Genomic DNA, 57671 nt, shown 5'->3' with positions numbered 1-57671 from the left:
TTTTTGGCTTCGCTATCAAAATTAGTCCAACGGCCTTCTATTGATAATCCGCCACGGTACTTGATTTTTTTCAATGCACGGAAATACTCTCTGAAATCATCGCCTACGACGCCAGGAGCAGTACGATTTTGTTTTTCGGCAATATGACAGTGGACAATGTACTTTCCGTATTTCACAATCTGCTCGGGGCCTTCGTTGTCTTTGAGCATGTGGTAAACATCGCACAGCAACCGAAAACGTGGATGATTGACCGCTTCGATGATTTCCACTCCTTCGGCCAGGCTATTAATAAAATTGGTTTCGCTACGGTTGAGCGGCTCTAACGCTACGACAATCCCGTGTTTTTCGGCCAAAAGAGCCATTTTTTTACTTACTTCGGTGTGTTGTTCTTTGGCTTTGGCACGGTCAAATCCATCGGGAATGGTGCGCGATGCACTACTTCCAAACACCACGTAAGGCGACCCACATTCTTTGGCGCGTTTAAATGCTAAATCAGCCCTTTCCAACAAAGCTTCGTGGTTGGCATTAGGGCCGACTGATTTGATACTTCCTGGAATAAACGACACATACGACCGCAACGGCACTCCCGTTGTTTTGAGTGCTTCTACATTTTTAGCGTACTGTTCGTCACCGCCTTTGTCTGGAATCAAGAAACGACCGACGTTTTCTTCAACGTACGAATAGCCAATGCTTTTAAGCAAGGCTGCTTTATCGTACGAAGTACAAATACCCAAAGGCAGCGAAAATTTACGGCTTTCTTCCGACCAACGTGCCGCTTCCGCGATTGAGCTTGATGCAAGGATACCTCCTACGGCTCCTGCCCCTAATTTTAAAAAATCTCGACGGCTGCTCGTCGTGTGTTGTAGTGATTTCATTTGATGGGAGGGATTATAGGTAACAGAAGGCGCAAAACCTTCTTTTTTTACTACTTATTTCGCCACAATTGCAAGAGACGTTCCAAGTTTGGTACTCAGAGTATCGGTCTTACTTGCCATACACAATTACATCCGACAAGCGCGATACGGGCGTTACTTTGAGGTCTTCAATGACTCCGTTTTTGACGCGTGCTTCAATCGTCGTTTGGTACGGCGCGTGTAATTTAAACGTAGCATTCCAATCTTTGGGCCACGCAGGTAACAAATATATTTTTCGGCCGTCGGTTTGCATCAGCATTTCTTGCAAACCTATCATGGCGGCGCCTCCCCAATTGTGGTCGGGCGTCCAATCAAACCCTGGCCCCCAGAAAGTCGGGAAACGCAGTTCTGAATTCTTAAATTTTTGGCGCGTAAGTTCAACCGCTTCGTTGGTAAATCCCAAGCGAGCCGCAAAAATGGAATATTGACGCCAGCCTACGTGGCTCTTAAATTTAATTGCATGTGGGTCGTAGAGATAGGTATCACGGGCGATTTCTAGGTCAGGTTTCCCAACTCCGTACAGCCCCCACGGAAACACGGGGTACAACTGAGGAGTTTCGGAGTTTTGCACGCGCATCCACGCGACGGCAGGGGCAAGTGTTTTGCGTCCCTCTATTTCTTGCAAAGGTACGGGTGGAATACGTTTAAGCATCGTGACCCACTTGTCGCGTTGGGTGGCAGACAAATAGCGTTCGGGAAGCTCCAGCATCCGCGTCAAAATCACGTTGAGTGCCGAGATAACCGTGGTAGAATTGTAGGTCATTTTGTACGTCTCACAAGCCGAACTTGGGTAAAAAACGTACTGACCTTTCTCGTCAAACGCTTTTGTCCCTCGTTGTTTGGCAAGCCATTGGTAATGTTCATCAAAAAATGTCAGACAGCTTTCGATAAAAGGCACATACGTTTGAATGTTGCGCCCTTCATAGCGCTCCGTTTCGAGCATCATCAGGCAAAACTCAAACACCGTATCCCATTGATATTCAAGCCATGCGTTGTATTCCATTCCTGCATCGTAGCCTTCGGGGCGCTTGTAACCGTATTCAAAGGGATTGGGCAAACCAAAATTTTCGATTTGCTCAGTAAAACATGCCCCATTGTGATTCCAATACACTTTTGAGCGTAGTTCTGCATTGGTCTGCGAACGTAAATAAAAGTCAAATTGGGGTTTCATCAACACAAAATCGCCGCTTTTGAGCATCGGAAAATACACCAATCGCTGGTTTTGGGCGGTCATGGTTCCTCCACCCCACAAGCGAAAATCAGGCGTGTGATTGTATTTTTTATCCACAAATTGTGGGTCAAATGTGAATAACCCGCCGTTAAATTTCGTAGGCCATTGTCCAAACGCGTTGCATCCCAGCTGATAGCGAAAAAGGTGGTAATTGCGCGAAATAGTACTGTCTTTCCCCTCAATAAAAATGTAGCTTCGTTCCCAAAATTGTTTCCACCAAGCACGGGCCTGGGGCAAGGCTGTTTTTTGGGTTTGGGTAACTTCTTGCTGACGACGTACAACCGTATTTTCCCATTCGGCGAGGGTGGAAGTGGGGGCTGTGTTCAACACCAGTTCTAGGTGTTCGGTACGAACGGGACGCGGAGTTTCTAGGTTCCACGCCTTATAATCAGTATCAAGGTATTTACCCGTGGTAATACCAGCAGGACGCATAGTGCGGGAACGCATCGCTCCCCCAAACGTATTGTTTTTGATGGGGTTGTACAGTTGCGACTTCACCGACTCCATCCCTTCAAGCCGCACCGTAAAATCAAAAAGATTGGGCACATCACTACGGTTTCGGTGGTAAAACCACAATTCATTACCACGAAATGCTATTTCGTCTTTGTACGTTTTTAGGTCAAACTTTTGGGGAGTTTTGTAGGAATTTTCGCGAATGGCCGTTCCTTGCACCAAACGATCTTCGTACCGCCACGATTCGTAGGCAGCTTTTATTTGGACAGGCTTTTCACTTTGGAGTTCTACGTGCACCACGGGACGAAACACATCCACCCAAACGTGGAGGCGCGTTTTCCCGCCACTTATATAAACACCTCCATCTTGAAGTCGAAGTTCTTGCTTAAAATCAGTCCCTAAAAATGGGTTGGGCGACAACGTAAGGCGTACTCTTCCCAATTTGAGCATGGCATTGTTTTCATCAAAAGTACCACTTTGAGCAAGGTAAAAAAGGACGTCGCCGTTTTCCACCCACACATTTAGCCCCACATCTCCCCCACCACACGGCATGGATTCGGACGAGTTTTTGCTTGGAGTTTTCCAAACAACGTTATAATTGTCAAGTTGGGTAGGTTGGGAAAAAGAGGCAAAACGAATGCCCCATCCAATTATCAGAAAAAGCAGGGAAGACCGTAGCGTCACGATATAAGGCTGAATTAAGGAATAAAGAAAGGTTTGGCAGACAAAAATACTTTTTTGCAGCGACTGCCCCGTCCTGCTTCCTCCTGTAGTGATGGTGATTCCTCGCGAAGCGTCCGTCGGTTTTGAGAAACCGACGTCACGGGCATCGTGCTGGTGGTTTCTAAAAACCACCACCGAGGTTTCTAAAAACCTCGCTTCAAGGCACGAACTATTTTTTCCAACACACATACACGTTCTCATCCGCCATGAGTCCGTAGCGTTTCCAGTCGATTTCCTGCACGTAAGCACTTACTTCTACCCTAAAACCTACGGCAGCAAGGCGGTCGCGGTAGTCGCGGCCATACCGCCGAACGTGTTGCTGCGCACCCGCGATTCGTTTTCGTTCTTCAGGAGTCAGGTGCTGGGTTTCTACGGTTTTTTCCATCGAATTATTCACCGCACCTTGAATAATGGCGTAGCCGTTGGGTTTGAGCACCCGATAAATCTCGCGCATTCCTTGGGCATCGTCAGGCACAAGTTCAAAGACGTGATTACAAATCACGACGTCGAAAGTGTTATCAGGAAATTGAATATCAGTCACCGACATGACATGGTCGGGCAGCACCCCGATGGCGTCGATGTAGGTAGTCATCAAATCAGCTGTTTCGTACTGAAGTTGGGGGTGCTTGCGAATTTCGTCGTGCAAGCATTTTTCGGGAGCAAAGTGCAGAATTCGTTTTTTTCCCGTAAAAAAGTCGGTCTTATTTTTCAAATACAAATACACCAAACGGTGGCGTTCGAGCGACTTACAGGTATAACAAAGGGCATTGGGGCGGTTGAAAGGCAAAAATTGACTGTACGTACTACCGCAAATGGGACATTCGACGTTGTTGCCCATGCTATATACCGTGGCCCGTGCTGAAGCTTGAAGTGCCCTTAATTGTTTACGGCCTGCGGGGCCAATCACCGTTTTGAGAAATGATTTCAATACCGATAGTGGGTTTTGTTTTTAAATGAATACGTCGGGGTATGAGTACCCCGACGCACTTTACAAGCTTTTATGCTACCCCGACGCACTTTTTTACACCGTAAAGCTATCTGACTCTAAGTAGGCTTTAATGAGTGCCTCTTCGCCTTCTTTGCCTGGCTTTGAGTTCCCGTGTTCCATTCCAAAAATGAAGTTTTGATTGTTGGCCTTCATTTTGGTGTAAATATGTTTGAACACGTTTTTATAATTGATTTCGCCCGTCGTTGGTTCTTTACGTCCTGGGTTATCGCCAATTTGGAAGTAAGCGATTTCAGACCAACACCAGTCGATGTGTGGAATGATGTGCCCTTCGGTTTTTTGCATGTGGTAAATATCAAACAAAATTTTGCAGGCGGGGCTATTCACCGCACGACAGATTTCGTAGGTTTGGTCAGATGTTTGCAAAAACAAATTGGGGCTATCGCTCAAGGGTTCCAATACCATCGTCAAACCGTGCGGAGCCAAAATATCTGCTCCTCGGCGAAGCGCGTCAATTACGTGTCCCGTTTGAATTCCAATCGGAAGATTACGTTCAAAATCACCTGGTACCACCGTCATCCACTTGGCATTGCAGCGTTTGGCCGTTTCTACGGCACGCTTACAGCCATCCAAGAAAATATCAATGTGGGCTTGTTTACCTGCGGCAAGGGTATTTTGAGAGTTTCCACCTTTGTCCACCACAAACACGCCCATGGTCATTCCCAACTTCGCCAATGTTTCGCCGATTTTGGTTTGTATCTCCACTGGGCGTCCCATCATACCGTTGTCTTCTAGGGCTGTAAACCCATTGTCGGCCATGAACTTGAGTTGGTCGATAAGGTCTTTGCCTGCACTGTTTTGGAACATGCCAAAGTGGGGGGCATAGGCCAATTTAAAATTATTTTTTGCTTTGGGAGTCATAGTATTAGCCGTAGCCACACCGCTCACTAGCGTAGCTGCCGAAGCCGAGACAGCAGTTTTTACAAAATCGCGACGAAACATAAGTAGTTGTAGATTATAAGGTGCTGCCTCCAAAAGCAAAACAAGGTTTTTTTCTAATCTTTACGAAACTTTGGGTTTCTTTAATTCTGCCTTGATTTCCGTCAAAATATCCCTAATCTCTCGTAATAATTCGGCATTGTCATTGGATGAAGTAGAAGCTGAGGGAGCATTTTTGGCCATGATTCTTTTTTCTCGCTGGCGTAAAATTAAACTCCGTAATTCTTGGGCATTCACGATTCCAATCAGCTGCATATCGTGGGCTTGGCCTGCACTCTGACCTGCGGTTTCAAATTTTAAAATACAAAGATGAAAATACCGTAAAAGTGGCCCTTCTACAAAAGTTACATCTTGAATATTTTCCAACGGGATGGTTTTTTCAACTTGAATAAGAATCCCCTTTTTAAAGCGAATAACCGTTTCGGTAAGTTCACACTCTAGTTTATCATAATAGTGGTGGGCCCACCACTGGCCTATTCCTAAAAACCAAAACGGGATAAGTACAATCCCGATAACAGTGGCCAACATGATAGAGGCCACATAAAGCATCATGTAAGGCTTTACCAGTTTGTTAAACTCGGCTTTGAAAAGGACAGTATCGGATGTTTTCACAAAATAGAGGCGGTTAAGGCTTAAAAACGATTAAATATGCGGCAGCACTACTTCAAACGTACTTCCTACATCCAGTTGGCTCGTTACTTTTATAGTGCCACGGTGCATGTCCACAATCCTGCGACATACCGACAAACCAATGCCGTACCCTCGAAAAGTAGTAGCGTTTTTGGCACGATAAAGTGGTTCAAAAATCCGCTGAGTTTCATTCTCGGGAATACCAATTCCTCGGTCGATGACGCGGATGTAGCAATTGTGTTCGTCAAAGCCGATTTTTACATCGGCGCGTTTATCTGGCGAATATTTGCAGGCATTGTCCATCAAATTGTTAAGTACCGTTTTGAGCAAAGGGGCATTTCCAAGGACAGTAATGTCCTGCTCATTTTCGGGAATATCTTCAAAATCAATGTGAATCTGGTAGTCGGTGCGGAGGCTTTGAAGTTCTTCTTGGGTTTGAAACACCAGCTCATCCAAACGAATGGACTGAAAGCTCATCGTGCGTTCTTCTTTTTTTTCCGACTGCGCTAGCTGTAACAAACTGTTTGTCAACTGAATCAGACGTTGCGCATCGTTCAGAAGTGATTCCAAAACTTTTTGATACTCCTCGGGCGTACGTTCTTTTTCCAGCGCTATCTGAATTTCGGATTTTAAGCCCGCAAGTGGTGTACGAAGTTCGTGGGAAGCATTAGAAACAAAACTTCGTTGAAAATCAAAAGATTGTTCCAAACGCTGAAGCATTTGGTTGAAGTTGATGGCCAATTGCGCCAATTCGTCTTGGCGATTACCTTCATTCAACTGCTTTCGCAAATTATAAGCCGTGATGGTGCTAATCTCGCGGTTCATATCCGACAATGGCTTGAGCGACTGTCCCGCAAAAATAAATCCCAACACAATCGTGATGAGAATACCGAATAAAAAGCTGTAAATCAACGAATCTCGCAGGCGTTGAAGCTGGGTATTTCCCAGTTCGTCTTCGGCCGAAGTCATCAGTACCAATTCTCCTTTTTCGGGGTGGGTGTACATCAAACCTGCCACCAACAACTTTCCATTGGCGGTTTCGACGTATTTATTTTTTCGAACCGACTTGAGCAAATCGGCATTATAATAATAATTTTCGGCGCTGTCGGGGTCGTAGCTGGCATACACAATTTTGTCTTCGTCGTTAAACATCAACACTTTCTCGCCGTAGAGTTTCGACAAGGTTTCTTTGTCGAGAATTTTCAGGATTTTCTTGTTGTTCGCCGCGATTTTCACCAGCAAGTCGGCCCGCGTTAGGGCACGATCGCACAAGTTTTTGTAAAACTCGTCTTTACGATTTTGCTCCGCCACGTAATAAAATGACACTGAAAATGTGGCCAAAATGGCGGCAATAATCACCGTAAATTGAAGGGCTATTTTGGTCCTAATTTTCATGCGTTTATGCAGATTTATGTCTTGAGAACATCTCGAAAGTTTTAGCACTTTCGAGATGTTACCTTATCCAAACAATGTCGTTACTACATCTTTGAGTTTCGAGAGTGTTTTTGCTCCTTTACCAGGCTCCACTACCTGTTTTCCCCATTCGTACCATACGCCATCGCCAAGGTTAAAATATAGGCCATTTCGCTTGGGCTTTTGGCTTGAGGCATTGTCGGTGAGCCAGTTAGGTGCATATACAGTTTCCATCAACGAAGGCAGTTCTTGCCACGGATAAAAACGCAACGATGTTTTGCCGTCCACTACGCGTTTGACTTGCGCCGTTCTTGTACGAAACGAAGCCGTCAATTGCGCTTCTCTTGTTCCTTGCGAAGTCGCGTCAATGACCTGCATTTCAAACGGGCGTTCTTTCTCCGATGTTTCATAAATCGCCTGAAGCAATTCTTGGGCAAAATAGAGCCAATCTTCGGTATTTTTGGGTTGGCCCTTTTTCGTCGTATCCGTTTCCCACTCCAGGGTCAAAAAATCGAATTCTTCGTCTTGAAGCATACTGCCTCCCATCTGGGTTTTCTTGAGGACTTTTTCAAGCTCATCAGACCACACCTTTTCCAAGGCCCCTTTCCACTCATAATCATCATTATCGGTAAACCCTTCTGCTTCAATTTCGTCGGCATCGAGTTCGTCGCGGTGGGTATAGGTCAATTTTAAATCGACATTAATTGACTGCTCATTAGGAAGAATGCGCAATACGTAGCGATATGAGTAAGGCGGCGGAAGTTGCGCCGAAGTTTCAAATTGGATTGTCAGTTTACGAAAAGTTGCCATTTAGCGTATATTTTCCTCAAAGGTACGGCGCTTATCTACTTTGCCCGTGGCTGTTTCTACAAATTTTTTAACAAAATACACCTTTTTAGGAAGTTCATAAGTCAAAAGCTCGGGTATTAATCTCGTTTGAAGTAGTTCGTTATCAACATTTTTGTCACTTTCTACTACTAAAATCAGTTTTTGTCCTAAGCGTTCGTCAGGTTCCCACCAAGCAAAAAAGCGAGACATAATTATGCCTGTTTTTTCCACCGCCCGCTCTACTTTTTCTAATTGAATCTTCACTCCTCCCGAATTAATAATGTTATCAGCGCGCCCTACTATGATAAACTTTCGAGGCCCTAAAAACGTCACGACATCGTTGGTTTGTATCCATTGGTGATTGGTCACTGCCCCGCGCAGACGAAGGCAGCCGCGTTCGTCGGTAGCAGCTTCCACTCCTTCCAACAGCCCATAGCTATCCGTTGCCTCTTCACCGTTTAGTCTTCTAAGCGCCACGTGTGATACCGTTTCGGTCATGCCATAGGTACTAAATACGGGCACGCTAAGTCGCTGAATGGCAACCCCTAAAATCTCTCCAACGGGTGCTCCTCCTACAAGAATCGCTTTCAAAGAATTAAGGCGTTCATCTTTCTGGGTATCTAGAATTGTTTGCAGTTGCAAGGGAACCACTGCCACAAAATCTATTGCTAAATCATTGGGTAGTGCAGCAAAGGGCTGCGAAGAAGGCGCGACGATGTGCATCGTCAGTCCTAGTTCCATTCCACGCACGAGCATCATCGTTCCTGCAATATAGCCCACATTGAGACACACCAACGCTTGCTGACCCGCCCGCAAATCCAACGCACGCTGCGTAACGCGGGCACTGGCTTGCATTTGGGCGCGCGTCAAGGCAATAGGCTTAGGTGTGCCTGTCGAACCCGATGTATGCAGCACAAAATTTTCTTGCCCCGAGGCGTACAAACGACAAAACTCCCACGCCTGTCGAAAATAAGCATCCTCGGGCGCGGGAGTTTCAAAAATATGTTGGGGTACTAACGTATAAAACATAGACTAAGGGTAAATACGAATATCGCCCGTAGAGGGGTCGTACGAGGTTTTATAGCGCGTCAACGGCTTAGTGGCTGGCCCCGTTTGCACTTCTCCCTCGCTCGAAAACACTGAGCCGTGGTTGGGGCACAGAAAAGTATTGTTTGAGACAATGTAGTTGACCGCCGTTCCTTCGTGCGTACAAGCTTGCGAAACTGCGATAAACCCACCCTGCTGCGTACGTGCAATGATTACTCCGTTGGTTCGGACAAAGCCTCCTGCATTGCGCAAGGCCGTAAATGTACCATTATTGATGTTCACAGAAAAATCAGTGGGAGTCGTCGGATTGGGGTCGGGACTAGCCCCTGTATTACATCCCGACAAACACTGTTGAAGTACGATAGCGCCAAAACTTACCCCCACTAGGCGAAAAAACTCTTTTCGGTCAATCGTCGTTGCTTCCGTTTCCATAGCGTTATTGATATTTTTTTGTAGTTTTCAATGTTATTTTTAATAATCGAATCTTAGCGTTAAAAACGCTCGCTTTTGTGGCTCTTTAAAAACGTAACTGAAACAAAAAGATTGTAAATATGAGAACTTGGCTTGGGATGGTGTTGAATTTATTTTTTTGTGCGATGGTGTCAGCCCAAAACCTTGTGACCTCCAATTTGCCCCTTGTCATTATTGATACCCAAGGGCAGTTGATTGTGGATTCGCCCAAAATCAACGCACAAATGAAAATCATTTACAACGGCCCTGCCCTGCCGACTAGCCCCTCAGATGCGGCCAATGTTTACCAAGGCATCGTAGGCATTGAGTTTCGCGGGTCATCATCTCAGCTTTTTCCCAAAAAATCGTACGGATTTGAATTTCGGAACGAAAAAGGCGAGGGTAAAGAAGTAGCGCTGTTTGGTATGCCCAAGGAAGAAGACTGGATTTTGTTTGCTTCGTACAACGAAAAAAGCCTTTTACACAACGTCCTCGCCATGAAAATGGCGCGCGATTTGGGAATGTACGCCAGCCGCACCCAGTTTGTTGAAGTCATCGTCAACGGCCGCTACGAAGGGGTATATGTTCTTATGGAAAAAATCAAACGGGTCAATGGGCGATTGAACATTACCAAGTTATCTGACCAAGACAACAGCGGCGATGCGCTTACGGGTGGGTATATTTTTAAGGTTGACAAACCAACGGGTTCGGGCGGGTCGATAGGCTGGTTTTCTAAAGTCAACTACAGTGGTCGTATCCAGTATTTGTACGAATACCCCGATTTTGACGAAATTACCCCGAATCAAAAATCTTACCTCATTGCCAAAGTAGATAGTGCCGAAGCCGCATTAAATAGTGCACAATTCAGAGACCCACAAATAGGCTACCGTCGGTTTTATGATGGTCTTTCTTTTGCCCGAATTTTTCTAGTCAATGAAGTATCACGCAACGTGGACGGCTATCGTATCAGTACATTTTTTCACAAAGACCGCGACAGCAAAGGTGGAAAAATAAAAGCAGGCCCCGCTTGGGACTACGACTTGGCTTTTGGGAATGCCGACTATTGTGAAGCGCCACTTACTTACGGCTGGGCGTATTTATTTGGGAACGTCTGTCCTAGAGACAGTTGGCAAGTACCTTTTCATTGGAAGCGAATGCTCGAAGACCCCGCTTATGTCACCGAACTCAACGACGAATACCAACGAATGCGCAAAGGTGCTTGGAAAACCGAAACGCTTATGTCATATATTGACTCACTGGCGACTGTTCTTCAAGAAGCGCAACAACGGAATTTTCAGCGGTGGCCCGTTTTGGGGCAATACATTTGGCCCAATCCTACGCCTATTCCAACCTCATGGGCAGGCGAAGTTCTTGAACTCAAACAATGGCTCACACAACGCCTCGCGTGGATGGACATGAACATACCCGGTACGCTCACCACTGTTGACCCTACCCCCATCCACGAAGTAACAGTCGAAGTAGCGCCCAATCCTTTTGTTGACGACGCCCGTCTTCTCTTTAAAGCTCCGCGTCCAATGGAAATTTTTGCCGAAGTTTTTGACCTTAGTGGCAAACTGATTACCAGTAAGTTTCAGTACTTATCGGTCGCTCCAACCACCGTCAGCATTCCTATTCAAGGGCCTTCGGGCACTTACCTATTACGCGTTCATACCCCCAACGAAATCATTCGAAAGCAATTGGTAAAACAATAGCTTTATTCAAAAGGCGGGATTATTTCTAACGCGTTAGCTTCTCCTTCTTTTATTTCAAACAATAGATGTTCGAGTCCATTGCTAATGAGCAAATACGGTGCTTTGAGCACGGCGTTGTAGCGAATGGCTTGGTCGAGGACGGCATCCGTCAGCGGAATGTGAACGGCTTTGCACTCCACCAACAAAAAAGGCGCACCCGAGCGGTCGTAAACCAAAATATCGGTACGCTTAGCAAGTTGGTTATACTGCAAGCCACTTTCGGTACGAATCAAGGATTTTGGGTACTGATGATGGCCTATCAACCAGTGCAAGACATGCTGCCTCACCCACTCTTCGGGCGTGATAAGCAGGTACTTACGCCGAATTACGTCGAAGATATGAGGTTTTCCCGCAATTTTCGTAACTTTGTAATCAAAGGGGGGCAAATTTAGCTCAACCATACAGAGGAGGATTTGTAAGGGCATCTTACAAATCTTTTTTTTAACCTATTCTCCCCAAAAATCAACACAAAACCAATGAAAAGCAAAGAAGAAATCGTAGAAAATTGGCTCCCACGCTACACAGGAACTCCGCTGGAGGTCTTTGGAGAATACATTTTGTTGACCAACTTCATCAATTACGTACAAATGTTTGCCGACAAGTACGGGGTCGAAGTGTATGGTCGCGACCGTGCCATGCAAACCGCAACGGCCGATAATATCACCATCATTAACTTTGGGATGGGCAGCGCCATGGCGGCAACTGTAATGGATTTGCTGTCGGCCATCAATCCCAAAGCAGTGCTATTTTTGGGAAAATGTGGTGGATTGAAAAAAACACAAATCGGAGACTTGGTACTTCCGATTGCGGCCATTCGCGGCGAAGGAACAAGCAACGATTACATGCGACCAGAGATTCCTGCGTTGCCCTCTTTTCGTTTGCAACGGGCCGTGTCGTCCATGATTAAAAAACATGAGTTGGATTACTGGACAGGTACGGTCTATACCACCAACCGCCGAATCTGGGAACACGACGAAACGTTTAAAGAATACCTTCGCGAAATCAGAGCTATGGCGATTGACATGGAAACAGCGACCATCTTTACCGTTGGGTTTGTCAACCAAATCCCTCATGGTGCATTGTTGTTGGTTTCTGATAACCCACTCGTTCCTGAGGGTGTAAAAACCGAAGAGAGCGATAAAAAAGTAACTTCTCAGTTTGTAAACCGCCACCTTCAGCTTGGCATCGACTCCTTGGTGGAACTAGCCAGCTCAGGCGAATCGGTAAAACACCTGCGTTTTGAATAATTAGTTTTCCAACAAAAAAGACCTTAGCGAACACCAAGGTCTTTTTTGTTGGTAGTGCTTAAACCAACCGTATTTCGGAATTAGTTACAGTAGTCGCTGATTACTTTATAAGCTTGCGTATATCCCAATTCACCCGCTTTAGACAAATCCAAACAGCCGCCATTTTCGTCGCCAAGGCTGTGTTTAATCAAACCACGAACGTAATACGCTTCTGCATGCTTAGGGCTCAATTTGATGGCACTTGTGCAATCTTGGATTGCTCCTCTTTGGTCGCCAATGGCAGACTTAATCATACCGCGCGTAAAATATGCTTCTGCGTAAGTAGGGTTAAACTCAATTGCTTTGTTTAAGTCGATAATCGCACCTTTGCCATCGCCTTGTTTGTTTTTACCAACTCCCCGCGCAAAAAATGCCTCCGAACGCTCAGTCGAAAGTTCGTTAATTTTGTTTTTCTCTTGCACTACTTCACGAAGCTGGTCCAAAATCGAGCGGCTAATGCTTCCCATATAAACCACTTTTGTATCGGTAGGGGTGTTGTTAATATCAACTGCCTTGTTCAAATCCGAGATTGCATCGCGTTGGTTGCCCAATTTGCTTTTGCTAAATCCACGTCCATAATAGGCACGGTGGTTTTGTGGGTCAAGGCGAATCGCTTGGTCAAAATCAGTGATAGCTTCTTCGTATTTTTCTAGTTTGCTACGAGAAAAACCACGGTTGTAGAACGACTCCGCATCCTCTGGCTTCAATTCGATGGCTTTGCTGTAATCGTTTACGGCACCCGCAAAATCGTTTAATTTTATTTTTACGTAACCACGGCCTGACAATGCCGATGGGCTTTTGGGGGTCAAATCCAACACGCGAGAGAAATCAACCAAAGCACTTGGATAATCCTCCAATTTTGTTTTAACCGTACCACGGGCAAAAAGCGCTCCTGCGTTGTTTGGTTCTAATTCAATCGTACGGTTCAAATCTTGAAGCGCTCCACGGTAGTTTTCTACGCGAGCACGGTTAACTCCGCGTTGATAATATCCTTGTGGATCGTCAGGATTCAATTCAATAGCCCGTGAAAAATCTTGGATAGCAGAGCGAAAATCGTCTTGTTTGGCTTTGCTCGCCCCACGGTAGAGGTACGCGTCCGAATACTTAGGATTTAATTCGATAGAACGGTCAAAATCTAAAATTGCCCCACGGTGGTCTTTCAGATTCGCCTTCGCCATGGCACGATTATAGTAGCTAGGAGCGTTTTCTGGGCTCATCGTAATAGCCAAATTAAAGGCTTGAAGAGCGGCCACAAAATCGCCAGATTTACTTTTATTAACACCTTCTTCAAAATACTCCGCGGCAGTTTTTTGAGCTTTCAAAACATGAGTAAATGCCATAATACAGGCAAAAACAAACATAAAAGTTGAGCGTTGCTTCATAGCAATACGAAAAAAAAGTTTGATGAATATTGGGATTGGCTTGCCAAAACTACCGATTTTTAGACGCCTAGCCAACATGACCCCTAAAATATTTATGCCGAAAAGTAAATTATCCTACCCAAAATCCTATTCCAAATAACAGAACAAAAAGCAATGTGGAGAGCGCCATCTGTTTTAAATACGGATCTAACTCTCTTGGGTTTGTCAGTCGGCTAACGGCAAGACCATTCCTCACAAAAAGCGGAAAGCTAAGTACAAACACCCACTGACTCCATGTCCATTCGATGAGTAGTAAATAGGCAATACTTGCCAACATCCCGACCGTCAATAATACCCAATGATACACGATTGCCTTGCGACGACCGATACGCACTGGTACCGAACGCTTGCCCGTCAAAGTATCTGATTCGATGTCTCGGATGTTATTAATATTCAACACACCCACGGCAAATAATCCGCAACTTGTGGCGGGTAATAACAACGTTGGATCAAAAGTTTTGGTATGCAGATAATACACGCCCAGCACTCCTACCCATCCAAAAAATATAAGCACGGACAAATCTCCCAGCCCTTCATAGCCATAAGGACGCTTACCTGCGGTGTAGGTAATAGCCGCAATGATGGCGAGAATACCCAACCCCAAAAAGGCCAAAAACGACTGCCATGTAGCATCTTTGAGGGCTTCGTACAACAGCCCTATTCCGCTTACCAGCGATACTACCGAAAACAAAATCACGGCGTTTCGCATCGAACTAGCAGAAATCGCTCCCGACTGTACCGCCCGCTGAGGCCCCTGCCGTGCTTCGGTATCTTTTCCGTTTACGGCATCGCCGTAGTCATTGGCAAAGTTGGAAAGTACTTGCAGACAAACAGTGGTTACAACCGCCAAAATAGCCACTGTCCAGCTAAATTGATGGTGAGCTGCGGCCAAAAAACACCCCATTAGAATACTCGATAACGCCAAAGGCAACGTCCGCAAACGCGCCGCTTCTATCCATTTTTTCATCAGTTAGTCCATTATTTTTAGCCTATAATCCATAGAAAATCGAATTTTTATAAAATTTAAAAGTATAATTATCAAGCAATTAACGATTAGCAATTGACGATTAACAATTAACTTTTTGCATCTCTCTTTACAATTTCCTAATTTTGCATCGGCAAATCGGAACTACCAGCTCCCATTGAATCCCCCAGGTCTTGACCGAAGCAAGGGTAAATGGTTGTAGCGGTGAGATTCTCGGTTTGCCATTTTTTGTTTTTAGCGCAATGCTTCCCACAAAATTTCTACTGGGTGCAGCGCATGACGGCCCGTTCCATCGTGGATTTGGTGACGACAACTCGTCCCTGGTGCCGCAATAATCACATCTTCTGGTTGCTGACGTACGGTAGGGAATAATACCATCTCCCCGATTTTCATCGACAAATCGTAATGCTCTTTTTCGTACCCAAAACTTCCTGCCATTCCACAACAACCGCTTGGAATCAATTGCACTTCGTAGTTTTTGGGCAACGCAAGCATTTTTTTCGTCGGCACCATTGAGGCAATTGCCTTCTGCTGGCAATGACCATGCAGTTTGATGCGTTTGGGTTCTTCGGTAAATTGCTTGCTGGTAATGCGTTTGGCGTCGATTTCGCGGGCGATGAACTCATCAAACTGTAAAACATTTTTAGCCAAACGTTTGGCATCCTCGACCAATTCTTCACTCACTAAGTCAGGATATTCGTCGCGGAATGTTAAAATAGCCGACGGCTCAATTCCAACCAATGGTGTTTGGTCTGAAATTAGCCCTTTGAGCAGCCGCACATTTTGCTCCGCAATTTTTTTGGCATCTTTCAATAACCCCTTCGACAACTGCGGACGCCCACTCGGCCCGTGTTCAGGAATCACCACTTCGTACCCCAATTTTTCCAACAATTGAATGGCTTTTTTACCAATCTCGACGTCGTTATAATTGGTAAATTCATCACAAAAAAGATAAACTTTACCACCTGCCCTTTGTCCTCTGCCCTTTGCCCAATTCTTCAAAGTCGTGTTATGCAACAACGGCATGGTTCGGTCGGGGTGAAAACCAACCACCTGGTTGGCAATACGGCGCAAGGGAGCGTTTTTGAACACCAAATTATACGCCCAAGGCACGTAGCTCGCAATACCCGTTATTTTGGAGAAATTACCCACCAGCCACGAACGCATCGGTACGCCATGGGTATCGTAATAGTGTTGCAAAAACTCCATTTTCAGTTTGGCAACGTCCACGTTCGACGGGCATTCACCTTTGCAACCTTTGCAGGCCAAGCACAAATCATATACTTCTTTGACAGCCCCCATGCCCCCAATGGAGGTATTTTTATCATCCTTAAAACCTCCATTAGCGGTTGTGGAGCTGTGCGTCAAAAACTCACGCAATATATTAGCGCGAGCGCGGGTGGTATCCTTTTCGTTGCGCGTGGCCATAAAACTAGGACACATGGTTCCACCACTGAGCTGCGTTTTGCGGCAGTCGCCAGAGCCATTGCACTGCTCGGCGTGTTGCAAAATGGTTTGGTTTGGATAGCGAAAATACGTTTTAACGTCAGGCGTTTGTTGGTCAGCTTCGTAGCGTAAAAACGTATCCATTGGCGCCGTATCCACAATTTTGCCTGGGTTGAAAATCGTATTAGGGTCCCAAGTTCGTTTAAGCTCTTTAAACAAAGCGTAATTTTTTTCTCCCACCATTTGTGGAATAAATTCTCCGCGCAAACGCCCATCGCCGTGCTCTCCCGACAGCGAGCCGTCGTATTTTTTCACCAAAGTAGCAATCTCCTCCGCAATCATTCGGAATTGGCGATGGCCTTCTTTGGTTTTTAGGTTAATGATAGGACGAAGGTGGATTTCACCCGAGCCTGCGTGCGCATAATGCACCGCCGACATGCCGTTTTTGTGCAAAATTTCGTTAAAATCTCGAATAAAATACGGTTGGTCTTGTACATCCACGGCCGTATCTTCAATCACCGCCACGGCCTTTTCGTCGCCAGGGAGATTTCCCAAAAGCCCCAATCCAGCTTTCCGTAACGTCCATATTTTTTTGGTATCATCGGCGTGGAGAAGCGGATAATGAAAGCCTTTACCTTCTTTTTTGTAATCCGCAATCAGCTCTGCAGCCACTCGTTCTACCTCTTCTTTGGTATCCTGAGAAACATCCACCACCAAAATAATCGGATACGAACCGTCGGCTTTTTTCTGAACAAAAAATGCGTTTTTACTTTGTTCGGGGTTCTCGGCCGCACATTCCAAAATGTAGTTATCAATCAGTTCAACGGCCTGTGGTTTGTATTTCAGCGCCGTCAGAGTCGCATGAAGCGCGTCGTCGATGGTATCAAAGTGAACACATACCAAGCCTTGCGCTTTGGGCGGTGGCGGAATAATGTTCAATTTGATTTCGGTCAAAAAGCAAAGCGTTCCTTCCGAACCCGCAATCAACTTACACATATTGAAAGGCTCCGTTCCTCCAAAGGGAGCAGAATCCAAGAGCATATCCAACGCGTAGCCCGTATTTCGGCGTTCAATTGACTTTTTTGGGAAGTTTTTACGAATTTCCGCTTGGTTTTCGGCATCAGAGAGAATGGCGGCCGTTGCTCGATAAATATCCCCTTCTAAGCCTTCTTCTGTTATTTTGTGGTTAAATTCCTCGTTGGTAGTTGCGCCAAAGACCACTTCGCTCCCATCGGCAAGTAGTGCCTTTACTTCCAACAAATGTTCACGCGTGGAGCCATAGACCACTGAGTTAGAGCCGCAAGAGTTATTTCCCACCATCCCGCCAATCATCGCGCGGTTTGCAGTAGAAGTTTCGGGGCCAAAGTACAATCCATAAGGCTTCAGTGCCATGTTTAGCTCATCGCGTACGACACCTGGCTGCACGCGCACCCAGCGTTCTTCGGCATTGATTTCCAAAATCTTGGTAAACGTCCGCGATACATCGACCACGATGCCATTTCCGACCACTTGCCCCGCCAACGACGTTCCAGCCGTACGCGGAATGAGGGATGTTTTGTGGGTATTTGCAAAACGGATAAGCACTTTTAAATCCTCAATGTCCTGCGGAATCGCCACGGCCAGCGGCATCTCACGATACGCCGACGCATCGGTAGCGTAGAGCGTTCGCATGGTTGTATCGTCGTACAGTTCGCCCTTAAAACGTTGGGCTAATTCAGAAAGTGGTAGGTGAGTCATTGGTGAGTTTTCGAAATCATCTGCGAAACCACAAAGTTACGATCTACACGTTTGTTATGCTAATTTGATTTTATTTCAACACATGCTTTATAGTACGATTTACTCTACTAGAAATATATACTCCTTGCTTGACTATCATTGAAGTTAGGGATATATTTGGCTATGCAAAAAGCTGTTTACTACGAATTACTCCAAATTACGCTGACCCGCATTTTTGGAGAACTCCCAATGGATGTTTTTGAATCAGTCGTTGATTTATTAGAATGGAAAGAAATAGCGGGGGGAGAAATTTTATTCCATAAAAACGATGAAGCGGATTGTTTGTATGGCGTACTCAGCGGACGGCTACGGGCGTATGTTCCGACCGACGACGGGTCAGAAATACCCTTGGGTGAAATTCCGCCAGGAGAAACGGTGGGAGAAATGGGGATTTTTACTGAGTCTCCGCGCAGTGCGAGTATCGTCGCCATCCGTGATTCTGTTTTGGTAAAAATCAGTAAAACCGCCTTTGAAAAAATCATCATGGTGTCGCCAAAAGTCGTTCTCAACATCACCAATTTGATTATTGAGCGACTAAATCGGCAAAATCTTTCCAAAAAAACGAACTACAAAATCACCAACGTTGCCCTCATTTGTCTGCATCATTCTCCTGCCGAAAAAGCATTTTGTCAGGCAGTTTTCAAAGCACTTCATCCAAAGGCAAGTTGTTCCTATTTATCCATTGAGCGGATTAGCCAGCATTTTAACGACCCACACATTGCGAATGTAGAAAAAACAGACGTGGCTAATTACCGACTGCTCAGTAATTGGCTCGATGAACAAGAAGCTCAGTACAATTATGTTTTTTACGAGGCCGACACCCTCACCAGCGAATGGGCCAAACGTTGCGTTCGTCAGGCGGATAAAGTGCTAATTATTTCTGAAAGTCAATACAGCTCGGGACCGAGCGCTGCCGAAATAGCCTTATTATATACAGGCCCCTCAAGTGTCAACAAAACGCTGGTATTGCTTCATCCTCCCATGGCTGAGTTTCCAACCAAGACCTCCAGCTGGCTACGAAGCAGGCGAGTTCAGCGGCATTTCCACGTAGAACAAGACAACCCCTCCGACGTTGAGCGCATTAGACGCTATCTCATGGGCCAATCCGTCGGGTTGGTGCTATCGGGAGGCGGGGCGCGGGGCTTTGTGCATGTGGGGGTGTATCGCGCCTTGGAAGAACGTGGTATTCCCGTCGATTTTGTGGGGGGAACAAGCATGGGCTCCATCATTGGCAGTTTTATTGCCATGGGGTATTCTGCTGAAACGCTTGACAAAGTGATGCGTAAAATCTACGTAGAGGGAAAAAATCCGACGGCTGATTTTAACCTGATTCCCTACTTTTCGCTGATTAAAGGGAAGAAAGTGGAGGAAATTTTAGAAAAATATTGCGGCGACGTCGAAATCGAAGATTTGTGGCGCAATTTTTATTGTATTTCTAGTAACCTCACCAAAGCCGAAGCCATGATTCATCAAGCAGGGAAATTGCGAAAATACGTACGGGCCAGCATCTCGCTGCCAGGTATTTTACCTCCAGTGATTGACGAAGAAGGCTTGCTGGTGGACGGTGGCATTTTTAACAATACGCCCGTAGATGTTATGCTGGCGCAGGGGGTGGGAAAAGTAATTTCGGTCGATATGAATGTGCAGCGTACGCTTCAAAAAAATGAAGATTACCAATCAGGTGGTACGTGGCAAGCGTTCAAAGGGCGGGTCATGGGGCAAAGTACGGGAACAAGAATCCCTAATATGATGTCCGTAATTTTTCAATCAACCACCATTTCTAGTGATTTTAAAGCCAACCAATACAAGCCTTACTGTGACCTGTACATCAACCCCAATGTGAGCAGTTTTGGCATCATAGATTGGAAATCGTACGAAAAAATCGTTGAAATCGGCTACCAAACTGCCATTGAAGCAATTGATGAACAATTAAAAACGACGCTTGAGTCCTTCAGGTAATCCACACATTATGAAAAGACGTCTTTGGATATTGTTATTGGTATTGACACTTACTCATCCTTTAGCAGCGCAAAAGAGCAAAACCGACTCAGCTACGACGAAAAAAAAGGGGTGGCGGCTTTTTGGCAACAAAAAAAATAAAGAGTTAGAAGCGGTTTCAAAGGAAAAAGACAAAGTTTCGGAAGAGAAGAAAAAAGTAGAAAACGAAAAGCAATTTTTAGAGTGGAAAAATCAAAATTTGTCCTCTCAAATCGACGCCCTTGACCAGCAAAAAAAGGCGTTGGATGTTCAACAGCACTTTCTGGATTCGCAGCTTGTTGTCCGCAACCAAAGCCTCAAACTCATGAGTGAGGCGCAAATGAAAATCCAATTGATGCTCTTGCGACAAAAACAACTGCTCGATTCTATTTCGTTTACCAAAGTTATTGACTCCCTAAAAATCAGCGACCAACAAAAAATTCTGACCCAAAAAGAAGACCAACTTCGACGGCAAGAAGCAGAAGTCGAACTTCAACAAAGCCAACGGAATTTACTGATTGTGGTGGTATTTGGGGTTTTGGTAGTAGCTCTTGGTATTTACCGAAGCCTGCTGAATGTCAAAAAATATTCTAAAATTATTGAGGAAGAAAAGAACAAATCGGAATACCTACTGCTCAACATTCTGCCCAAAGAAGTAGCCGATGAGCTCAAGAAAAGCGGCGCCGCCGAAGCAAAGCATTACGAAGAAGTAAGTGTATTGTTCTCTGATTTTGTGGGCTTTACATTTTTGGCCGAAAAACTCCCGCCCCAAGAACTGGTCGCTGAGCTAGACTACTGTTTCAAGCGTTTTGACCGAATTATGGGCAACAATAAGATTGAAAAAATAAAGACCATTGGCGATGCCTACATGGCCGCAGGTGGCGTACCCGTGCCCGACTCCGACGCTCACGTGCGTATCGTACGGGCTGCGCTTGAGCTGCAAGAATTTATCGAAGCCCGCAAACAGCAACGGCTCCACGAAAATTTGCCTTTTTTTGAAGCCCGCGTCGGGATTCACACGGGGGAAGTAGTAGCAGGAATTGTGGGAGAAAAGAAATTTGCCTTCGACCTTTGGGGGGATACCGTCAACATTGCATCTCGCATGGAATCAGCGAGTCTTCCTGGCAAAGTCAATATTTCGGAAGATACGTACGAGCTGGTCAAAGCGCATTTTATTTGCTCCGACCGTGGCAAAAAAGACATCAAAAATCGCGGAGAGAAAGGGATGTTTTTTGTGGAAAGGGAGATTTTAGGAGATTGAATGCCCCCTAAAACCTTTATGTAACTGGCAAAATCTCTTCGTCTTCTAAAATTTGTTGCAAGCAAAACGTATAGTCATCAAACAGCGGAACGCTCTCGCTCCAAGCATATACTTCTACATTTTTGTGGGTGCGTATCACCAAAATTTGACGACTTTTCGTCAAAATCCATACAATTCCCTCCACCCCAAAAGTCAACAATTCTTGCGATTTTTGAAGAATATAATCTGCTTCCGTCCCGCCTTCTTCCTCATTTTCGGCTTTAGCATCAATTTTCACATCCACTTCGATAATGAATTTAGGAGGGACAGGAGTGTAAGTATCTGTCCAAGGATGAGGTGATTTTGATTTTTCACAAATGAGAATGTCTCCCGAAAAATTGACATTCTTCCGCAAATGCAATCCAACTTCGTTTGTAGGCACCCAAAACTGTTTTTTAGGTAAAAGATTTTTTAGAAAATGTACGAGTGCTTGTATCATCAAGCCTTGTAAAAAACTACTTCCTATAATTTCTTCTTCCGTTTTGAGTCCTAACAATACTTTACGGTATCCTTTACGATAATAGACACGACCGCCAAACTCCTCATAAATAAGGCTTTGGGGAATGGTTTGTGTTGTAGTGGCCATAGCGTTTCTCCTTTTCTGAACTTACGTAAAGTTACAAAATTTTCACATTGGCTGGTTACTCAAACGCCGCCCGTAACTCTTCCCTATCGTCAAAATGATGCTTTACGCCTTTGATTTCTTGGTAGGTTTCGTGGCCTTTGCCCGCTACCAAAATGATGTCATGCGGCTGGGCCAACGACACCGCATACCGAATGGCCTCGCGGCGGTCTTCGATGGTTTTGGTTTTCTTAAAGTCAACGGGCGAAACGCCTGCTTGCATTTGCTCTAAAATCGCAAAAGGGTCTTCGTTGCGCGGATTATCCGACGTTAGAATCACTTTATTGCTCAATTCGCAGGCAATTCGCGCCATTTCGGGGCGCTTGGTCGCATCCCGATTTCCGCCACAGCCTACTACGGTAATTACCTGTTGGTCACCTTCGCGAAGTTCGTTGATGGTTTCGAGAACGTTTTGTAGGGCATCGGGCGTGTGGGCATAGTCCACAATTCCCACCACTTCGCTCTGACTTACGACCTGCTCAAAACGACCTGGTGGCGGCGTAACCGCCGACAGCGCCGTCAGTACTTGTTCGGTATCTTCGCCCAACAAAATAGCCGCGCCATATACACCTAATAGGTTGTAGGCATTGAATTTCCCAATCAGTTTAAACCAAACTTCTTGTCCGTCCACGTCCATTTGAAGACCAAAAAGGCTATCAGCAATGAGTTTACCTTTGAAGGTGGCAACGGTTTGTAACGAATAAGTCTCTTTGCGAGCTGCGGTATTTTGCACCATCACCCCCCCACGGCGATCGTCGATGTTGACGAGTGCAAAGGCCGTTTTAGGCAACTGGTCAAAGAATCCTTTTTTGGCTTTGATGTAGTTATCGAACGTTTTGTGAAAATCAAGGTGGTCGTGGGTGATATTGGTAAAGATTCCTCCCGCAAACGTCAGCCCCGCGATGCGCTCCTGTGCCACCGCGTGTGAACTCACTTCCATAAAGCAATATGAACACCCGCGACGAACCATTTCGGCCAACAACTCATTGATTTTAACCGAATCGGGCGTAGTATGGGTGGACGGAATAATATCGTCGTCGATTTGGTTTTGCACCGTCGAAAGTAACCCAACCCGATGACCTAATTGGCGGAATAGTTTGAACAACAAGGTCACGGACGATGTCTTTCCGTTGGTTCCTGTTACACCTACTAATTTAAGCTTCGCCGACGGGTTATCGTAGAAATTGGACGCGATTTGACCCATGGCACGGGCAGAATCATCCACTTGTATATAGACGACACCGTCGGCCAATTCTGTCGGAATATCTTGACAAAGCACTGCTGCCGCGCCCATTTCAATGACTTTCGGGATAAATTGATGCCCATCGACTTGCGTTCCTTTCTGAGCTACGAACAAGCTTCCTGAGGTTACTTTTCGAGAATCAAATTCGATACCCGTAATGGCAACCGTTACATCTCCCTGAACCGACAAGGTAGCCACACCTGCCAGTATATCTTGCACTATTTTTGACATGTTTCTCTTGATTTTTGATTAAAAACGAAGATTTGAGCGTCCTCGGGGTTGGTTTTGAGCAACCAACGGGACTTGTTTTATAATGCTAAAATTAAACCGCTTCCAATTTTGTTATCCACTCACCAAAGTGAGGGCATTTTTCCCGTAATAGGGTTAAGCCAATATCTTCTGCCACCATTGGTCCGACTTGAGCTTTTTGACTTTCATAATCGGGAATGTAACGAATGATTCGTTTAGAAGGAGCCATTTGGGGAGATTCATTGATTTCTTCAGGAGGCATCAAAGCAATCTCTTTTGTCAACCTACCAATAGCAGTTTGTTCATCAGGATACATTCCTAGCAACCTATCTGGGCTAGCTAAAAGGAACGCCTCAAACTCATGTAATTGTATATAAGGAACAAAATTGGGGTGATTGATATCAGCAGCAATAGCCGATTCTAACGCTTCCACTTTTTGATATGCATTTTCAATACTTTGTAAGTCTTTTGTATAAGGGCTTTCCGAATCTTTTGGAAAGGCGTACAAGTCAATAAAACTTGTGTAAAATGTATCAACACGGCCTCGGTCAGCTATTATCCATCTGATTATTTCATTTCTAAATTTTGCATACGTTGATATACCTCCTTTTGCAGGTTTGTTGTTCACTTTATCCCATCCTGTTCTTACTTTTCTAGCAGACACAAAAATACCCAACGGAGCAAAATGCTTTACCAAAACATCGTTTACAAAAACCTCCTCAGAAGTCCCCTCAACTATAATATTTACGAACTTCATGGTCTTCCTCCTATGATGTTTTTCTCCCAAATTTGTCCCGTAGAAAACTCTTCAAGATATACTTCTAAACTATCTGAATCTGGCCGATGAAATTCAGAACTACGGCCTTTTCGTTCAATCACCACCAAATCATCTAGCTCAAAGTTGTTCACAAGGCTAATAGATTGCGTGGCCACAAATACTTGGCAATGTTTAGAAGCAACCTTTATCAAGCCTGCAACCGCATCGATTGCACTTGGGTGTAAGCCTAACTCGGGTTCGTCCAAGAACAATACGGCGGGTAAATCTTTGGGATTTTGCGCCAATAGGCTAATCAAAGCAATCGTTCGTAGCATTCCGTCAGAGGCTTGTCCAACGTTAAAAACTTTGTTTGTTCCTTTTTCTTTCCAACGCAGTAGAATTTGACCAAACTCTTCGTATAAATCAAAGTCATCAAAAAAGGGCAAAACCAATCGAATATATTTGACAATTCGCAGATAATAAGGTCGCTCATCTTGCTGAATACGATACAAAAAGCTTCCCAAATTTTCACCATTTTGTTTAAGCCCCCTACCATCTGCCACCGACCATTTCAAACGCATAGGTGCGGTATCACTGGTATTATGAAATTGATATACAACCAATTTTCTAAGCAGATTAAGAATCGTATCAGCATAAGGGGAAAGTGTTTGAGGTAGTCTTGCTTCTTCATGACCTACACCAAGACTAACCCAATTTGCTTGCTTTATTTTGTTTCTGGCCGAAGACCGATGTTTTTCTTCACGAAACACTAATTTATCAGGTCGGGCAAACATTAAGCTAAAGGAATATTCGTTTACCCAATTTTCCGTTTCAACGACTAAATCGGCCTCAATTGTTTTTGTCACCTCGGCCCCATCGTGCAAAATATCGTTCGCCCCCCCCAAATAAGCCACATGCTCTTGAAGCTTGCCATCAGAATTCAGTATCCAACTCAAAAACTTAAAAAAAGAAATGAAGTTACTTTTCCCCGCTCCGTTAGGCCCTATTAAAATATTAATAGGTTTCGGTTCAAAATTTTCAATTGATTTTATTGATTTGTATCCTTTAATCGTAAAGGACTTTAGCTTCATCTCTGACATATTTTTGAGCATTTTGATTGACTCTTACCCCTGCTGAATATTCTTCAACTCAAGCTTAGTTTCCTTCCGTTCAAACGCCATCATTTTGTCTAATAACTCCTCTATGTTATCCGCTACAAACAATAATTGACGATTTTCTGCTTTCAAAAAACCTTCTTCCACCATGTGGTCGATGTGGGCTAATAAGTGATTGTAGAAACCATTGACATTCAATACCCCGACTGGCCCATGAAAAATTTTCAACTGCGTCCACGTCAGAATTTCAAACAACTCGTCGAGGGTTCCGAAACCGCCAGGAAGCGCAATGACTCCATCTGACATAGAAACCATTTTGGCTTTACGCTCGTGCATTGTGTCCACAAAGTGAATCTCGGTGAGTGTTTTGTGCGCCACTTCTAGTTCGGCCAAAAAATTAGGAATAATACCCGTTACTTTTTGTCCTCCTGCCAGCACACCATCCGCAACGGCCCCCATCAACCCCAAATTTCCTCCTCCATAGACCAAACTTATACCTCGGTTGGCCAACGCACGCCCAGCTTCCTCGGCTGCTTGAAAATACTCAGGTCGCTTGCCCGCGTTTGCCCCACAATACACAACAATTGTCTTCATTCTCGGTTTGTTAATAATTGCTTTGGGCACAAATATCGGGAACGAATTTGACCAATGCTAACGAATATCATTGGTGAGAATGGGGAATCCTCTATTTTTGTTGTGGCTCTTACCAAGACAAATTAGCACATTAACATGAAAGAAATCAAAGCCATCATCGAAGCCTACGACGGCCTCGACCGAAGCACTACCAAAGCCGCCCTCGCCACCGTTGTGCGCGTCGAAGGGTCGTCGTATCGTCGTACGGGTGCCCGTATGCTTGTCATGGACGACGGCGTGTGGGTAGGTGGCATCAGCGGGGGCTGCTTAGAAGGCGATGCCCTCAAACGAGCACGCCTCGCCATTGCCAAATCGCAAGCGAGCTTAGTGACCTACGACACTACCGAAGACGACCAACACCAGATTGGCGTGGGATTGGGATGCAACGGGGTCATTGACGTTTTATTGACTCCCCTTTCGTTTGAGGATGCTAATAATCCCGTTGAAATTCTCAAAAGCTGCATGAACGAACGCCGTCAGACGCACATTCTATTAACGGTGATTGGGTTAGAAGACGACTACCAAGGCTTACAAGCAGGAACGATGATCCGTTATACAGGCCCTGAAAGTATGGCATTTTTAGACAACCCAAGCCTTCAGGCAGAACTTACCCATACCATAGAGGTGTATGCCGAAAAAGGGCGTTCTCGTCCCAAGGCGTTTGACCTCCCCGACGGCCGAACGCTTGAATTGTTCATCGAAATTCTTCCTCCAGAAATTCACCTTGTATTGATGGGTCACCAATACGATGTGCTACCATTGGCTCGTCTTACCAAAGAAATTGGTTGGCGGACAACCATCGTTGCCAATCCTCAGAAACTGATGTCTAAATTGGTGGCTGTTACCAATGCGATTGTGACCCCAGCCGATTTTAGCACCATTTTAATTGACGAACATACGGCTATTATTCTCATGTCGCACGATTTTAAGACGGACAAATACAACCTTCCCAAAGTGCTACAAACGGCGGCGAGTTACGTGGGGATGTTGGGGCCCAAAGTCCGTTCCGAAAAAATCCTTAAAGAACTTTCTGAAGAAGGGATTGTTATTTCAAAAGCCGAAAGCGAACGAATTCACGCCCCCGTAGGTTTGGACATAGGCGCTATTTCGCCCGAAGAAATTGCCTTGTCGATTTTGGCCGAGATACGCGCTGTTTTTTCCCAACGTACGGGAGAAGCTTTACGCCTTCGCACAACCCCCATTCACGAACGCGATTGATTTATTTACCATGGACTTGACATCTGTAAACGATGCCACACGCATCATTTTAGAAAATACCCTCGACTACGGTGCCGAGACCGTTGCTTTTACTGACGCCTATCGCCGTGTACTGGCCGAGCCGCTCGTAGCCGACCGCGACTTTCCACCTTTCGACCGCGTGACAATGGACGGAATTGCGATTCAATGGCAAAGTTTCCAAAACGGTCAACGTACCTTTCGGATTGAAAGTACCCAAACTGCGGGCGACGTGCAACATACGCTTCAAGACGCTACCGCTTGCATTGAGGTAATGACGGGGGCTTCGCTTCCCATCCATACCGACACGGTCATCAAATACGAAGACGTAACAATAGAAAACGGAGTAGCACAACTTAAATTTACCGTTCGCGAGAAACAAAATGTCCACTTTCGGGGCGAAGACCGCATGGCGGGTGCTGCTATTGTTCCCGCAGGCACGTTTTTAGGTCCACCCGAAATCGCCATTGCTGCCAGCGTTGGTGCGACGGAAGTGATGGTAAAAAAACTGCCATCGGTCGTTATTATTACTTCGGGCGACGAGCTAGTGCCCGTTGAGGCAACACCGCTTCCTCACCAGATTCGAAGCTCGAATGTTCACTGCATCGCCACTTTGCTCAAACCGTACCAAATCGAGGTAGATTTTATTCACATTCCCGACGACTTGGCCACCACGCAACAGGCCATTCAAAAAGCCCTACAGCAATACGACGTCCTCATTTTGTGCGGTGGGGTATCGCAAGGGAAAAAAGATTTTATTCCCAAAGCCCTTCAAGCCGAAGGCGTCCAGAAATATTTTCATAAACTGAGCCAGCAACCAGGAAAGCCCTTCTGGTTTGGGCGAAAAGGCCGTAACGTTGTCTTTGCTTTGCCAGGAAACCCCGTTTCTTCATTTCTGTGCGCGAGACGGTATTTTATTCCGTGGTTACGCCAGTCGTTAGGGCTACCAGCACTTGATAATACGTATGCCGTTCTTGACCAAAATTATACTTACACCTCCAATTTAACTTACTTTTTGCAGGTTCAGATATACCAAGAAAAAGCAATTCTTATGGCACACCCTGTGACTGGACACGGCTCAGGAGATTTTGCCAATCTCACTGAAAATCAAGGATTTTTGGAATTACCAAGCGAACAAAATGAATTTAAAAAAGGAGACATTTTTCCCCTTTGGAGGTATGATACGGTATAACACTTCTTTTTGATATGCCTAATAAATGGGGAGAAAATACCGTTTGATAAATTCATCGAAAAAAAAACTCCCAAAAAGTTGAATGAACCCAAAGGTTCGTCGTAAATTGTACCACGAAAAGCTCCAAACATAGCGATTTAATGGGCTACGATACTCTCTTAAATTTTTGTATTTTTTTTTCTTGATTTTTCAAAATTGAATGCCCTAACCAAGAGACTCGTAACCTGCTAATAGCAAATTCGTTACTAATTTCTGAACACTATACGACGGTATAAGCTGTGAACCGACATCATTTTTTTTGATTAGGGTCACTCATAAAACGTTTGTAATTTCGCAAAACCAATGACAAGCTATTTCCCCTTTCAGGTGCTCTCTCAGGCACTTGCAAAAGCGAATTGTGCTTTTCAAACCAAATCAGTACCAAACAGAAGATAACCCCAATAAAAATACGAAGTACCTATGTATGTTGTTAAACGCGATGGCCGCCGTGAATCGGTCAAATTTGATAAAATCACTTCCCGCATAGAGAAGTTGTGCTACGGACTGGAAGCTGCTTACGTTCAACCAATTGAAGTGGCAAAAAAAGTGGTATCTGGTATCTACGACGGTGTAACTACGGCCGAATTGGATGTATTAGCTGCCGAAACTGCCGCTTCCATGACCACGAAGCACCCCGATTACGCCATCTTGGCCGCGCGTATTGCTATTTCCAATTTGCACAAAAACACGCTGAAGTCGTTCTCGGCAACGATGAAGCAACTTTATACTTATACCGACCCCAAAACGGGCGAAAATGCTTCGTTGATTTCGAAAGAAGCCTATGACGTGATTCGCAAACACGCCGCCTTGCTCGACTCAACCATTATTTACGACCGCGACTACGGCTACGACTACTTTGGGTATAAAACGCTGGAGAAATCATACCTTTTAAAAATAAACGGCAAAATCGCGGAGCGCCCTCAGCACATGTTGATGCGCGTGGCGGTAGGCATTCACTTAGAAGATTTAGATTCGGTGATTGAAACCTACAACTTGCTTTCAGAAAGATGGTTTACCCACGCTACTCCTACGCTTTTCAACGCAGGAACGCCGAAACCACAGATGTCAAGCTGCTTCTTGTTGACGATGAAGGAAGATAGCATTGCGGGTATCTACGACACCCTCAAGCAATGCGCGCTTATTTCGCAGTCAGCAGGGGGAATTGGGGTGAGTATTCATAACATTCGTGCAAAAGGTAGCTACATCAAAGGCACAAACGGTAACTCCAACGGTATCGTGCCAATGTTGCGCGTATTCAACGATACGGCACGTTACGTTGACCAAGGCGGTGGTAAGCGAAAAGGTTCGTTTGCGATTTATTTGGAGCCTTGGCACGCCGATATTTTTGATTTCTTAGAATTGAAGAAAAACCACGGAAAAGAAGAACTCCGCGCCCGTGATTTGTTCTATGCCATGTGGATTCCTGACTTGTTCATGAAGCGCGTAGAAGCCAATGACTCATGGTCGTTGCTTTGCCCTCATGAGTGCCCAGGATTGGCAGATACTTATGGCGACGAGTTTGAAGCGTTATATACTCAATACGAACGCGATGGCAAAGCCCGCAAAACCGTGAAAGCCCAAGACCTTTGGTTTGCGATTATGGAGTCGCAAATTGAGACAGGGACGCCATACATGCTTTATAAAGACCACGCCAACCGCAAGTCGAATCAAAAGAACTTGGGAACCATCAAGTCGTCGAACTTGTGTACTGAAATCATGGAGTTTACCTCTCCAGACGAAGTAGCGGTTTGTAACTTGGCGTCGATTTCGTTGCCTAAATTTGTAGAACAAGGCACGGATGGTTTCTTGCATTTCAACCATGAGAAGTTGTTTGAAATCACGAAAGTGGTAACCCGCAACCTCAACAAAATCATTGACCTTAACTACTACCCTATCCCAGAAGCAGAGCGTAGCAACAAACGCCACCGCCCTATCGGGATTGGTATTCAGGGGCTTGCCGATGCGTTCTTGTTGATGCGTATGCCGTTTGAATCAGAAGAAGCACGCCGCCTCAATGAAGATATTCACGAAACCATCTATCACGGTGCTTTGGTGGCTTCAATGGAATTGGCCCAAAAAGAGGGTGCTTACCAAACTTGGAAAGGCTCGCCTATCTCAGAAGGTACTTTCCAATTTGATATGTGGAACGTTACTCCTAAGAGTGGTCGTTGGAATTGGGAACAACTTCGCAAAGATGTGGTGAAACACGGCGTTCGCAACTCACTTTTGTTAGCGCCTATGCCAACGGCTTCTACCAGTCAAATTTTGGGTAACAACGAATGTTTTGAACCATTTACATCTAACTTGTACGTTCGTCGCGTATTGTCGGGTGAGTTTGTGGTTGTTAATAAATACCTTCTCAAAGACCTCGTCAAAGAAGGTTTGTGGAACGATTCGATGAAGAACAAGCTGATGATGCACAACGGTTCGGTTCAAAAAATCGCCGAAATCCCACAACACCTCAAAGACCTTTACAAAACGGCTTGGGAAATTAAACAAAAGACGATTGTGGATATGGCCGCCGACCGTGGGGCGTACATTTGTCAGTCGCAGTCGTTGAACATTTTCATGGAAAATGCCAACTACGGAAAACTTACGTCGATGCACTTCTACGCGTGGAAGAAAGGCTTGAAAACAGGTATGTATTACCTCCGTACCCAAGCAGCCGTTGATGCGGTGAAATTTACCGTAGAAAAACACGTGGAAGCTGTGTTGGAACCTGTTACGACGAAAGTTTTAGAAAAAGACCTCAACTACGAGAAATACGCGCAAGAACACGCTCCTCAGGCAGCTCCAAAAGAAGATACGCAGTATCCTCTTAACTCGCCTAAGGATAATTAATCTTTCGCTTTCTACTTACCCCTTGCAAGCCCGAGCCTTTGTGTTCGGGCTATTTTTTTGTACTGTGCATTCCTCAGGGTATGAGTACCCTGAGACACAAAGAAACAAATCAATGAGCTTTCCAACGTTGTGCTTCTTTTTTGCGTCTTCTCAAAAACTATACTCACCTCCTCCATGAACCGTCTTCTATCGTTCGGAATTGCCACTGCAATTGTGTGTTTAATGACTGCGTGTCCCAATGGTATTTTTAATGACCGTACTGGAAAATTCCTTGCGCAGCCCGTCAATTTAGAAGCCTTTAATTCTGAATTTGACGATTACAACTCCGCCTTACCAGGTAACCGCTACGGAAATGGCTATCTTATTTTTTCCTCAAAGCGTGACCGTAAAGAGCTTTTTAACCTTGTTGTTAAACCTTTTGAGTTAGAATACGACGACAAAACCAACTTACTCAACGCCAAAGCCAGCATTCAATACAACCTTGATATTGCCAACGACGCGTCTTATTACCAGCTTTTAGTACAGAAGGCCAATCAATCGTGCAATGTGCTAGGGCCAGTGGTTTATTCGTTTGACCGACAAATCATTAACAGCGGGGCAACGCGCCATGAGGGCAAATTTTTGTTACTCTATGCCGACGATTCATCGGGGGATTTACAAATTAAGTTTGTGCATAATTTCAACGACAAAAACACCGCAGAAGGCCCCTTTGAAGTGGCATGGCTCAACAGCACGAGTGACGATGCCTATCCTACATTCAATTCAGATTTTAGCAAAGTTTATTTTTGCTCCAACCGCGAGGGAAATTTTGACATTTTTGAGGCCGATTTGCCCAACGACAAAACCCAGCTTTTGTCCACCTTACTAGCCAGGGCTATTCTACCCGTTAAGAAAAACACCCAACTTTCTTCACCCGCCGACGACAAATGTCCGCACTTTGCGACAAGCTATTGGAACAATACCCTGTATTTTACTTCCAATCGTGCGGGTGGTTTGGGAGGTTTTGATATTTATTCTGCTCAAATCACCAACGGAACGTGGTCACAACCCGAAAACATGGGAAGTCGCGTCAATACCACTTATGATGAGTACCGCCCCGTTACGGCTTCTGTCTATGACTTCAACTACCATTTGGGCATCTTTTCATCCAACCGTCCCCAAGGCAAAGGAGGTTTTGATTTGTACATGGTAGGCTTCCTGACGAGTGAGCAAACACGGTCTAAATAGGCAATTTTCAGGGTTTTTGTACCGCAAGATAAAGGATGCAACATTGATTGGGCAAAATCATTACATTTGTGGGTGTAACCAATCTTTTTTGCTCATTTTAAACGCTTGCATCATTCCGTGAAAAAACACCTCGCTTGGCTCTGCCTGCTGCTGTTTTTAGTGTTAGAAGGTTGCAAATCATCCAAAAAACCGCGTACTACACCTCGTGATTTTGGCCCTATGGGAATGAAACGCGAAATGCGGGCGGTTTGGATTGCAACGGTCGATAACATTGATTGGCCCAGCCGCAAAAACCTTCCTCCCGCTGAACAACGGGAGGAGTTTATTCGGCTCATTGAAACACACAAACGGATGGGCATCAACGCGGTTTTTGTGCAAGTACGGGCAGCAGCCGACGCTTTTTATGCCCGTGGTGAAGAACCTTGGTCTGAATGGCTGACAGGAAAACAGGGCAAAGCCCCCGAGCCTTTTTACGACCCCCTCGACTTTATGATTGAGGAATGCCACCGTCGGGGCATTGAATTTCACGCGTGGCTCAACCTCAACCGCACGGCTCACCGAGCAAGCAAGAGTATTTCCAACGATAACATTGGCCGCAAGCGTCCTGAATGGGTATTTGACTACGACGGCTATCAATTATTTAATTTTGGTCTCCCTGAAGTTAGGGATTATATTACGTCAGTAACAACCAACATTGTCCACGAATACGACGTTGACGGAATTCATTTCGATGATTATTTTTACCCTTATACCGTCACTGGCCAAACGTTAAAAGACGAAGAAGCATACCAACAATACGGCAGTCGATTTCGGAACAAAAACGACTGGCGACGCGACAACGTTGATAAACTTATCAAACAAATCAGCGATGCCATCACGGCCGAAAAACCGTACGTAAAGTTTGGAGTAAGCCCATTTGGAGTGTGGCGAAATCGAAAAGATGACCCTTCGGGCTCAGCCACAGAAGCAGGGCAAACGTCCTACGATAACCTGTATGCCGATACGAAAAAATGGATGAAGGCAGGATGGATTGATTACCTTGTTCCGCAGATTTATTTTTCTACAAAATTTGACAAAGTCCCTTTTAAAATCCTGACTTCTTGGTGGTTGCCACACACGTACGGGCGGCATTTGTACATTGGTCAAGGCCCGTATCGGATTGGCACCGAAGACAAGGATAGAACTTGGGCTAATCCGTCTGAATTTCCCAATCAAATGCGGTTTATCCGCCTCAATCCCGAAATTTTGGGAAGCGTTTTCTTCAGTTCAAAGTCATTAATTGGAAACAAATTAGGGCACGCCGACTCGCTGCGAACGAATTTCTACAAGGACCCAGCGTTTCCTCCCACCATGCCGTGGAAAGACCATACGGCTCCTTTGACTCCCAAAAATTTACAGGTAAAAGATACCCGCGACGGCGTCGAACTGCGTTGGGCAGCCTCTGAAGCAGCCCGCGACGGCAGTCTTGCGCATTATTATGCCGTTTATCGTTATTCTGACAGCGAAGCACCGCGTTTGCTGGCAGGCTGCTATGAAGGCCAAACTCGCGCGCTTGATAAAAGTGCCAAACGTGGAAGGCGCTACACCTACGCGGTTACGGCCCTCGACCGCCTTCACAACGAAAGTGAGCCTGTGTTGGCTACGGTTTATGCTCGGTTAGCTCGGAAATAGAATAGACTTTCCAAGTTTCAAAAACTTGGAAAGTCTAGCCGTCTATCTCAGCGTTTTTCTAGCCTCACTTTCCAATTTGGCCCGCTTTTGACACCATATTTGCCCGAAAAATCGCCCATATTGACAGCAAAAGAAAAATTCATCAAGCTATTCAAATAACAAAGATTTTGTCCTTCGGGCACTTCGCCGAAGGTATTGGCAAAAGGCATTTCACCACGAAACACTTCTTTGTCGCCTTCCCAAACCGTCACCATTACCTTTTCACCTGCCGTTAAACCCCAATTTTTTACCATCTCAGCGGGGATGTTAGTCCAAACGTTTCCGTACTGAACGTCCAAAATTGGGATAGTTCCGACAATGGCATTTCCCTCCAAAACCGCTTTTTGGTACGGAATTCGAACCACTTCGTTGGGCAAACGCGCCCCTACTTGTGCCAGCGTAATGACACCCGCAGCCAACCGCGCCGCTGTAAACGCATAGACGTCACGTCCGTGAAAGGTATAAGAGCTTTGCGAATTACGTCGGCGATTGATAGCTTCGTTAATCTCTCTTACTTCTTGAACTCCCAACGACTCTGCCACCAAAGAAAAGCTCCCATTGTCGGGTCCTACAAAAAAATGCCCGCTCTTGGTTTTTAGCACCACCGATTTACGGTCGGTTCCCACGCCTGGGTCAACCACCGACACAAACACCGTTCCTTTGGGCCAATAGGTCGCAGTTTGTTCGAGACGGTAAGCAGCTTCCCAAATGTTATACGCAGGAATTTCGTGGGTCAAATCAAACAGCCGTAGTGCGGGATTTACGCCCATAGCCACGCCCTTCATGGCCGATACAGCACCATCTTTCAACCCAAAATCAGTTTGAAAAACCACGGTTTTGGGTTGGGCAAAAAGGGAGAGAGTACATAGCCAAGTTGTTATTACAAAGACGAGTTTTTTCACTTGAGACAAACGTTTAATTGCGACAAAACACCATTTTAGCAAGTTTATTTTTCATCGACAGGGCTCCAATAAGCCTCTACCTTCCAAAAAGGAGCACTTTTGCCAAAACCATTACTCCTCAGCTTTTCAATAACACTTAAATATTCTCTTTCAGTAAATTGAGTCCAGCTAATGGAATTAAATTCGATTTTTTTCTTTTGTCGTAAGTTGGCGAGTAAAATCCTATCAATAGGGGGATGAACAATATGTGCCAAGTCGGAATGTACATTAGGAATGACAATAGCAGTTTTGATATATATATTTACAATCTTGGCAGCTCTTCCATAAGTAACACTTTCAATGCCCATTTCTTTTATCTCATTCATTATTAGCTCACAACACCTTTTATGGAACGCATCAAAGTCCTCTATATTTCGGATGACAAGATCACCTTCTAAAAGCGCTTTTAATTGAGTTTTCTCAATTGCCGTTTTAATATTTTTCGTAGTTGTAAACCCTCGTTGGGAAGCTCGTGCAGCAGTCCAAACTGCGTAATTATGCGTATGTTCAGCATAATAGTAAGCTTCTTCTAAAGAATTTTTCATATAATTGGGCGATTTAGTAACATTGCTAAATTAGTCATTTTACAAAACAGAGACAAACTTTTCATCTGTCATAGCCTCTACGGAACACATCCATTCGTTTTCACTCTGCTTCAGATAGGCCACCAATGCTTTTAACTCTTCTTTCCCATCCAAAAAATCAATTAGAACCTCGTCCCCAACCAAAATCTCCAACGCCGTACGCGGATTTCCTTTTTCATAAGGACCTGTTCGCCAAAGATTTGGAACATACTCGTTAAAAACGCGTAGCAGTAGCAATGAACTCAGCAATGAATGGTTTTTTGCTTGCGTAGATAAATGAATTTGAAAACCTCCGCAGAGTTCATTGGCATATTTATGGAAAGTGGGGATAAACTGGAGTGGTCGCAACACGTAATTGAACCAATCATATTCTTTGCTTAGGTGTTCAACCTCGTGTTTGATGCGGTGCAGGGTTTCCCAACGCAAAAAAGGTGCTCCCACTATTTCAAAAGGACGGGTTGTCCCGCGCCCTTCGCTCAAAATCGTGGCTTCAAACAGACATTGGCCGCTGTACAGCATCGCCGTTTGTAGAGATGGGAAGTTGGGCGAGGGAAAAACTTGCATAAAATAGTCGGCGGAGGACGCTGGTAAAACTTCTACCTCTACCCTTCCTCCGTACCATTTGTTTAACCAACGTGTCACTTCCCCCAACGTCAGTCCGTGGCGGTGTACTAATCCTTGATGTCCAATAAAAGAAGCATACTTAGCCGAAATGGGCGTCCCTTCCACTTGGCGACCTGCGGGATTGGGATGGTCTATCACCCACACACGCGGCGGGCGGCGGCAATTGGTAAGGGTTTCGAGCAAATAAGCAATGGTAGTGATATACGTAAAATACCGACAACCAACGTCCTGAATATCAATCAAAATATCATCCAACTCTTCTACTTGCTCGGGCGAAACTTTCAGGCTCTGTTCGTCGTGACCGTACAAAGAAACGCAGTTGACACCTTCCCAAAAATGATAGATTTCGGCATTTTCTAACGCTTCTTGGTCCTGAAGTTCGGAGAAAAGGCCGTGTTCGGGCACAAAAATCGTTTTCAGCACTTTTTCTTTGGCCAACCAATCCATCAAATACATTTTTTCTTCAAACAAAAAGGCAGTTTGATTGCATAACAGTCCTACTTTACGGCTATTAGTTTTGAGCGAATCAATGAGGGCTTTTAACGAACGTAGTGATGTCATAAAATGAAGTAAGAGTAGTAAGAGGGCAAATTAGTAGATTCGGTTATCTTCGCGGAGTTTTGTTCCTTTTTTATTCCCATGCACTACTCCCAAATCATTAACGAACTCGCCGAAGACCGCGAACAGTACTTCAACGCCGTCAGCCCGCCGATTGTCCAAACCAGCAATTTTGCCTTCAACGACTTTGCTTCATTACGCAGCGCCTTTGAAGACGAAATGTCGGACTACCTCTACACACGAGGCATGAACCCTACCGTGGATATTCTTCGTAAAAAACTGGCAGCCCTCGACGAAGCGGAAGACGCCCTTGTGCTCAACAGCGGTGCTTCGGCTATTTTTTGCGCCGTTATGTCAAATGTTCAAGCAGGTGACCACATCATTAGTGTTCAGAAACCCTATACATGGGCGTGGAAATTGTTTGATAACGTACTAACTCGCTACAACGTAAGCACCACTTACATCGACGGTACACGCATTGAACATTTTGAGGCAGCTCTTCGGCCCAACACCAAAGTCATTTACCTCGAATCGCCCAACAGCCTCACCTTTGAGCTGCAAGACATAGAAGCTGTAGCAAAGTTGGCAAAATCTCGGGGCATTGTTACCATTATCGACAATAGCTATTGCACCCCTATTTTCCAAAAACCGCATCGCTTTGGCATCGACCTTTGTTTGCAATCGGCCACTAAGTACATTGGCGGACACTCAGACACAGTAGCGGGTGTGCTCACGGGCAGCAAAGCCATGATCAAACAGATTTTTGACCGTGAAGCCCACAATACAGGTGCTTTTGTGTCGCCTTTCAATGCGTGGTTGTTGCTGCGAGGCTTGCGTACTTTACCGATTCGCCTCAAACAAAGCGCAGAAAGTACCCAAAAAGTGGTTTCTTTCTTAAAAAATCACCCCAAAATCGAGCAAGTGTATTTCCCGCTTGACCCTGATTTCCCGCAATACGAACTTGCTAAAAAACAAATGATGGGAGCCAGCGGTTTGCTCACCGTGGCCATTAAAGCCGACTCACACGCCCAAATCGAGCGCTTTACCTTTGATCTCAAGCACTTTTTGTTGGCCGTAAGCTGGGGCGGGCACGAGTCGTTGGTATTGCCCAAGTGCGCAGGATTACACCCCAACGATTTTGACCCTCTTCAACAAGAACACCGATTGATACGTTTTTACATTGGGCTGGAAGAAGCCGAATTTCTCATTGAAGATTTGACTCAGGCATTAGATAAATTGTAGGCATATCTGGTTTTCTATACATAACAGTACAGGAGGGTTGAGCCCAAAGATTCTTTTTGGTTTGTTATCTTTTATTCCTTACCCAAGACATACATGGAAAAAGTTGCTTTCTTAATGAAACTAAAGCCTGGTTTTGAGGCTGAGTATAAAAAACGCCACGACGAAATCTGGCCTGAACTGTCCGCAGTTCTAACGGAAGCAGGTATCAGCGATTATTCTATTTACTTGGACCGTGCCACAGGTATTTTGTTCGCCGTGCAGAGACTTACTGAAAACAACACAGCGGCCGATTTACCCAATCACCCTATCGTCAAAAAATGGTGGGCGTACATGGCCGACATCATGGACACCAATCCTGACAACTCGCCCGTCAGCACGTCCATCGAATGTGTCTTTCACATGGATTAATCTTGATTTTTAAACCCTATTTACATGAACACTCCTCAAGAAACGTTTAATCGCCGCGAGTTTATTCAGAAATCTTCGTTGGCAACGGCAGGAATGCTCGCTTCTTCGACTTTATTTGCCAATGCAACCCCCAACGCCAAACGCAAAGTAGCGATGGTCGGAACAGGTCACCGTGGAACGAGTATGTGGGGCATACCTGTGGTAAAAGAATTTGGCGACGTCATCGAGTTCGTCGGACTTTGCGACATCAACCCTGGCCGCGCCGAAACAGCCCGCAAAATGCTCAACGTCACCTGCCCACTTTATACCGACTTTGAGAAAATGATGGCCGAAACTAAGCCTGATATTCTCATCGTGACAACGGTCGATGCCACGCACGATAAGTTTATTGTGAGAGGGATGGAACTGGGTGCGGACATCGTTACCGAAAAGCCCATGACCACCGACGAAGCCAAGTGTCAGGCCATTTTAGATGCCGAAAAGCGTACAGGTAAAAAAGTAACAGTTACCTTCAACTACCGTTATTCGCCGCACCGCCAAAAAATCTACGAACTCCTCCGCGAAGGAGCCATCGGGACTGTCACCTCCGTTGATTTTCACTGGTACTTGGACGTTCGCCACGGGGCAGATTACTTCCGCCGTTGGCACCGCCTCAAAGAAAACAGTGGTTCGTTATGGGTACACAAAGCCAGTCACCATTTCGACTTGCTCAACTGGTGGTTAGAATCAGAACCTGAGAGTGTTTTTGCCCAAGGGTCATTGGAGCATTACGGTAAAAATGGCTCATTTAGGGGCAACAATTGCCGCAGTTGTGCCCACAAAAACGAATGTAAGTTTTATTGGGATGTGACGAAAGACAAACGCCTCGTTTCTCTATACGTCGATAATGAAAAACACGATGGCTACTTACGCGACGGTTGTGTTTTCAAGGAAGACATCAATATTTTTGACAAAATGGCGGCCACTATTCATTATGCCAATGGCGTCAACGTAAGTTATTCACTAACTACCTATTCGCCCTATGAAGGCTATCGAATCGCGTTCAACGGGACAAAAGGTCGTTTGGAAGCTTGGATTAAGGAATCAGGCAAGATGACGATAGAACCTTACGATGAGTTGATGTTGTCGAAAAACTTTGGCGATGTCGAATACATCAAAATCCCCCAAGCCGAAGGGCATGGCGGAGGCGACGCGCGCCTACGCGATAAAATTTTCCGCAACCCGAATGCCCCCGACACCTACCGCCAATCAGCAGGTAGCCGCGACGGCGCCATGGCGATTTTGGTCGGAATTGGTGCTCGAAAAAGCATTCAAACGGGTCAACCTGTCAAAATTTCAGACCTTACCGATTTAAAACCGAAAGCAGTGAAGGCTTAGGAGTCGATAGTCCATGGTTATAAATGCACGATGAAGCATGAACCATGGACTATTCATCACTTTCCATTCAAATCCCAATCGTAGTCGAGGTAATCAATAGGAGTTTTGCTATCTATTTTTACCGTCGAATATTTATTCACCCACTCCACCATCGGCATTTTTTTGGTAAAATCGCCGCCGTACCACGTCAAAATCTTCGACAACTCCGCCTTTTCTTTGCGGATGTTATTTTTAGACTTGTCATTCATAAAATCTCTTCCTTGCTCATCCAGTTGTTTATTGAGTTGGTCGGCCGTAAACGCCTCATTACGCAGCGGCGGGCACGATTTGGCCGCACACACTAAGGCAAAATGAATACGAGGCTCGTCAAATTTTTTGCGAATAATCCCGTGTTCGATGTCGTTCAAGTTCATTTTTTTTCCGCCAATGACGATAAAATTGACCGTCCAAGCATCGCTCACAAACGGAATTTTAATCTTAGACCCAATGTCTTTAATGGTAGAAATTCCTGGGTAATGGTCAAGGATAAGTTGAACCGTAAAGGCATTGTAGGCATTGATCCAATACGCCAACTGTTCCTCTTTCGTCCATTTATTGTTAGGAGCACTGGCGCTGAGCATATCCAAATACTTTTTTAGCTCGTCGTAATCCTTTTTAAACGCCGTATAATTGACAAATCCTTTGTCATTTACGTGTTTTTTAAGAAGTTTGTCCCACGCCGAATGATCCACGGGAGCGGCCGTCGAGGTTGGCGTAGCGGTGCAGCTACCAAACAACCCCACGACAAAAAACAGAACAAAAGCGAAACTGCGCATAATTTTCGATGGTTTTATCCTACAAACGTAAATCCGTTAAAAACGGTTTTTATAATCTCCCTAACGCGCTAACTATTTTTAGAACCGAATGAACCTTGACTTAACCCAAAAAACCGCCATTGTCTGCGGAAGTACCCAAGGAATTGGACGTGCTTCGGCCGTCGAACTTGCCCTTTTGGGGGCAAATGTCACGCTCATGGCACGAAATGAAGCCTCATTACAAGAAACACTCTCCACGCTTGACACAAGTCTAGGCCAAACCCATCGCTACCTTGTTGCCGATTTTGCCAGTAGCACTTCAGTAAAAAACGCCATCGACGCTTATTTAGCCGAATTTCCTGAAGTACATATTTTGGTCAACAATACAGGTGGCCCGACGGGGGGCGCCATCATCGACGCCACTCCCGAGCAGTTTTTAGCGACGTTTGAGATGCACTTGGTCAACAACCAGCTTTTAACTCAGGCCGTTGTTCCTGCCATGAAAAAAGCAGGTTTTGGCCGAATTATCAACATCATTTCCACTTCCGTCAAGCAGCCTATCGTTGGTTTGGGAGTCTCCAATACCATTCGTTGGGCGGTGGCAAGTTGGGCAAAAACGCTTTCGCTCGAAATCGGCAAATTTGGCATTACGGTCAACAACGTTTTGCCTGGCTATACCAAAACAGGTCGGTTGGAATCGGTGAACAAGATGCGTGCCCAAGCAACTGGCAAAACTGTCGAAGAAATTGCAACTCAACTCGAAGCCGAAATCCCTATTGGTCGTTTTGCCGAAGCCGAAGAAGTCGCCGCCGCCGTGGCCTTTTTGTGCAGCCCTGCTGCTGCCGCCATCAGCGGCATCAACCTACCCGTAGATGGCGGAAAAACCTCTAGTCTATAATGTCGAGGGGAGAGTGCAGAATGTCGAATAAAATGTCGAATAAAATGCCGACTATTCGACATTCTGCACTCTGCATTCGACACTAAACTCGACATTCTCCCCTCGACCCTAAAATTGATATTTAACCTAATTGTCATAAAAAATGAAATTATCTATTGGCGATACCTACGAGTACGAATTCCGATTTTCGCAAGAAGAAGTAATTGCGTTTGCACAACTTACGGGAGACGATAATCCTTTGCACTTAGACCCCGATTACGCGGCTACAACGCCTTTCAAACGCCCAATTATCCACGGTATGCTAGGCGCTAGTGTTTTCACCAAAATCATTGGTACCCGTTTTCCTGGTTACGGTTCTATTTACGTAGGACAAACGTTTCAGTTTTTACGCCCTATGTTTGTCGATACCGACTACAAAGTGAAGTTTACCGTACAAAGCCTTAACCCCGAAAAGCACACGGGTGAAATATTGGGCGAAGTTTTTGACGTTACGACGGGCAAAATCACCACCAAAGGCGTCGCAACGCTTATGCACAAAGAGAAGATATGATGAATTTGGAGTGAGAAGAACGAAGAAGCTACGAGGCTATTGCTTCTAACGTTTTAATGGCATACTCGTCAATTCGTTCTTCTTCCCAAATTTTAACATAATTTGGTCGGCTAAGAATACCAACGGCTTCATCATACGATTTGATTAACGCTTTCCTTTTAGGTTTGGCCAACAGTATGTCAAAACGTACATGATTTTCCACTGCGAAGTCTTGCAATAAAGTTACCTTACCAAAATTGAGTGTAGCTTTACGTATGATTGATTCGGGCCGACGCAAATCAAAACTAACAGGATTAACTACATTATATGTCCCATTCTGCCAAGCAAAAGGGAAACTGTAATCCCCTATCTTCACATTTTCCTCTATTTTTTTTCCTTCAAAAATAGTTTCATTGCGGCCTTTCAAACGATTGCGGTATTCTTTTATTAAATAATCTTCGTTACGTTTCTTAAATTCATCCTCGTCTAAATCGTAAATTGACAAATACAAGTGACGAAGTTGTTGAACTATATTTGCCAAGTCATCTGTATAAAGAACACCTGTTCTTACTTCCCCAAACTGCAATGCTGATTCATCTCTGATCAATAATTCATTATCAATAAAATCAAGAGGGCGATTTTGATAATCATTGAAAATTTCAGGCTGTCTATTCAGTAAAGCTACTTTTTGTAAAATTCCGTTAAAGAACGCTTTTAAGGTTTTTTCAGGAATACTATTCGGATAAGCAGCCTTAAGACGTGCAAGGCGTTCAGGATAAACGAATTCGACTTTTTGCTGCTCAGGGAAAATTACTAACAATCCCACATTCAATACTTCGCCCAAAGCGGAATTGAAACGATACTGTAAGGGGCTATATTGATAAACTGAGTTCATATAATTTTCTGAATCAACAAGTTACAGAATTTATCTGGATTCGCTTTTATTTTCTGAACATATTGCTCTACAAGTTCAAAATTACCGATTGATATATTTTGGGAAGCCAAAAAATAGGCCATCTCTCTTAATGCTACAACATTTAGACTTTGTAAATAACTCCAAAAAGTGTCAAAAATATCGCTTTTGGCATTCTTTCGCATTTTGTACAGATGAGGGTGAAACAAATGTTTTTCAGCCGGATAGTGCCAAATACCCTCATGAAAATCTTGGATTATTTTTGAATTATCGTTATCCACATCATCCGCAAAAGGGAATATTTGTTCATGGTCAATCAATAAGAAGTCCTCATCATCAATAAGCAAATTAGGCTTTTTTCGATAACCCCCTCGGTCTAAATTGAAAACAAAGTTATCAAATGCAAACACGGTGGCCAAATCATAGTCCTTAAGGATTGACTTTAAATTACTTGGGTCAACAATACTCATAGCCTTCCATTCACAGCCAAATTTAAGGCCAGAATCTTTCCCATCAAGCTGCTTTTTTGCTTCACTAGGCAACAATTCAATAAACTTATTTGGAAAATGAACCAAGCCCACTTCTGGTACAGGTAAATCAAATTCGCGCGCCAATACGTTGCCAAACATCTCTTTTGCAATCGGATGCTGTTGCTCCATTTGTCGCTCTGTAAATAGCTTCACCACAAACTCTCTCAGAACGCCCTTTTCATCACATACCATTACTCGCCAAGGGTTCGTTGACCCTCCCGAGGTTATAATTTTTTGGAATGAAACGGCATCAAAAATTTTCAAGGGCAAAACTTTCTTTATATTCGATTGAATCCAATGCTTAAAATTACATTTTTGTCACCAAATAGTCACTAAGATATTATCTATGATTCCTTTATCCCGTTCTCTTGTTCTTGCTTCCAACTCTCCACGCCGTCAGCAATTACTGCGGGAAATGGGGTTTGAATTTACGGTAGAAGTACGCCCTACGGACGAACTTTTCCCCGCAGATATGCCCGCTGCGCAGGTAGCAGGCTATTTGGCCCAACACAAAGCCGAACAGTTTGCGCACGACTTGGGCGACCAACTAATCCTCTGTGCCGATACGGTGGTAGTCGTTGATAATCAAATTTTAAACAAACCTGCCGATGCCCTCGAAGCACGCGTCATGCTTCAAAAACTCTCGGGTCGTTCGCATCAGGTAATTACGGGCGTATGTTTGCTTAGTGCCGAAGGCTATCAAACCATCAGCGATGTGGCGGAAGTTACTTTTAAAACACTCACTGAAACCGAAATAGACTACTACATTACGCACTATCGGCCATTCGATAAGGCAGGAGCTTATGGCGTACAGGAGTGGATTGGCATGATAGGAATTCCCCGCATCGAAGGGTCCTTTTACACGATTATGGGATTGCCACTTCACCAGGTTTACGAACTTTTGCGCCCTTTTATGGTGATGTAACCGTTCGTCAAAAAATTATTTGAAAGCGAGTTTTCTGTGCGTATTTTTGTTGTACAGCACTGAAAATTCGCTTTTGCCATGAAACATTATCAACTCGTTTTATTGTTAATCGCCGCCTCGCTAATGTCGGGTTGCAGCACGTATTTCTATCAGTGGAAACCCGCCTCAGGCGACATTGCCTGGATAGAAGGAAGAGAAGTGACACGCGCCGAACAAAACGGCGTTGTTTTGGTTGCCTCCTACGAGTTTGAAGACGCCCACAACATTGTTTTGGACGTCGAAGTCAAAAATCGCACGCAGGCTTCGCTCTTGGTTGACCCCAATGATTTTCACTATATCCCTTTCGACACTAAAAACGACACCCTGCGCAGTGCTATCAACGCCTCCTACACGGCTTTCTACCGCGCCCTCAATCCCGAAGAAAAAATTCAACAAGCAACGCTGGACATTCAACGCGAAAAACGCCGTCTTGCCGCAGCTTCTATTCTGAACGGCGTTTTGTTGGTGGCAACCGTTGCCAGCGACATCAACTCGTCTAACCGCCGCGATAAATCGTGGACGCAACGCGCCAACTCGCAATACGCCCACGCTCAAGCCTATAATTTTATCATTCAGAAACAAATTGCTGACGTAAATCTCCAACGAATCCGCACAGAACAACTACAACACGAACGCGCCAATTGGCAAGAAATGTCTTTGCGAAAAACTACCCTTCCACCCAACGAATCTATTCGCGGTTTGGTGTTTTTGCCCAAAGACGAACGCGCGTCTTCGGCTTGGCTGACCTATACTTCCCGCAGCGATTCTACCCAGATGCAGTTAAAATTCTTGCAAGAAAAAATAAAAAGGAACTGAGTGAGGCAGCCAAAGGGCAAGTTGGCAAAGGGGGTTATTTAGCTTCCCAATCAATGCCTTCTAGAAATACTTCGTACGCAAAAAATCCGAAAACAAGAATGTATTCTAACCCTACCACTCGAAGGTTTTCATGGTAGGGAGACGAAGCATAGGCCACGTACGTCAAAGGTAACATCAGCGACCAAATCACAGGATACCAATACCTTGTAACCGCCCCCAATGCCACAAGCGTCGTGATGTACCACGGGTGTACGGTCGTGGCTAAAAAGAAATAGACGGTCAACGAAAGGAGCATTTTTTCGGCGAGGCTACGTTTTTGAAATGCTAACCAACTCACCGTTCCGAAAGTGACCAAGGACAAAATAGGCCCCAACGATTGAATAAGGTTGTAGCCCGTTATCCAATAGCCCACTTCTCGTAAGAGGTAATACACACTGGCATTGAATTCGAACTTTTGAAAATATAAATCAAGGCTTGCTCCAACATTGGCCAAAAGGCTTTTACTCAAAAAAGGCAAAAATAAGCCCAAAACAATTGCACCTACTACCCCACTGTAAATCAACCCTTTCTGCCAACCTATCCGCCGTATTAGGAGGGGTACAAACATCAAGGGCAGTAGTTTGACCGATGCCCCAACTCCTAAGGCAACAGCTGATGCCGCAAAATAGATATCCTTAGGCCAAGGACGATTGAGCCAACGCAAAGCCAGCAACACAAAAAACAACGTCACTGCTTCGAAATGTAAATTCCCCGTCAATTCTACAATCACCAATGGGTTCAAGGCATAGACCAAACCGTTGATTTTCCGCTTGGCCGATGGTTGAATTCCAAGATTTTGGGGTGATGATAACAACCAGCAATTCCCCACCTCAGCCATGAGAATGATGACGCGCAGCACAACCACCGAAAGTTGGACGTTATCTCCTCCAATCCAGGCTGCTATGCCAAAAAAAAACTGGTTAAAAGGGGGGTAAACTGTATAGTAATTCGGGGAATTAAGCCCTTCGTACAAAGTTGTATTTAGATTTGCTGATAAAAAAACGGGTGAATGAAGCAAGTTGGAAGGAAGATACAGGTAGGGATTAACACCCGCCACCAGCAGGCGCCCGTCCCACACAAAACGAAAAAAATCATCGGATAAAACAGGCGTTGAAAACAGAAAAACAAGCCGCAAAAGCAGGGCAATTCCCATCCACCAACGCGTTTGCGCCGCATTCCACGAGCGAGTTGTGACAAGCCCATATACCAAAAATAGGCTTCCATACACCAAAATCAACGTTTTTGGCTGCGTACGGTCTATTTCATAGCCAATCCACCAATAACCAATGCTACTACTCAACAAAACTAGCAGCATCCACCCTATTGACTGTTTGTTAGGCAACGTGTGAAGGGGTAACTCGGGGTTTTGATGACGCTGAAAGAGGGGCATAAAGTCGTTGAATACAAGTAATCAGCAACAAAGGTCGGTTTTTTCTTCAAAATTAGTTTGTAAACTTTTGAAAGTTTCCGTACCTTTGCGGACTCGTTTTGAAATCAAGGATTTACAGGTAATAAAAGGCATAAGAAATGAAACGTACATATCAACCTTCAAACCGCAAAAGACGTAACAAGCACGGATTCCGTGAGCGTATGTCTTCTGCTAATGGCCGCAAAGTATTAGCAGCTCGTCGCAAAAAAGGCCGTTGGAAATTGACAGTTTCTGACGAGAAGCGTCACAAGCAATAATTCATTGGTTTAGAGTTTGAAGTTTAGGCTTGTCTTTTTTAGGTCAATGCTTTAGCTTGATGCTCGATGCTAAAATGAAGCAAACTTTCCCAAAAGCAGAGCGCCTCTGTAGCCGAAAAACCATAGGGCGCTTGTTCGAAAAAGGTAGTACGGAAGCAAAAACGTCCTACCTTTTTCCATTTAAGGTATTTTATCTAGTTGATTCGGACGTCCCCTCGAATCAGCCTCCTCAAGTTTTGTTTTCGATTTCAAAGCGCAGTTTCAAAAAAGCGGTTGATCGAAACCTCCTACGCCGTCGTTGTCGAGAAGCGTATCGAAAGAATAAACATCTTTTCTTTTCTTCCCCTGAGCAGCGTCCACCAAGCTACATTGCGTTTATTCTTATTGCCAAAACAAAAGTGGACTACGAAACCATCGAGCGTGGTTTACAGAAGCTTATCGTGCGCCTCGGTAAGGAATTGTAAAAGTAATTTCTACTGTTAAATTTGTGTTAAGAATAAGTTTAGCGTGTTAAAATTGTTTACACGACTCGTAATTTCGTCGCCGTAATAAAAATCCATGCTATGAGCGCTGCCAAATCGGCTCAAATCGCACACAAAGTTTTAGTCGTCGATGACGACCCAGATATTGTTGAGCTACTTGAATACAATTTAGAAAAAGAAGGTTACGAAGTAGCCACCGCTGCCAACGGAAAAATGGCCATCGAAACGGCTCGCTCGTTTATCCCTGAGCTGGTCGTTCTCGATATTATGATGCCTCAAATGGACGGCATCGAAACCGCCCGCCAACTGCGAGCAATCCCCGATTTTAGAAATACCTACATCTTATTTTTGACCGCCCGCTCGGAAGAATATTCGGAAGTAGCCGCTTTCGAGATTGGTGCCGACGACTACCTGACGAAGCCCATCAAGCCGCGTGCGTTGATGAGCCGTATCAATGCGCTTTTTAGAAGAGAAGCCCAAAAATCAGAGCCCGAGTCCCAAATTGAGATTGCAGGCTTGCACATCAACCGTAAAAACTATACGGTTACGAAGGGCGATAAAGCGGTTGTTTTACCAAAAAAAGAATTTGAATTGTTGTTTTTCTTGGCCAATCACCCCAACAAGGTATTCAACCGTGAAGAATTACTTCAGAAAATTTGGGGAGCCGATATTTATGTGCTCGAACGCACGGTTGATGTACACATCCGTAAAGTGCGAGAAAAAGTAGGCGAAAACTACATTAAAACGCTCAAAGGAGTGGGCTACATGTTTACGGACGAATAATCCGTAAACTTCTACCTGTCCACTTCGCCCATTACAACGTCGATAGAACCGATAATAGCCACCAAGTCAGCGAGCATAGCACCGCGTGATATTTCGGCAATGACCGATAAGTTATTGAACGAACACGCCCGTGCTTTGCATCGCACAGGAATATCTGACTTTCCATCGGTACGGAAGAAAAAGCCCAGTTCTCCCTTGGGATTTTCGGCTCTTATGTAAAAATCCATCGCCTGAGGGCGAATTTTCTTCGGCACTACTGCCTGCGGGTCAAAGTCAGACGTGCGGCGGTGCTCTCCCAACAGTTTTTCTACACACTGTTCGATAAGACTAAGGGATTCCCAGCATTCCTGCACCCGAACGTAGTTTCTATCCCAACAATCGCCAACACTACCTACGAGTCCTTCTCCAATGGGTACGTTAAACTCCAACTCAGGATAAACCGAATAGCCATCCACTTTACGCAAATCCCAACGCAAGCCCGAACCACGCAACACAGGCCCCGAACAGCCATAGTTGATGGCTACAGGGAGCGGTAATACCCCAACATTGGCCGTCCGTTCCACAAAAATCTTATTGTCGATGACCAATTGTTGTAATTCTCGCAGTTTGGGTTTGAGGTAACTCACAAACTCCTGGCAGCGCTCTTCAAAACCCACTGGCAAGTCGTAAAATAAGCCTCCCACCCAAACGTAGTTATAGAGCATTCGGGCACCCGAAAGCCATTCTAACATTCGTAAAATATGCTCACGATCGCGCATCAGCCACAAAAAAGGCGTGTAAGCCCCAATGTCCATGGCGTACGTTCCGATAGCGACAAAATGAGAAGCAAGACGGTTTAACTCAGCGACCAACACCCGAATGTATTCAACTCGTTTGGGAATGTCTTTCTCAATCCCTAACATTCGTTCTACGCCCATCACGTAGGCATGTTCTGAATTAATGGCCGCCACGTAATCCATCCGATCAACATACGGAATGATTTGGTTGAAAGGCAGCGACTCGGCATGTTTCTCAAAACAGCGGTGTAAATAGCCCAAGTGCGGCACCACATCCACGATAATTTCACCGTCTGATACCACTTCTAGCCGCAATACCCCGTGAGTAGAAGGGTGTTGTGGCCCCAAGTTAATCACCATTTCTTCCGACTTTAGCTGGTCCGCGGTATATTTACTCGGTTCCGAAATGTTCAAATGTTCAGGTTGGTAGTCGTATTGTACTGTAGAAGTAGCCATAACAGTGGGTCAAATTGAGGCTGCAAGTTAGCAAGAAAATCATTCCACCTTGTCCTTACTAAGTCATCGCCTTTGTATATTTGTCACGGACGAAGAGACGAAAGCACTATGCACGAGATAGAACCTTTTTATAATTGGGAAAAACATTATGTTGCGGCCAACGACCGAAAATCTCCTTTTTATGGTCGCGACTACAATTTAAACCAATACGAGCACGACATATACGGGTATTACATTCACCCGTTATGGGATGATATAGATTCAGAAACCCTTTACGTCAAAATCTTATTTGCTGATTATAAAAAGAAGTTTGCCATCATTGAGTTGTTTGGCGAATGGAATGATACGCTCCACAACGACATCATGTACTTCAAACGGAATGTCATCGACCATTTGTTATCCCAAGGAATCAACAAATACATCCTTATCGCCGAAAATATTCTCAATTTTCACGGTTCTGATGACGAATACTACGCCGAGTGGTTTGATGAAATTGAAGACGGATGGATTGCCGTAGTGGGCTCGCGCGAACACACCGAGCGCGAATGGAAACGCTACCGCCTCGACTACTACCTCAATTTTGGGGGCACGCTTCACCTCGACAACTGGCGCACGCTGCAACCTCAGCCGTTTTTTGAATTGGTAAAAAGTTTAATTGTACGTCGGTTGATGTAATTACTCCTCGGCATCAAGTACCCTCAACAAATCGCACATAGTATCCACCATCTGGTTGTATTTTTTGGCACCTACCGCTTTCTCAAAACGAGCTTGCATTCCCTCCGCTTCTTCGTTTAAGTCAAGCAAAAACTCCTTTCCACGATCACCCAAAAAAATGATGCTCGCTCGGGCATCTTTTTCGCTTGGGCAGCTATAAACGTAACCCGTTTCTTCTAACTCTTTGACGGCTTTACTCATGGCTTGTTTAGTCACTTCCAACTTTTTGGCCAACTCACTGCTCGTAACTCCTTCCTCCTCGATGTTGACCAACAACGAAATCGAGCTCATCTTAATATCGGTGTAGCCGCGTTTCTCTAAAAGTGGGGTAATGTGAAGATGAACGTGACGTTTGAGCCGCCACAGAAGCCGCCCCATAGAGCGCTGACGCATTGATTCAAACTTCTCAAAGCTATATATCCGTCCTGATGCAAGTACTTTTTCCATGTTACAAATCTATTGGAATACAGGTTATTAAAAAATAGTACTCAAATTTTAATCCAATTTTTAGTCAACTTATTTGACTTTATTGGTCAACTTGGTTTACCTTTGCTGCCACAAATATAGTCAACTAGGTTTACTTATTAACTTATTTGTAAAACAACTTATTGCTCACCTCCGAATAAAAAACAAAACGCCATGGATACCACTTCATCTAAAAGTCCTTTCAAAAAACTACTACCATTTGCCGTTGTTCTTGCCGTGCTCGGCGTAGGAAGTTTTTACGGTTTTCAATCGTATCGTTACAATCAAACCTACGAAACCACCGACAATGCCCAGATTGAAACCAAGAACTCGCCCGTTCTTGCCCGCGTGGCAGGTTATGTACTCGAATCGAACGTAGAAGATTATAAAAGTGTACGCGCCAACGACCGCCTCATTGAGATTGACCCCCAAGAATACCAAATCGCCGTAGCCCAAGCCGATGCCGACTTACAACAAGCCGTAGCCGACATAGAAACCGCCAAAGCAGCGCTCCGCAACGCCCAAGAAGCCTACAAAGTAACCAAGGCCAACGCCGACGTGCAGGCCAGCCGCAAAACCAAAGCTGCAGCCGACCTGACTCGTGATAAAAACCTTTACGAAGGGGGCTCAACTACCAAAAAAGTACTAGACGATAGCCAAGCCAACGTAGAAGTACAAAGTCGCCAATACGATGCGGCTTTGGCCCAAGTAAACCAAGCGAAAGTAGCCGAAGGAGCCGCGATAGCGACCATCAAAAAAATGGAAGCCATGGTAAAAGTAAAACAAACCGTGCTCGACCAAGCCAAATTACGTTTGTCATATACCCACATCGACGCACCTGTATCGGGAAAAACGGGTAAAATCAACGTTACCAAAGGTCAATACGTACAACCTGGACAAAACCTATTCACGATTGTCAACGAAGCGGCTTACTGGGTAACGGCCAATTTTAAAGAAACCCAACTCGAAAAAATGCGCGTAGGACAACCCGTTGAGCTCAAAATTGATGCGTACCCAACGTTAAAAATCAGTGGTAAAATCCAAACTATTTCTGACGCTACAGGCGCAAAATTTTCGCTTCTTCCTCCCGACAACGCCTCGGGTAACTTCGTAAAACTTACGCAACGCGTTCCCGTTAAAATCGAAATTGAGCACCCCGAACAATACAAAGAACTACTTCGCGCTGGTTTGAGCGTCGAAGTGGCGGTCAAAGTACAGTAAACGAGGTTCAATCATCGAAGTTAGAAAACACACACTATGAAAAGATGGATTGTTGTCATCACGGTCATCACTGCGGCCGTAATGGAACTGATAGATACCTCGATTGTCAACGTAGGTATTTACCAGATGGCGGGCAACTTAGGCGTAACCATTGAAGATATTTCGTGGGTTATTACGTCGTATGCCATCGCCAACGTGATTATTATTCCGCTAACAGGATTTTTACAGAACTACTTTGGGCGCAAAAACTACTTCGTCGTCTCCATTGCCCTTTTTACGTTTGCCTCCTATTTGTGCGGCATTGCCGATACCCTGCCACTGCTCGTCTTGGCGCGTTTTTTACAAGGTGTAGGCGGAGGAGCCTTACTTTCAGTATCACAAGGGTTATTGTATGATTCATTTCCGATTAACCAACGCGCCATTGCTTCGGCGGTATTTGGGATGGGTATTGTGCTTGGGCCTACATTTGGGCCCACCCTCGGCGGGTTTATTATCGACAACTACCACTGGAGTTGGATGTTTTTTATCAACGTTCCTATCGGAATTATTGCTTTCCTGTTGAGTTATATCTACATCGATAAAAAACCAGAGGAGCACAACATCGACCGCAGCAAAATCAAAATTGATTATTTGGGAATCGTGCTACTTTCTATTGGCATCGGGTGCTTGCAGTACGTGCTCGAACGCGGCGAAGCCAACGACTGGTTTGAAGACCCAACGATTGTAGTTTGTACCATTGCGCTGATTGTTTCGTTGACCTCGTTTATTTGGTGGGAGTTACGCATTCCCAATCCTGTAGTAAACCTGCGGGTGTTGAAAAACCGCAACCTTTTGCTGGGCTCTATTCTTGTCTTTGTGATTGGTATCGGACTTTTTACTTCGGTATTTATGTACCCGTTGTTTGTGCAACGAATCATTGGCTATACAGCTACCCAAACGGGGCTTTTGCTTATCCCTGGCGCAGGAATTACGCTTTTTATTTTCCCAATTGTAGGACGATTAATTTCAAAAGGAGTTCCGCCGCGTTCCATTGCCACCGTCGGTTACCTTGCGTTTGCGCTTTTTTGTTACCAAATGTCTATCATCGACCTCAACGCGTCCCCTGTCATTTTGATGGGTGCCTTGATGATTCGCGGCGTAGGGCTTGCCCTTTCTAACGTCCCGCTTATCAACCAGTCGATTTCGACCTTGACGCCCCAAGAAATGCCAATGGGTATCGCCATCACTAACATGATTCGGCAGATTGGGGGTGCTGTCGGGGTGGCACTTGTCAATACCTACATTGCCCAACGCCTCCCGCTCAATGCCATGAACCTTTCGGCGCACCTACAGCCAGGCGATATGCTTACCCAAGAACGCCTCACAACAATGTCGCAAGGGCTCGTAGCTCGTGGCATCAATCCACTCGACGCCCTTCAACTTTCGTACGGTAACCTAAACTTAGCCGTCCAAAAGCAAGCCTTAATGCTCTCTTATTTGGATGTGTTTCAGGTGGCTACGATGTTCTTTATTGTCACATTTCCTTTATTATTTCTCCTAGAAAAGAAAAAAATGACGCCTCAAACTGCCAAAGCTGCGGCTGATGCTTCTCACTAATTGACGATACATCCAATGAAAACTTATTTTAAAACCTTCGTAGTGGGCGTACTTGTACTAGCGTTGAAGAACGCAAGCATCGCACAAACTCCCACCTCTCTGACCACCTTGGTTCAGCAGTCTTTTCAGCATTTTCCAAAACTCAAGGAGGCTGAACAACTCATCAAAGCGGGTGAACTGCGGGTTGATGTTGCAAAAACAGCCCTTTTGCCGTACGTCAATGCCAATGCTTCTTACAGCTACGTGGCGCCTACAATGAAAGCGACCTTGCCTCTCCCTGAGGGTTCACGTGAGATTCAGTTTATGCCCAACCACAACGTCAACGTGGGCGTCAGTGCAGGCTATGGCTTGTATGATTTTGGTAAAACAAACCTGAGTATTCGTCAAGCCCAGGAAAATGTGTTGAGCGCTCGCCATACGCTAGAGTTAAATCGTCACAACTTGGCCTATCAGATTGCCCAGTTGTATTACACCATCGCCTTTTTGGAAAAAAGTAAGCAGGTGCAGCAAGATGTCATCCAAACCAGCGAAAACGTATTGAACCAAATCAGTAAACGGGTTCAAAACGGCGATGCGTTGGAGTTTGACATTGTTTCTCAGCAAGTAAAATTGAAACTTGCCCAAAACCGCAAAGTAGATTTTGAGAACCAAATCGACAAACAGAAAATCACGTTGAGTTACCTTACAGGAATTCCGAGCCGTGAAATTAGCGTCGCAGATTTGGCACTTGGGCTTAATGCCAATCTGCCAACAAAAGAAGCATTGACGCAACTTTTCAACAGCCAGAATAAAGAAGTACAATTGGCCAAAGACCGCATTCAAAGTGCCGAAACAGAGGTGGCGATTGCAGCCAAAGCCCACTTACCAACATTGATGCTCACAGGAAGTGCAGGCGAAAAAAACGGGTACATGCCCAACGTTAATCAGCTGCGGTTCAATATTGCAGCTGGCTTGAGCGTCACGGTGCCGTTGTACGCAGGGAAGCGCTATGACCTCCAGCGCAAAGCGGCCTTAGTAAATTTAGAAGCGACGAAATATAACCTTGAAGCCGTGAATGCGACCCTTCAAAAAGACGTTGAAATGGTGCTTACTGACCTAAAAAGCAACGAACAGCGCCTCGAAAACGTGAGAATTCAGGTGACCCAAGCCGAAAGAGCTTTGGCACTTGCCCAGAACCGTTTACAAAACGGAACCATTACTACCGTGGAGTTAGACAATGCCCAAACTTCCATTGAAGAAGCTCGTTTGGCAGAACTTACCTATCAGTTTCAATGGTTCATCAATCAACTGGAATTAAAACGTTTGACAGGAGACGAATTTTGGAAAAATTGATTGTAGGCAACTAACCATTAGCGCTTGCTTTCGCCCTTTTAGGAAATTCGCCTAGAAGGGCTTTTTTGTGTCGCTCATTCCTAAAATACTGAAAAGTATTTTTAGAGAGGTTTGTGCCTTTTTACTGAAAATGACACACTTATGGCTACCTCTCGTCGTCGATTTATCCAAACCCTTGCTGCCACCAGCGCTGTAGTGGCTTCCCAACATTCTTGGGCCAAAACCTCAGTTGCACCCTTAATTTCGTGTAATCAATATTCGTGGTTTACCTTTTATGAACGCGAAAAACGCAGTTGGGGAGAAAACCTCGACGCCTCGCTTGCTGAATACGTAAAATCAGGATTAAAAGCTTTTGAGCCCAGTTTTTATTCTACAAATGATGTCAAAACACTGGCACCTCTTTTAAAAAAATACCAGTTGGCCCTTCCCTCGGCTTACATTGGGAGTATTTTGCACGAAGACGCCGAAAGTCAAAAAACCATCGAAACGGCTATTGCCATTGCCAAAGAAGCCAAGCCGCTTGGGTTAAAAATATTGGTTACTAGCCCCAACCCCATCCGTTGGGGTGGAGCCGAAATCAAAAGTGACACACAGCTAATCAAACAAGCTAAAAACTTAGACCTGCTAGGGTTTGAGTTAAAAAAGCAAGGCATTACGTTAGCGTATCATACCCACGACGCGGAGTTTAAGGCAGGCGCGCGGGAGTTTCATCACATGCTACAAAATACACATCCACAAAATGTCAGCCTGTGTTTGGACGCCCATTGGATATACCGCGGGGCAGGCAACTCCCAAGTTGCCCTGTTTGATATTGTAAAAATGTACGGAAAACGCGTGGTAGAACTTCACATACGGCAGTCGGTGGGGCAAATTTGGGGAGAAACGTTCAGTGAAGGCGACATTGATTACCCACGACTTGTCCGTGAATTGAAAACCATGAACGTCAAGCCTTTACTCGTATTGGAACAATGCTTAGAAGCCCAATCGCCCAACACGCTCAACGCCATTCAAGCCCATCAACAAGACCTTGCTTACGCTCAAAAAGTTTTTAAGGGGTGGGTATAAAAAGAGGGAAATGGCTCGTTGGAGTTATGTTCTATCGTAAGAATAGGAACTAAGGCTCGACGAGTTTTAGTTCCTATTGATTAAGTATTTGGATTATGAGGCATTGTTCTGAGCTCCGAAACGCTTTATTTTTGAGACGCTGGTGCGGGAAAGTTACGTAGTGGACTATAACGTTTATAAGTTTCAAAAATCTCTCCATTGCTACCCATTCGTGGATCTTGGGTTTCGGTCAGATATTTTTTTAGCTGAACGTCCAACTTTTGCTGAATCTTCTGATGCTCTTTTTTCCCAACAAGGTTCTGTAAGCAGTAAGGGTCGCTCACAATGTCATACAGTTCTACCTCTGGTCGCTTATCAACCGCCCAGTGAAAATAAGGTGCTACTTGGGGGTCTTGACGATGTAAGAAAACATAGGACTGATTAAAATCGTCAATGTCAAAATAACCATTATCCATAGCCCCCAGATTACCTTGGGCATCATAAACTTGTGGATCACCTGCTGGCCAACGGTCTGGTTTCGGATTCCAGATATACAAATGAGTACGGGTTCGGATGCATCTTTGTGGATACCCTAAATTATTCCAGCGTGAAGACGAATGGCGTTCACGTGAGGCATATACGGCATCACGGTTTTTGTCCACAACCCCCTGGCGGGTACTGGTCAGTATCTTCAATAGACTATGCCCCCGAATCTCACTGGGAGTATATGACACCCCAGCTGCTTCCAAGAAAGTAGGTGCAAGGTCAATCAAGCTGACAAGGTCTGTTATGGTTCGGTTGCCTTTAACTTGATTTCCCCACCGAATCGCCAGTGGCATGTGAATTCCGTATTCATAAACATTTGCTTTCGCGCGGGGAAAAGGCATTCCGTTGTCAGCCGTCACAACAATCAGCGTATTATCCAGTTCTCCTGTTTCCTCCAACAGTTTAATCATACGATCCAGATGATTGTCATGCCATTGAATCTCATAGAGATAGTCCAACATATCGGAGCGGACGTCTGGATGGTCAGGTAAAAAACCAGGCACTTTCACTTTTTCGGCTTCCAAACCGTTTTTCTTCCCAATGCCAGTCGCATACGGCCGATGTGGTTCCTGAGCGCCAAACCAGAAACAGAATGGCTGCCCAGCGGGTCTTGAAGACAAAAACTTTTTAAAATTGGCAGCATAATCGTTGTTACTGATGCCTTTAGGTGCTTTCATGGTTTGATCACTAAACGCTGGCCCAACTGGATTTCGGCTTCGCCCTGAATCTTTAAAATTTCCTGGTCCCCAACCTTTACCAGTAAAACCAACATAGTAACCTGACTGCTCCAAGCGGTCTGGATACGTTTTCAGTTCTGATGGAAACGAACTGTCATGGGCTTTGTTGCATGGCTCACTTAGTTCACAAAAAAGCACTGGATTAGGTAACTTTGAGATCGCCAAACCTCCAAAGT

The 57671-nt window shown here is 45.0% G+C and carries 52 protein-coding genes (1 of these 52 running past the window's edge); 24 read left to right on the top strand and 28 right to left on the bottom strand.

Annotated elements, in window-relative coordinates; all coding sequences use genetic code 11:
• The 9 genes from AC23P2_RS19035 to AC23P2_RS18995 all read right to left on the bottom strand — a co-directional run.
• On the bottom strand, positions 1-875 hold the 5' portion of the coding sequence (locus AC23P2_RS19035; protein ID WP_487774665.1) for a sugar phosphate isomerase/epimerase family protein. The gene continues 40 nt to the left of window position 1, outside the view; the window shows 875 of its 915 coding nt (coding positions 1-875); its start codon is at positions 873-875; the stop codon falls past the left edge of the window.
• A 109-nt stretch (positions 876-984) separates the two neighbouring features.
• A complete protein-coding gene (locus AC23P2_RS19030) occupies positions 985-3510 on the bottom strand; it encodes a DUF5703 domain-containing protein (protein WP_487774664.1) in 2526 nt (841 codons plus the stop codon).
• Positions 3491-4249 (bottom strand): class I SAM-dependent methyltransferase, encoded by a 759-nt coding sequence (locus tag AC23P2_RS19025; RefSeq protein ID WP_487774663.1) that lies wholly within the window; start codon positions 4247-4249, stop codon positions 3491-3493. Before AC23P2_RS19025 ends, AC23P2_RS19030 begins: the two co-directional genes overlap by 20 nt.
• Positions 4250-4342: 93 nt before the next feature.
• Complete coding sequence (locus tag AC23P2_RS19020) at positions 4343-5269, bottom strand: hydroxypyruvate isomerase family protein (RefSeq protein ID WP_487774662.1); 927 nt, start codon at positions 5267-5269, stop codon at positions 4343-4345.
• A 60-nt stretch (positions 5270-5329) separates the two neighbouring features.
• Positions 5330-5878, bottom strand: a complete 549-nt coding sequence (locus tag AC23P2_RS19015) for a PH domain-containing protein (RefSeq protein WP_487774661.1) — start codon at positions 5876-5878, stop codon at positions 5330-5332.
• A 30-nt stretch (positions 5879-5908) separates the two neighbouring features.
• Positions 5909-7291 carry a sensor histidine kinase gene (locus AC23P2_RS19010; protein WP_487774660.1) on the bottom strand — a complete coding sequence of 461 codons (1383 nt, stop codon included), beginning with the start codon at positions 7289-7291 and terminating at the stop codon, positions 5909-5911.
• Between the two features lie 63 nt (positions 7292-7354).
• Entirely contained in the window at positions 7355-8119 is a 765-nt protein-coding gene (locus AC23P2_RS19005) for a hypothetical protein (protein ID WP_487774659.1), read from the bottom strand.
• Positions 8120-9166 (bottom strand): AMP-binding protein, encoded by a 1047-nt coding sequence (locus AC23P2_RS19000; RefSeq protein ID WP_487774658.1) that lies wholly within the window; start codon positions 9164-9166, stop codon positions 8120-8122.
• A 3-nt stretch (positions 9167-9169) separates the two neighbouring features.
• A complete protein-coding gene (locus AC23P2_RS18995; protein ID WP_122932760.1) occupies positions 9170-9616 on the bottom strand; it encodes a QcrA and Rieske domain-containing protein in 447 nt (148 codons plus the stop codon).
• 119 nt (positions 9617-9735) lie between these two features.
• Between AC23P2_RS18995 and AC23P2_RS18990 the strand changes: the two genes are divergently transcribed.
• Positions 9736-11346, top strand: a complete 1611-nt coding sequence (locus tag AC23P2_RS18990; protein WP_487774657.1) for a CotH kinase family protein — start codon at positions 9736-9738, stop codon at positions 11344-11346.
• Positions 11347-11348: 2 nt separating this feature from the next.
• Here AC23P2_RS18990 and AC23P2_RS18985 read toward each other — a convergent pair whose 3' ends face one another.
• Complete coding sequence (locus AC23P2_RS18985; RefSeq protein ID WP_122932762.1) at positions 11349-11786, bottom strand: type I restriction enzyme HsdR N-terminal domain-containing protein; 438 nt, start codon at positions 11784-11786, stop codon at positions 11349-11351.
• A 75-nt stretch (positions 11787-11861) separates the two neighbouring features.
• Between AC23P2_RS18985 and AC23P2_RS18980 the strand changes: the two genes are divergently transcribed.
• Entirely contained in the window at positions 11862-12632 is a 771-nt protein-coding gene (locus AC23P2_RS18980; RefSeq protein WP_028523667.1) for an AMP nucleosidase, read from the top strand.
• A gap of 80 nt (positions 12633-12712) precedes the next feature.
• Here AC23P2_RS18980 and AC23P2_RS18975 read toward each other — a convergent pair whose 3' ends face one another.
• The 3 genes from AC23P2_RS18975 to AC23P2_RS18965 form a co-directional block, all read right to left on the bottom strand.
• Positions 12713-14053, bottom strand: a complete 1341-nt coding sequence (locus tag AC23P2_RS18975; protein ID WP_487774656.1) for a tetratricopeptide repeat protein — start codon at positions 14051-14053, stop codon at positions 12713-12715.
• A gap of 109 nt (positions 14054-14162) precedes the next feature.
• Positions 14163-15059 carry a 1,4-dihydroxy-2-naphthoate polyprenyltransferase gene (locus tag AC23P2_RS18970; protein WP_487774655.1) on the bottom strand — a complete coding sequence of 299 codons (897 nt, stop codon included), beginning with the start codon at positions 15057-15059 and terminating at the stop codon, positions 14163-14165.
• Between the two features lie 252 nt (positions 15060-15311).
• The gene (locus AC23P2_RS18965) at positions 15312-18260 is read right to left on the bottom strand and encodes an FAD-binding and (Fe-S)-binding domain-containing protein (RefSeq protein WP_487774654.1); all 2949 of its coding nucleotides are present in this window, start codon (positions 18258-18260) and stop codon (positions 15312-15314) included.
• A gap of 162 nt (positions 18261-18422) precedes the next feature.
• On the opposite strand from AC23P2_RS18965, the gene AC23P2_RS18960 reads away from it, so the two are divergent.
• Together AC23P2_RS18960 and AC23P2_RS18955 are read left to right on the top strand one after the other, a co-directional pair.
• Entirely contained in the window at positions 18423-20258 is a 1836-nt protein-coding gene (locus AC23P2_RS18960; protein WP_487774653.1) for a patatin-like phospholipase family protein, read from the top strand.
• 10 nt (positions 20259-20268) lie between these two features.
• The gene (locus AC23P2_RS18955; protein ID WP_487774652.1) at positions 20269-21537 is read left to right on the top strand and encodes an adenylate/guanylate cyclase domain-containing protein; all 1269 of its coding nucleotides are present in this window, start codon (positions 20269-20271) and stop codon (positions 21535-21537) included.
• A 16-nt stretch (positions 21538-21553) separates the two neighbouring features.
• Here the strand turns inward: AC23P2_RS18955 and AC23P2_RS18950 are convergent, their stop codons facing one another.
• From AC23P2_RS18950 to AC23P2_RS18930, 5 genes are all read right to left on the bottom strand, one after another.
• The gene (locus AC23P2_RS18950; RefSeq protein WP_487774651.1) at positions 21554-22162 is read right to left on the bottom strand and encodes a hypothetical protein; all 609 of its coding nucleotides are present in this window, start codon (positions 22160-22162) and stop codon (positions 21554-21556) included.
• A gap of 55 nt (positions 22163-22217) precedes the next feature.
• Positions 22218-23672, bottom strand: a complete 1455-nt coding sequence (locus AC23P2_RS18945) for a UDP-N-acetylmuramoyl-L-alanyl-D-glutamate--2,6-diaminopimelate ligase (protein ID WP_487774650.1) — start codon at positions 23670-23672, stop codon at positions 22218-22220.
• A gap of 91 nt (positions 23673-23763) precedes the next feature.
• Complete coding sequence (locus AC23P2_RS18940) at positions 23764-24447, bottom strand: DUF4276 family protein (protein WP_487774649.1); 684 nt, start codon at positions 24445-24447, stop codon at positions 23764-23766.
• Positions 24444-25538: an AAA family ATPase gene (locus AC23P2_RS18935; protein WP_487774791.1), complete on the bottom strand. Its 1095-nt coding sequence runs from the start codon at positions 25536-25538 to the stop codon at positions 24444-24446. The genes AC23P2_RS18940 and AC23P2_RS18935 overlap by 4 nt, the downstream gene beginning before the upstream one ends.
• A gap of 33 nt (positions 25539-25571) precedes the next feature.
• Positions 25572-26156 carry an LOG family protein gene (locus AC23P2_RS18930; RefSeq protein ID WP_487774648.1) on the bottom strand — a complete coding sequence of 195 codons (585 nt, stop codon included), beginning with the start codon at positions 26154-26156 and terminating at the stop codon, positions 25572-25574.
• A gap of 135 nt (positions 26157-26291) precedes the next feature.
• Between AC23P2_RS18930 and AC23P2_RS18925 the strand changes: the two genes are divergently transcribed.
• The 5 genes from AC23P2_RS18925 to AC23P2_RS18905 all read left to right on the top strand — a co-directional run bounded on the left by AC23P2_RS18925 (position 26292) and on the right by AC23P2_RS18905 (position 34401).
• On the top strand, positions 26292-27413 hold the full coding sequence (locus AC23P2_RS18925) for an XdhC family protein (protein WP_487774647.1): 1122 nt from the start codon (positions 26292-26294) through the stop codon (positions 27411-27413).
• A 10-nt stretch (positions 27414-27423) separates the two neighbouring features.
• Positions 27424-28623 (top strand): molybdopterin molybdotransferase MoeA, encoded by a 1200-nt coding sequence (locus tag AC23P2_RS18920; protein WP_487774646.1) that lies wholly within the window; start codon positions 27424-27426, stop codon positions 28621-28623.
• Between the two features lie 459 nt (positions 28624-29082).
• The gene (locus tag AC23P2_RS18915; protein ID WP_487774645.1) at positions 29083-31503 is read left to right on the top strand and encodes a ribonucleoside-diphosphate reductase subunit alpha; all 2421 of its coding nucleotides are present in this window, start codon (positions 29083-29085) and stop codon (positions 31501-31503) included.
• Between the two features lie 174 nt (positions 31504-31677).
• Positions 31678-32730, top strand: a complete 1053-nt coding sequence (locus AC23P2_RS18910; RefSeq protein ID WP_487774644.1) for a TolB family protein — start codon at positions 31678-31680, stop codon at positions 32728-32730.
• A gap of 117 nt (positions 32731-32847) precedes the next feature.
• Positions 32848-34401 carry a glycoside hydrolase family 10-like protein gene (locus tag AC23P2_RS18905; RefSeq protein ID WP_472486810.1) on the top strand — a complete coding sequence of 518 codons (1554 nt, stop codon included), beginning with the start codon at positions 32848-32850 and terminating at the stop codon, positions 34399-34401.
• A gap of 47 nt (positions 34402-34448) precedes the next feature.
• Here the strand turns inward: AC23P2_RS18905 and AC23P2_RS18900 are convergent, their stop codons facing one another.
• From AC23P2_RS18900 to AC23P2_RS18890, 3 genes are read right to left on the bottom strand one after another with little or no spacing between them, the layout of a single operon-like run.
• Complete coding sequence (locus AC23P2_RS18900; protein ID WP_487774643.1) at positions 34449-35342, bottom strand: SAM hydrolase/SAM-dependent halogenase family protein; 894 nt, start codon at positions 35340-35342, stop codon at positions 34449-34451.
• 44 nt (positions 35343-35386) lie between these two features.
• On the bottom strand, positions 35387-35926 hold the full coding sequence (locus tag AC23P2_RS18895) for a hypothetical protein (protein ID WP_487774642.1): 540 nt from the start codon (positions 35924-35926) through the stop codon (positions 35387-35389).
• Between the two features lie 39 nt (positions 35927-35965).
• Positions 35966-37150, bottom strand: a complete 1185-nt coding sequence (locus AC23P2_RS18890) for a DUF1343 domain-containing protein (protein ID WP_487774641.1) — start codon at positions 37148-37150, stop codon at positions 35966-35968.
• A 78-nt stretch (positions 37151-37228) separates the two neighbouring features.
• Here AC23P2_RS18890 and AC23P2_RS18885 point away from each other — a divergent pair, with 78 nt between their 5' ends.
• From AC23P2_RS18885 to AC23P2_RS18875, 3 genes are all read left to right on the top strand, one after another.
• A complete protein-coding gene (locus AC23P2_RS18885) occupies positions 37229-38389 on the top strand; it encodes a trans-sulfuration enzyme family protein (protein WP_487774640.1) in 1161 nt (386 codons plus the stop codon).
• Between the two features lie 93 nt (positions 38390-38482).
• Positions 38483-38797, top strand: coding sequence for an L-rhamnose mutarotase (gene rhaM / locus AC23P2_RS18880; protein ID WP_487774639.1), 315 nt, complete (start codon positions 38483-38485; stop codon positions 38795-38797).
• A gap of 24 nt (positions 38798-38821) precedes the next feature.
• A complete protein-coding gene (locus tag AC23P2_RS18875) occupies positions 38822-40174 on the top strand; it encodes a Gfo/Idh/MocA family protein (RefSeq protein WP_487774638.1) in 1353 nt (450 codons plus the stop codon).
• A 56-nt stretch (positions 40175-40230) separates the two neighbouring features.
• On the opposite strand, the gene AC23P2_RS18870 is transcribed toward AC23P2_RS18875, so the two are convergent.
• Positions 40231-40989, bottom strand: a complete 759-nt coding sequence (locus AC23P2_RS18870; protein WP_487774637.1) for a DUF547 domain-containing protein — start codon at positions 40987-40989, stop codon at positions 40231-40233.
• 88 nt (positions 40990-41077) lie between these two features.
• Between AC23P2_RS18870 and AC23P2_RS18865 the strand changes: the two genes are divergently transcribed.
• Both AC23P2_RS18865 and AC23P2_RS18860 read left to right on the top strand, forming a co-directional pair.
• Positions 41078-41866, top strand: a complete 789-nt coding sequence (locus AC23P2_RS18865) for an SDR family oxidoreductase (protein WP_487774636.1) — start codon at positions 41078-41080, stop codon at positions 41864-41866.
• Between the two features lie 142 nt (positions 41867-42008).
• Positions 42009-42416 carry a MaoC family dehydratase gene (locus tag AC23P2_RS18860; RefSeq protein WP_028523648.1) on the top strand — a complete coding sequence of 136 codons (408 nt, stop codon included), beginning with the start codon at positions 42009-42011 and terminating at the stop codon, positions 42414-42416.
• Between the two features lie 28 nt (positions 42417-42444).
• Here AC23P2_RS18860 and AC23P2_RS18855 read toward each other — a convergent pair whose 3' ends face one another.
• Both AC23P2_RS18855 and AC23P2_RS18850 read right to left on the bottom strand, forming a co-directional pair.
• Complete coding sequence (locus AC23P2_RS18855; protein ID WP_487774635.1) at positions 42445-43290, bottom strand: hypothetical protein; 846 nt, start codon at positions 43288-43290, stop codon at positions 42445-42447.
• On the bottom strand, positions 43287-44102 hold the full coding sequence (locus AC23P2_RS18850) for a HipA family kinase (RefSeq protein WP_487774634.1): 816 nt from the start codon (positions 44100-44102) through the stop codon (positions 43287-43289). The genes AC23P2_RS18855 and AC23P2_RS18850 overlap by 4 nt, the downstream gene beginning before the upstream one ends.
• 82 nt (positions 44103-44184) lie before the next feature.
• On the opposite strand from AC23P2_RS18850, the gene AC23P2_RS18845 reads away from it, so the two are divergent.
• Together AC23P2_RS18845 and AC23P2_RS18840 are read left to right on the top strand one after the other, a co-directional pair.
• A complete protein-coding gene (locus AC23P2_RS18845) occupies positions 44185-44763 on the top strand; it encodes a Maf family protein (RefSeq protein WP_487774633.1) in 579 nt (192 codons plus the stop codon).
• A 78-nt stretch (positions 44764-44841) separates the two neighbouring features.
• On the top strand, positions 44842-45618 hold the full coding sequence (locus AC23P2_RS18840) for a hypothetical protein (RefSeq protein WP_487774632.1): 777 nt from the start codon (positions 44842-44844) through the stop codon (positions 45616-45618).
• A gap of 34 nt (positions 45619-45652) precedes the next feature.
• Here AC23P2_RS18840 and AC23P2_RS18835 read toward each other — a convergent pair whose 3' ends face one another.
• A complete protein-coding gene (locus tag AC23P2_RS18835; RefSeq protein ID WP_487774631.1) occupies positions 45653-47047 on the bottom strand; it encodes an MptA/MptB family glycosyltransferase in 1395 nt (464 codons plus the stop codon).
• A 137-nt stretch (positions 47048-47184) separates the two neighbouring features.
• On the opposite strand from AC23P2_RS18835, the gene rpmH reads away from it, so the two are divergent.
• The 3 genes from rpmH to AC23P2_RS18820 all read left to right on the top strand — a co-directional run bounded on the left by rpmH (position 47185) and on the right by AC23P2_RS18820 (position 48608).
• Positions 47185-47343 carry a 50S ribosomal protein L34 gene (gene rpmH / locus AC23P2_RS18830; protein ID WP_028523643.1) on the top strand — a complete coding sequence of 53 codons (159 nt, stop codon included), beginning with the start codon at positions 47185-47187 and terminating at the stop codon, positions 47341-47343.
• A 74-nt stretch (positions 47344-47417) separates the two neighbouring features.
• Positions 47418-47807, top strand: a complete 390-nt coding sequence (locus AC23P2_RS18825) for a ribonuclease P protein component (RefSeq protein ID WP_487774630.1) — start codon at positions 47418-47420, stop codon at positions 47805-47807.
• 99 nt (positions 47808-47906) lie between these two features.
• Positions 47907-48608, top strand: coding sequence for a response regulator transcription factor (locus AC23P2_RS18820; protein WP_028523641.1), 702 nt, complete (start codon positions 47907-47909; stop codon positions 48606-48608).
• A gap of 11 nt (positions 48609-48619) precedes the next feature.
• Here the strand turns inward: AC23P2_RS18820 and AC23P2_RS18815 are convergent, their stop codons facing one another.
• Entirely contained in the window at positions 48620-49840 is a 1221-nt protein-coding gene (locus AC23P2_RS18815) for an NADH-quinone oxidoreductase subunit D (RefSeq protein ID WP_487774629.1), read from the bottom strand.
• 108 nt (positions 49841-49948) lie between these two features.
• Between AC23P2_RS18815 and AC23P2_RS18810 the strand changes: the two genes are divergently transcribed.
• A complete protein-coding gene (locus AC23P2_RS18810) occupies positions 49949-50515 on the top strand; it encodes a hypothetical protein (RefSeq protein WP_487774628.1) in 567 nt (188 codons plus the stop codon).
• Here AC23P2_RS18810 and AC23P2_RS18805 read toward each other — a convergent pair whose 3' ends face one another.
• A complete protein-coding gene (locus tag AC23P2_RS18805) occupies positions 50516-51001 on the bottom strand; it encodes a MarR family winged helix-turn-helix transcriptional regulator (protein ID WP_487774627.1) in 486 nt (161 codons plus the stop codon).
• Positions 51002-51193: 192 nt separating this feature from the next.
• Here AC23P2_RS18805 and AC23P2_RS18800 point away from each other — a divergent pair, with 192 nt between their 5' ends.
• The 4 genes from AC23P2_RS18800 to AC23P2_RS18785 all read left to right on the top strand — a co-directional run bounded on the left by AC23P2_RS18800 (position 51194) and on the right by AC23P2_RS18785 (position 56233).
• Positions 51194-52240: an HlyD family secretion protein gene (locus AC23P2_RS18800; RefSeq protein WP_487774626.1), complete on the top strand. Its 1047-nt coding sequence runs from the start codon at positions 51194-51196 to the stop codon at positions 52238-52240.
• Between the two features lie 36 nt (positions 52241-52276).
• Positions 52277-53836 carry a DHA2 family efflux MFS transporter permease subunit gene (locus AC23P2_RS18795; protein ID WP_487774625.1) on the top strand — a complete coding sequence of 520 codons (1560 nt, stop codon included), beginning with the start codon at positions 52277-52279 and terminating at the stop codon, positions 53834-53836.
• Positions 53837-53851: 15 nt separating this feature from the next.
• Positions 53852-55168, top strand: coding sequence for a TolC family protein (locus AC23P2_RS18790; RefSeq protein WP_487774624.1), 1317 nt, complete (start codon positions 53852-53854; stop codon positions 55166-55168).
• A gap of 141 nt (positions 55169-55309) precedes the next feature.
• Positions 55310-56233 (top strand): sugar phosphate isomerase/epimerase family protein, encoded by a 924-nt coding sequence (locus AC23P2_RS18785; protein ID WP_487774623.1) that lies wholly within the window; start codon positions 55310-55312, stop codon positions 56231-56233.
• 125 nt (positions 56234-56358) lie between these two features.
• Here AC23P2_RS18785 and AC23P2_RS18780 read toward each other — a convergent pair.
• Positions 56359-57671 (bottom strand): sulfatase family protein (locus AC23P2_RS18780; RefSeq protein ID WP_487774622.1); only part of this gene is annotated, 1313 nt, incomplete at its 5' end.

The organism is Runella sp. R0.1_18 (assembly GCF_057652155.1).
The sequence above is the reverse complement of the archived record's forward strand: the minus strand, read 5'-3'. Positions and strand labels throughout refer to the sequence as shown.

Excerpts from the sequence above, each read along its gene's own strand:
- AC23P2_RS18925 (WP_487774647.1), top strand. The coding sequence starts at position 26,292 with ATGAAAGAAATCAAAGCCATCATCGAAGCCTACGACGGCCTCGACCGA.
- AC23P2_RS18875 (WP_487774638.1), top strand. The coding sequence starts at position 38,822 with ATGAACACTCCTCAAGAAACGTTTAATCGCCGCGAGTTTATTCAGAAA.
- AC23P2_RS18980 (WP_028523667.1), top strand. The coding sequence starts at position 11,862 with ATGAAAAGCAAAGAAGAAATCGTAGAAAATTGGCTCCCACGCTACACA.
- AC23P2_RS18810 (WP_487774628.1), top strand. The coding sequence starts at position 49,949 with ATGCACGAGATAGAACCTTTTTATAATTGGGAAAAACATTATGTTGCG.
- rpmH (WP_028523643.1), top strand. The coding sequence starts at position 47,185 with ATGAAACGTACATATCAACCTTCAAACCGCAAAAGACGTAACAAGCAC.
- AC23P2_RS18860 (WP_028523648.1), top strand. The coding sequence starts at position 42,009 with ATGAAATTATCTATTGGCGATACCTACGAGTACGAATTCCGATTTTCG.
- AC23P2_RS18990 (WP_487774657.1), top strand. The coding sequence starts at position 9,736 with ATGAGAACTTGGCTTGGGATGGTGTTGAATTTATTTTTTTGTGCGATG.
- AC23P2_RS18930 (WP_487774648.1), bottom strand. The coding sequence starts at position 26,156 with ATGAAGACAATTGTTGTGTATTGTGGGGCAAACGCGGGCAAGCGACCT.
- AC23P2_RS18785 (WP_487774623.1), top strand. The coding sequence starts at position 55,310 with ATGGCTACCTCTCGTCGTCGATTTATCCAAACCCTTGCTGCCACCAGC.
- AC23P2_RS18805 (WP_487774627.1), bottom strand. The coding sequence starts at position 51,001 with ATGGAAAAAGTACTTGCATCAGGACGGATATATAGCTTTGAGAAGTTT.
- AC23P2_RS18915 (WP_487774645.1), top strand. The coding sequence starts at position 29,083 with ATGTATGTTGTTAAACGCGATGGCCGCCGTGAATCGGTCAAATTTGAT.
- AC23P2_RS18910 (WP_487774644.1), top strand. The coding sequence starts at position 31,678 with ATGAACCGTCTTCTATCGTTCGGAATTGCCACTGCAATTGTGTGTTTA.
- AC23P2_RS19005 (WP_487774659.1), bottom strand. The coding sequence starts at position 8,119 with ATGGCAACTTTTCGTAAACTGACAATCCAATTTGAAACTTCGGCGCAA.
- AC23P2_RS18835 (WP_487774631.1), bottom strand. The coding sequence starts at position 47,047 with ATGCCCCTCTTTCAGCGTCATCAAAACCCCGAGTTACCCCTTCACACG.
- AC23P2_RS18795 (WP_487774625.1), top strand. The coding sequence starts at position 52,277 with ATGAAAAGATGGATTGTTGTCATCACGGTCATCACTGCGGCCGTAATG.
- AC23P2_RS18920 (WP_487774646.1), top strand. The coding sequence starts at position 27,424 with ATGGACTTGACATCTGTAAACGATGCCACACGCATCATTTTAGAAAAT.
- AC23P2_RS19030 (WP_487774664.1), bottom strand. The coding sequence starts at position 3,510 with ATGTGTGTTGGAAAAAATAGTTCGTGCCTTGAAGCGAGGTTTTTAGAA.
- AC23P2_RS18955 (WP_487774652.1), top strand. The coding sequence starts at position 20,269 with ATGAAAAGACGTCTTTGGATATTGTTATTGGTATTGACACTTACTCAT.
- AC23P2_RS18890 (WP_487774641.1), bottom strand. The coding sequence starts at position 37,150 with ATGACATCACTACGTTCGTTAAAAGCCCTCATTGATTCGCTCAAAACT.
- AC23P2_RS18950 (WP_487774651.1), bottom strand. The coding sequence starts at position 22,162 with ATGGCCACTACAACACAAACCATTCCCCAAAGCCTTATTTATGAGGAG.
- AC23P2_RS18975 (WP_487774656.1), bottom strand. The coding sequence starts at position 14,053 with ATGAAGCAACGCTCAACTTTTATGTTTGTTTTTGCCTGTATTATGGCA.
- AC23P2_RS18885 (WP_487774640.1), top strand. The coding sequence starts at position 37,229 with ATGCACTACTCCCAAATCATTAACGAACTCGCCGAAGACCGCGAACAG.
- AC23P2_RS19000 (WP_487774658.1), bottom strand. The coding sequence starts at position 9,166 with ATGTTTTATACGTTAGTACCCCAACATATTTTTGAAACTCCCGCGCCC.
- AC23P2_RS18870 (WP_487774637.1), bottom strand. The coding sequence starts at position 40,989 with ATGCGCAGTTTCGCTTTTGTTCTGTTTTTTGTCGTGGGGTTGTTTGGT.
- AC23P2_RS18965 (WP_487774654.1), bottom strand. The coding sequence starts at position 18,260 with ATGACTCACCTACCACTTTCTGAATTAGCCCAACGTTTTAAGGGCGAA.
- AC23P2_RS18845 (WP_487774633.1), top strand. The coding sequence starts at position 44,185 with ATGATTCCTTTATCCCGTTCTCTTGTTCTTGCTTCCAACTCTCCACGC.
- AC23P2_RS18995 (WP_122932760.1), bottom strand. The coding sequence starts at position 9,616 with ATGGAAACGGAAGCAACGACGATTGACCGAAAAGAGTTTTTTCGCCTA.
- AC23P2_RS18790 (WP_487774624.1), top strand. The coding sequence starts at position 53,852 with ATGAAAACTTATTTTAAAACCTTCGTAGTGGGCGTACTTGTACTAGCG.
- rhaM (WP_487774639.1), top strand. The coding sequence starts at position 38,483 with ATGGAAAAAGTTGCTTTCTTAATGAAACTAAAGCCTGGTTTTGAGGCT.
- AC23P2_RS18940 (WP_487774649.1), bottom strand. The coding sequence starts at position 24,447 with ATGAAGTTCGTAAATATTATAGTTGAGGGGACTTCTGAGGAGGTTTTT.
- AC23P2_RS18865 (WP_487774636.1), top strand. The coding sequence starts at position 41,078 with ATGAACCTTGACTTAACCCAAAAAACCGCCATTGTCTGCGGAAGTACC.
- AC23P2_RS18800 (WP_487774626.1), top strand. The coding sequence starts at position 51,194 with ATGGATACCACTTCATCTAAAAGTCCTTTCAAAAAACTACTACCATTT.
- AC23P2_RS19010 (WP_487774660.1), bottom strand. The coding sequence starts at position 7,291 with ATGAAAATTAGGACCAAAATAGCCCTTCAATTTACGGTGATTATTGCC.
- AC23P2_RS18815 (WP_487774629.1), bottom strand. The coding sequence starts at position 49,840 with ATGGCTACTTCTACAGTACAATACGACTACCAACCTGAACATTTGAAC.
- AC23P2_RS18895 (WP_487774642.1), bottom strand. The coding sequence starts at position 35,926 with ATGAAAAATTCTTTAGAAGAAGCTTACTATTATGCTGAACATACGCAT.
- AC23P2_RS18960 (WP_487774653.1), top strand. The coding sequence starts at position 18,423 with ATGCAAAAAGCTGTTTACTACGAATTACTCCAAATTACGCTGACCCGC.
- AC23P2_RS18855 (WP_487774635.1), bottom strand. The coding sequence starts at position 43,290 with ATGAACTCAGTTTATCAATATAGCCCCTTACAGTATCGTTTCAATTCC.
- AC23P2_RS18945 (WP_487774650.1), bottom strand. The coding sequence starts at position 23,672 with ATGTCAAAAATAGTGCAAGATATACTGGCAGGTGTGGCTACCTTGTCG.
- AC23P2_RS19020 (WP_487774662.1), bottom strand. The coding sequence starts at position 5,269 with ATGTTTCGTCGCGATTTTGTAAAAACTGCTGTCTCGGCTTCGGCAGCT.
- AC23P2_RS18985 (WP_122932762.1), bottom strand. The coding sequence starts at position 11,786 with ATGGTTGAGCTAAATTTGCCCCCCTTTGATTACAAAGTTACGAAAATT.
- AC23P2_RS18970 (WP_487774655.1), bottom strand. The coding sequence starts at position 15,059 with ATGAAAAAATGGATAGAAGCGGCGCGTTTGCGGACGTTGCCTTTGGCG.
- AC23P2_RS18935 (WP_487774791.1), bottom strand. The coding sequence starts at position 25,538 with ATGAAGCTAAAGTCCTTTACGATTAAAGGATACAAATCAATAAAATCA.
- AC23P2_RS18840 (WP_487774632.1), top strand. The coding sequence starts at position 44,842 with ATGAAACATTATCAACTCGTTTTATTGTTAATCGCCGCCTCGCTAATG.
- AC23P2_RS18820 (WP_028523641.1), top strand. The coding sequence starts at position 47,907 with ATGAGCGCTGCCAAATCGGCTCAAATCGCACACAAAGTTTTAGTCGTC.
- AC23P2_RS18825 (WP_487774630.1), top strand. The coding sequence starts at position 47,418 with ATGAAGCAAACTTTCCCAAAAGCAGAGCGCCTCTGTAGCCGAAAAACC.